This window comes from Maribacter spongiicola, from assembly GCF_052119685.1.
GTDB lineage: Bacteria > Bacteroidota > Bacteroidia > Flavobacteriales > Flavobacteriaceae > Maribacter > Maribacter spongiicola_A.
The window spans coordinates 1-57,671 of the sequence record NZ_JBGQOO010000010.1 but is presented as its reverse complement, the minus strand read 5'-3'; the positions used below and the strand labels follow the sequence as shown (position 1 = coordinate 57,671).

Below are 57,671 nucleotides of genomic sequence, written 5' to 3'. Positions count from 1 at the left end.
GACGTAACTTCTCAATATCTTCATTAATAGAGAGATCTTTTTCAATGTAAACACCACTTGTTGGTATAAATGCCTCTGGCTGGTAATAGTCGTAGTAAGATACGAAATACTCCACCGCATTATCAGGAAAAAATTGCTTGAACTCCGAATATAACTGGGCTGCCAAGGTTTTGTTGTGCGCTAATAATAGTGTCGGTTTTTGAACTTCTTCGATTACATTGGCTACCGTAAAGGTTTTACCAGAACCGGTTACACCTAATAATGTCTGATATTTTTCATTCTCATTTATACCTTTTACCAGTTCATTAATGGCATTTGGTTGATCCCCAGTGGGTTTGAAGTCTGATACTACTTTGAATTTCATGCTATAAAATTACGAAAGAAGTGCCATTTAAAAGAGTGCAATAAGAATAATCATTAAGTCTATCGAATTAGTGAAAAGTGACCCAATATAGGTTTCTGATTTAGAAAACTAGCTTTATACCAATAGTCAGATTGGGGCATTTGCTTGTTATTAAAAGTGCCGTCCCATCCCATACTATTTGGGTTGATTTGTTTCAACAAACTTCCAAATTGATTGAATATATATATCACTTCTATGACAGATTCAAAATTTTCTATTGGAGGTATATATTGCCAATGATCATTTATACCATCTCCATTAGGAGTGAAAAAGGAAGGGAAATCTTTCTGAGAAATATCTCTGTCAACGGTTCTTTGGGTGATGCCGCATCCATTTTTGTCTCTTACAAAAGCAATATGGTCACCACTTAATATTTCAGTAAATATGGGGGAATCTTGGTAAGGGCCGTCACGATTATCTAAAGAATATTCATATTGACCACCACCTGTAGCATTAATATTTATTATTTTACCCATTGCCGTATTGGTAATGTTTATTGCCGTAATAGTAGCTTCCTCCGATGCTACTACGTCTATAAGTTTAGAACTAATGCATTCAATATCTCCGGCATCAGTAGTGATTTTGTTATACGCTTCAAATCGATATTTACCTGGTGCAGAAATAGCTACACTTTGTGTTTCTGATAGCAACGTTTCTTCGCTACCGCTATTTGTTAAAAACCATCGAAAACCATCGGCAATATCGTTCGATGAAATGGTATAGGGTAGTTCGTCACTACATATACCTACAATGTTGGGTAAATTAATTATTGGAGCTCTATATATTAACTCGCCAGTAGCTTCAGAAATATAGGGTTCACAAACATATACTGCAAAACTAGTAGTGAATATTTCTTCTATACAAGATGTCGCAATGCCGATATTATTATAGGGTTCTATTTTTACATAAATATTTGAGTTTTGTGGTAAATCTTCAGGCGGATTGTAACTCAATTCATTTTTAATATCAAGATTGTTTACGATTTCATTACCATTTGGTGTAGTGCCTATAGATAAATAATAGCCCGTTGCTGTCGGTACATATGCCCATTCAATATCTGTGATAATAGTTACACTACCCGCATTATTATCTGGAGTAATTAATATGGAGCAAGTAGGGGGTGTGGTAACTTCTACCGTTGTAAAAACAAGTTCGTCACAATTGATTGGCGGACCATCATACGGAACTAAGCTTAATGTTGCGTACATGATGGTGTCGTCTGGTAAACCTAATGGCGGAGTATAGAAAGGGTTGGTGCCAATGGGTTTTCTATCTAAAATGTCAGTACCTCGCGGATTGGTACCAATAGAGAGTATATAGCCGTTATAGCCTAACACCTCGGTCCAAGTTAGTGTAGTGTTTACTTCAATATTATCTGCACCATTGTTCGGGAAAGTAAATTCTGTACAATTTTGCCCATAAAAAAATGAACTTGTCAAAAAGAGGCATAATAACCTCAAGAAGAAAGACATTTTTTTCATTTTCATGTTGTATAAGTTATTAATCCTAGCGTATTAAACTAAAATGACCTTTTATTTCTTTTCGAGAAAAGGATACTGCTTTGAACCAATATTCAGACTCAGGTACTTGTCTGCCATTAAAATTTCCGTTCCAGCCAATTGATTTTGGATTTAATTGCTTCAATAAATTCCCATATCTATCGAAAATAAAAATAAATTCAATATTTAACTCACTTGATTGTGAATCAGTTATTATTTGCCAATGGTCATTTATTCCATCACCATTTGGTGAGAAAAAAGCTGGAAAATTTTTAAATGATATTTCTCTTTCTACCAAACGTTCGGCTATGCCGCAACCAAATTTATCTCTTACGTATACAGTTCGCTCCCCAGGTTTTACGTTGTTGAATATATGGTAGTCTTGATAGCCATAATCTTGGTTATCTAATGAGTATTCATACTCTCCTGTACCTTTGGTCAAAATTTCAATACGAAGTCCGTCAGGTTCCCTAGAAACTATGACATTTTCTATTTCAGGAGCATTGGATGTAACTACTTCAAAATTTTTGGTCACAAGACATTCAATACTTGCTCCGAATTGTGAAATGGTGTTGTAAAGTTCTAAACGGTAATTTCCTATTTCATCAAATTCAAAGGTATTGTTCGTAGAAACTATCTCATCGTTGTCATCATTATTAATTTTAATCCAGCGAAAACCGCGTGCAATTCCGTTATTATTTAAAATTCCAAAATTCAAGTTAGTACAAAGGGGTACTTTGTCTGGAATAGAAATCAACGGGAAATCGTTTAGATTGCATTTTACAGTAGGCTCACCGGTTGTGAAGGAATATTCTTGACAGCCGGTAGCTTCTCCCTTTTGGTTGACAGGTATTATAATTACAAATATTTGTTGGTCTATCTCTAAATTCTGATCGGTTTTGTAAGCCAACACATTACCTGTTTCAAAATTCTCAACAATGTCATAATTCCCAGATGAGGTGCCAATTGAAATTAAATAATTGGTTGCGCTAGGTGAGTAATTCCATTTAATATTGGTATCTACTCTAACTTCTGTCTCTCCATTTATAGGACTTACCAAGCTAGTACATTCAGGTGGCTCAGTTATACTTGTTGTCGTGAACACCTTTAATGGGCAAACTTTTATAGGGGCATCAGGTAAAAATAGGCTGATGGTTACATAAATTGTAGTATTTTCCGGTAAGCCTACTTCAGGTTGGTAAAAGTTGTTTTGACCAGAAGAACGCCTGTTAATAATTTCACCACCTCCTGGCGTAGTGCCTAGAGATACTAGATAACCGATTATTCCATCAACTTCGGTCCAGCTAATTAAATTGTCGACAGGTACGTTTATATCTCCGTCTAAGGGTGAGGTCATATTCGGACATTGCTGTGCTTGGCTGGTGGTTAGAAAAAAAAACATCCATGCACTTATAAATAGCAAGACCTTTTTATTTTTCATATGTTTATCGTTTTAAACTAAAATGACCTTTGATAATCTTATTATTTGTTGCAATAGCTTTGAACCAGTAATTTGATTCGGGAAGCGCTTTCCCATTAAAATTTCCGCTCCAACCATTTGTATTTGGAGCTACTTGAGCTAGTAATGTACCGAATTTATCAAATATATAAATTACCAAAACATTATTTTCTCCTGTGTTAACAAGTGGTACATACTGCCAAAAATCATTGATACCATCACCGTTTGGGGTAAAGAAATTTGGGAAGCCGTTTACAGCTAAATCTAATTCAACCAAACGTTCTGCAGTACCGCAGCCTGCTTTATCACGAACATACACGATGTGATTTTGTAACGAAATATTAGTAAAACGATTAGAGTCTTGGTATGGTCCGTCTTCGTTATCTAGCGCATATTCAAATTTGCCATTTGCAGTAGTGGATATCTCATAATTGAGGGAGTTTGCACTTAATTGTACTATTACCTCATCTATTTCTGGCGTTTGTGAAATAAATACTTGAAATTTTTTTGAAGAGGCGCATTCAAACGTTCTATCTGACTCCTCAATAATATCATAAGCCTCATAAATATATTGCCCTTCTTCATCTATCCTAACTTCAGAACTACTTGATAATAATGTTTCATTACCTCTATCATCTAATTTGTACCACCTAAAGCCATCAGCTTCATCAGTTGCCGTAATTACATCGAGTTCCTGTTCTAAGCAAATAGTAACGGTATCAGGGAAGGTCAAATCAGGATTCAATACTATTAGTTGGCCACTTACCGGGTCAAAATATGGTCCGCAGCCAACCAGTGTAGAAAAGGTTTCTTGAGTGCAACCTATTGCTTCACCTGCTTCGTTAAAAGGATAAATCGATATAAAGAATGTTCGGTTAGGTTCAAAATCGATGATCAGCGTTGAGGTCCTATAAAAAATAGCATCTTCCAAAATATTCTTTTCGAAAGGTGATGTGCCTATAGACACTCTGTAACCTGTTGCGTTAGGTACTGCGTTCCATTCTAGCATCGGACTCAAAGACACATTCGTTTCTCCATTAAAAGGGGAAATCATACTTGTGCATAAAGGTAATACTGCAGCCGCAGCCGTGGTAAATACCGAAGAGCTGCAACTGGCTGCTGAACCAATTCTATTATAAGGTGTAATTGTAACGTAAATATCAGTTTCGGTAGGTAAATCTGTAATTGGGTTATAGCTTAACGTATTTGCTACGTCGGTACGTGCAAGAATTTCATCTCCATTTTGTGTGGTACCAATCGATATAAAATATCCTGTTGCACTAGGTGCGGCATTCCATGAAATGTTAGTCGCTGTATTTATATCAAAGGCGTTGTTTGCCGGACTAATAGATGTACTACAATTAGGTACTTCGCTTAAGGCTGCCGTTGTAAACCGTTGGCTATCACAAATAATATTCGGTTGATTAAAAAAGAACAAGGTAATGGTGATAAATATTTCGGTACTCTCTGGTAACCCTGTCGCAGGTGTAAAACTTGTGGCAGATCCAACATTTCTCTCATTTATAATATCATTATCACCTTCTGTCGTACCTAATGAGATAATATAACCTGGGACACCTGTAACTGGCTCCCAACTAATAGTCGCATCTACTGGAACCAACGTAGTACCATTTACAGGATTTAAAAGAATGGGACATTCTTGTGCCGACGATGTGAAAATACCGAATAGCAATGCCATGAAAAATATTGGCACAGCCAATATTTTAGGTACTCTAATGTCCCATTTCTTTTTCATAGCATTTTCGTAAACATTACAATATACTACAAAATGAAAATCTAAACTTTTAGTGCCTTGTTAAATAGGATTAATTACCTGTTAGTACAGATGAATTAAAGGTCTCGCTTTTTTAGAATAGCGTATGATCCATAAATGAAAATGGCTATCCAAGCCATAACAATCAGAATTTCATACCAATGTATGTAATAGTCTAATTCGAGTTTTTCACCCATTTGGTTGGCAACAGATTGTACCGCACCTAACCTAGAGAATGGTTCTTTGATAAGATTGAACATTGCCTGTAATGGAAAAAAGCCCATGATAATATCTGTGGTTTCGCCATCAAAAAACTTCCATCGTATAATGCCTCTAAAAATTCCTTCGAATACTTGCCATAAAATTAAAAAGCCAAGCGCAAAGGCTGACCTTTTTACCAAAACACCTAAGAAAAGACAGAAGGAAAAGAAACCCGTCAGTTTGATGAAAAACGCTAAAAGAAACTCTAAATCGCTCAGAATGATAGAAATTTCGGTGAAATCGGAGTAAATCAGTCCTAAAATTAGTGAAACTAAAAACACAAAGATTGTAGAGACTAATGAGAATGTAATCACGGTCAAGAATTTTGAAAGTATAAATTCCTTTTTCGAAAGTCCGTCAATCAAATTCTGTTTTATCGTCTTATAACTATATTCATTAGACATCATTGATACAATAACAATTGCTAAAAATAGCTTGAAGAACGCTGTAATAAATGTGTTGAAATGCCAGATATAGGGAAAATTAAAAATACCCTGATCTGCTAAATGAAACTTTATAGGACCGATATCGAATTTTATAGCAGCTACCAATGCGATAGAAGTTAAAAGTGCGAAGTATGAAATAATCAGCACTTTGCTAGCCCTGTTATTCCAAAGTTTTATGAATTCTATTTGAAGTAATCGTATCATGTTGGTGGTGTTTTAGGTGTTAGCATTTTTAGTTAAGGCAAGAAATTGTTCTTCTAAACTTTCTTTTCGTTTTACTAAATGAGATACGATAATGCCTTTTTCAAAAAGTAGTTTGTTCAATGATCGTGCATCTAATTCAGAAGTTAAGATTGCCGTGACCAAACCATTTTCTTTTTTTATACTACCAAAATGTTCATTGGTACTTAAGTACGATGTTAGTTTTTCTAAGTCATCACATTTTAATTCGAAAAAGCCGAAACTTGCCTGTAAACTATCTACCCTGCCAGAATATAATTTTTCGCCTTTTCTTAAAATAACCACATGCGAGCATACTTTTTCAACCTCATCTAATAAATGCGATGCTAGAAGAATTGTAGTTCCTTTTGCAGCTATAGTCTTTATAATTTCTCGGATCTGATGAATTCCTTGAGGATCGAGCCCATTGGTAGGTTCATCTAAAATTAATATTTCTGGGTCGTTCAATAGGGCTGAGGCAATAGCCAAACGTTGCTTCATCCCAAGGGAAAAAGTCCTGAATTTGCTATTTTTTCTATCTAGGAGTCCGACTAAATCTAGCTTTTCTTCAATTTTGTCTTCCGATACATCTTTTATTTTGCATACTAATTTTAAGTTTTGCAAAGCCGTCATGTACGGGTAGAAGTTTGGGCGTTCGATTATTGCGCCTACTTTTTTTAGTGCTTCATGCGTTGAAGATTCACCGCCAAACCAAGCAAATTCGCCACTGGTTTTATTGACTACATTTAATACAATGCCAAGGGTAGTTGATTTGCCGCTGCCGTTGGGACCTAAAATTCCGTATACATTGCCTTTTTCTATAGTAAACGATAAATCTTTTACTGCAGTAAGGTGTCCGAATTTTTTGGTAAGATGATTGACTGTTAGAATAGTACTCACGTCAAGTGTTTTTTGATTGGTTACGTATACTTGACGAAAAACTTGACCGAATGTTACACTATGAACTTAATTTGTTGTTGCCCTGAAGGTAATTCTTCTGTTGGTGATTACTGTTGTTGGGGTATTAAAATTAACGGTTACCGTTTCGGAGGGGTCATCTGTAGTTATATTACTATCTGTTTGATCTTGAGCATTACTAATATTATTTGTGTAGGTGGCAGTTGAGGTATTGACATCGGGCAAAGTAACGCGTGTCACCAGTGTTAACGTTTCCAAGTCGCCACTGTTCATGCTTCCAATAGACCATTGAGGTTCTGTAAAGCTACCTTTAGAAACAGATGATGATAGAAAAGAAATACCATCAGGTAGTATATCTGTAATCACTAGGTTTGAAATCGGATTAACACCAAGACTTTCTACAGTTATGGTAAAAGTTACCGAATCTCCATCAGTAACGGTATTCGTATCTGCAACTTTTTTAATGATCACGTCTGGTAGACAATAGTAAGCTGCAATAGGTTGAGAATCATAGGTACAACCACCTTTAGTAACCCTTACAAAATAGTCGCCAGCTTCACTAGGATTGTAACTTGAAAATATAGCCCCCGTTACAATAGTTCCGTTTTGGTACCATTGGTACGCATCAAAATTTGCATCAACTACGCTGATCAACGCACCAGGTAAGCATCCACCTCCATTGACTTCCAGGTCAACTTCGGGTACGGTATCAAATCCAGAGAAATAGCCTGCAATACCACGATTGGCATTTACACCGAAAAAACCTACAGCAATTGGTCCTGTAGATTGCACACTTACATTTCCTGTTAGGTTAGAAATATAAAATGTTTTCCAATCTGTAGATCCTGCTACTGGTAAGGAAGCTGGCAATGTTACGGCTCCTGAACCATCTGATACCGAAATATTTCCGTCAGGTGTAGATGTAGATGCGATGATGGTTATACCACCGGTAAGGGTAGTGCCGGCAGAATTGGTAATTTCTGATATATTATCTAAAGTATCAGGTAATAAACAGTTGACAGGGGCAACAAAATTTAACCCAATGGTCTGCACCCCAGAACTACCTGCTAAATTTTGATATGCATATGCATCTTTTGATGTAGTGACCAACATGTTGGCGCCAGGTGAATCACTAGAATAGTTAGTGCCGGGAACTAAAAAATAATCACCTGTATTAATTGTCGCTATTGAAGTAGTAGAACCATTTACAAAAATTTCAGTGTTGTTTTGGGTTCCAATAATTATAGGGAATTCTGTACTATCTCTACCGTTACCTCTAATGAAAACATATTCTTTACCTAATTTGTTCTCAGGTACGGGTTGATCTATACCTGCATCTCTACTGCCTGATGAGCTGGATACTACTCCATAATTTAAACCACCATTACTAATGGCAATGTTTTTAGTTGAAACTATGGAGGCGCCTAACCACCCGTCTATGTTTGCCGAAGTTTCATTAGTATAGGCTTCTAGCACAAAACTTTCATTTTTGTTTAACGTAATTTGAATATTATCACTTGTAATTCCATCTCTATCGTTCTGCAAGCGAAATTCGCAACCAAAATCATAACCGGTAATATCTACTACCGTATTATCTTCTGTTGCCATTATACCCAAAGATGTTGATATATCTGAGGTTGTTGCATAATTTGGCGCGCCGCCCCATTTAAATTTTGTACCCAAAGCTTGCCTTCCCTTAGAAGTTAAAGATGTTGCTTGTGCTGAAGAGGTACCTCTATAATTCACGTAGAATTTTTCACCTCCTGGAGATTCAAACCGGAGTCCGCTACTGTTAATAACAACCCCTGTATTAGCATTTTGAACCATAGTAATATTGTTGTCACCATTGGCCAATGTATATACCCCAGGAGCTAAATTAGAAATAGAGAATGTTGCGTCTGGTGTTGTAGCTGTTCCAATATAAGCGTTAACCGTAAAGGCGGTTGTTTCGGGTGTTGATAAATAAATAGCCTGTTCTTTAACTGAAGAGTTATTACTACCCTGTTTTAACGGCGGCAAGTAATGAAGATCACTTAGCTGGGAAAATCCAACTGAAGAAACCATCATCAATAAAATAAATAAAATAAACTTTTGCTTCATTATAAGTTTGCCTGAATCAAGTATTAAAAATTAAAGAAACTTAAATCGTCATTAAATCACGATTAATAGTTATAAAATGCTTGTTTTAAGTGGTTATCACAAAAAAAAACAAGAGGTAGCCGAGTCAGCTACCTCTGTTAAGTTGTTTATCTGTAAAGGGTAAAATTACCTACAAATTCTCTCGTGTCTGCCGCACCATTTAATTTAATGACATACCAGTAATCTCCAGTTGGTAGCTCATTATCCTGATAGAATCCGTCCCAACCGTCTTCATTATCCTTAAAGGTGAAGACTGAACGACCATACCTGTCATAGATGCTAATGAAAATCTCTGGATAAACCTCTATGTTTTCTGGCATCCAAAAATCGTTTTGACCATCGCCATTCGGAGTAAAGAAATTAGGAATCTCAATATCAATAAATTCAATGAATAGACTTGCCGTTGCTTCACATCCATTTTCATCTACTACCGTAATTGCATAGGTGCCAGTCTCTGTAATATAGAACACATTTTCAGAGCCTCTATTATCATCTTCAAAATAGAAGGTATAATTTTCTCTACCACCAGTTACCGTAGCAGTAATCTGATTGATGTTACTTTCTACTAAAGTAATTTCAAGAGGCTCGAATGCCAATATTTCAACATCATAGGTAGTTAAACACCCGTTGGCATGAGAAATACTGATATAATGAGTACCCGGAGTCAACTCTCTAAAAATAGGAGTTAATTGCATTTCTAATGGATCTACTGTGTCTAAACCAAATAACACTTCATCTTCTATACTTGGGTCGTTAAGAACAATGTTTAAATAGTTACTAGGGAAAACTCCGTTACAACCATAAACTGGCTCAACTGTAGCACCAAGGTCAACACCTGTGTCAATAGTAACTATAATTGTTTCTTCACAACCTTGTGCATCTTCTATATAGATGATGTAATCACCAGCTGCTAAGTTGGTAAAGTTTAATCTATCTTGAACAAAATCTGTTTCGTTTTCTAAACGAGTGCTATATGGAGCAGTACCACCGATTATGGTTAAATCAATTGTACCATCTTCTTCACCTACACAAATTTCAGGAGTGCTTTCTGTTGTTATTTCTAATACGTCTGGCTCTAAAATGGTAGCTTCAATTAGCTCAAAACAACCGTTAGTGTCCTGTGCTATAATAATATAATCACCAGGTGCCAATTCGTCGAACGTATTATCATCGCTAAAACGATCTAAATTCGGAGAGATGGCATATTGATATGTACCTGAACCACCTAACATGTTCACCGTTATAATACCATCTTCCTGTCCATTACAGGTAACGTCGATAATTGAAGTATTAGCCGTGTCAATAAGAAGTTCGTCTGGTTCGGTAATCAAAATCAATTGAGAAGAAATTTCACAATCATCGCTCAGTACTCTTACATAATACGATCCTGCCAATAAATCGGTAAACAGACCAGTTGGTTGATTTACGCGAATTTCATTGGTTAAGCCTGCATCAGAAAATAAAGCATATTGATAGTTGCCTAATCCACCTTGGGCTTCGGCATATATAACTCCGCTATCATCACCATTACAGCTAATAGTTGGGTCATTATTTTCTAAGGTAATCGTTAAAGGAATAATCGGATTAATAGTAACGCTATTACTTAAAACCGAAACACAACCAAGACTATCTTGAATATAATACGTATAGGCATTTGGTAATACACCTGTAAATAAATGGGTGTTAGGACCATTAATCTCATTCATGGCATTGAATGTTGATGAACCATCTGTATTCCACATATATGGTCCTGTACCACCAGAAGCAGTCAGTAAAAGTTGTGCATCTTCTAAGCATGTCGCTCTTTGAGCAGTTACGAGTCGACCTCTAACTTCTACTGGTTCAGCAATTTCAACGATACTGGTTTCATCAGAACAGTTTAAGTCATCAAGAATAGTAACACTATAATATCCTGATCTCAAATTCATAAAAGTAGCCGTAGTCTGAGAACTAGACGTCTGTAAAAGATTAGCACCAGGTCCATCACCGTCATACGTTTTAAGAATGTACCTGTAATTTGTAATTACTGTTCTAGGTGTATAGCCTGCTGTAATTACTCCGTCTAAATCACCCTCACACTCTAAACCTTGAATAGATTGAATATTTGCAACTATAGGCTCTGGAGGGGTTAAGGTAAATGCATTCGAAAAAGTTACCGTACAACCTAATTTATCTGTTACTTCTACCGTATACTGACCATCACTGAGACCAGTGGATAAATTACCATTTACTTGGTTGGCTGTATATGTAGTACCTAAGGTGGTATGTGTTACTATTATATTGAACGGAGCTTTACCACCGTTAGGTATAATATTGGCACTTCCCATATCATTACTACAACCCACATCTTTAGTCGTAATTGCCGCTAAAGTTATTGGGGCAGTAGGAGATGTAATGGTAAATGATCTTTCTTGAATACATTCTGGAGTGCCAACTTGTGCCGCTCTTAAAATGTAACTACCTGCTGCTACCGGAATAGACGCTGTTGTTCCTGTTCCAGTAAATATGCCGTCATCATCGGTACGTACAGTAGCTGTTCCGTCGGCATTAAAAACTCCCCAGTTAAAATCACCTGCATATATAGCATCGGTAAATGTAATTTGGATTGCACCGTCAGTTCCGAAACATACTACATCAGAAAGTTTATTAACCTCAATATCGAATGTATTAGGGTCTTCAACAATATGGGTTCTTGTTATTTCACAACCTGTAGTTATATTTTTAATACCAATAGTATAGGTGCCTATTGCCAAGTTGGTAAATACATTGTCACCTGTTTGGTATGTTGCAGATGGCAATATTCTAAACTCATAATTAGCTAGATTTGCTGTAGTATTCGTAACTGTACTATTTACATCTATAGTAATATTTTCACCACTGTTTACGCAATCTAACTCTCTATCGACAGAAATAGTTGCGTCAACAAAAGTGTCATAAGGGTCAATGGTAACTATATGCTCAACCGAACAACCCTCATTATCATAAACACGAACTATGATGTCTCCACCAGCCCCATTTGTATGCGTATAGGTTAAACTGCTGCTATTTTGAAGTATATTAGTTGTTGCATCATCAATGAATTCAAAACGATTATATGTTCCGCTTCCGCCGTTAATTGAACTTGCGTCTATTGTTATTTTGGCATTGTTACCATCATTCCCACTAGCACATCCAAATTGAACAGGAACCGGGGCAGTAAATGTGATCAATGTATTTTCATCAATTACCACTGTTTTTACTGTAGTACAGTTATTCGGACCTCTAGCAGTTACATCATAAGATCCACCAGGTAGACCAATGTAAGATTGTGTAGCCGCATCCCATGATGCACTTATAGGCATTGGGTTTAAGGCATACGTTAAGGGATTATTTCCATTATTTACCTGAACCAATTCAATACTACCATCGTTAGCACCAGAACAACTTACCTCAATAGGGGTAGCCGTAAAATCTGGACGAATAGCTGCCGGAATTTTTAAGATAAAAGTTCTACTACAATTTGGTGACGCAGTACCTATATCATAAACGTTAACCGTGTAATTTGTATCAACAGTATTATCTGGCACACTAACAGGTACATTCATAGCTCCGCCCGTAAGAGTTTGTCGTGTTTCAACAAGGTTTGATGAGCTATCAAGAATCTCAAACTCAAAATTTCCTGAACCTGAAATACCTTCAATAGCTATTTCTGCCTCAAAACCGGCACCACAACCTAATTGTTGCGCTAAACTTACCGAAGCTTGTAGGCTAGGGTGTACCACTATATTTGTGTCATCGGTACAACCAGTAGCATCTTTTACAAATATAGTATAGCTGCCAGCTGGTACGGTGTTATAAACCCCACCATTATTTTGATAGGTACTACCGCCATCTATAGAATAAAGAATAGTACCTGTACCTGTAGCGGTAATGGTTACCGAGGCATTGGTGTTACAATTTGCAATTACTACATCATCAATAGTTGGTGCTGCCGTAAAGCTCATGATAACATTATTAAGAGCATACGAACAACCGAATTGATCTTCTACGGTTACTGTATACGCACCTGCAGGTGAGTTTGATGCTATTTCAATTGGGTTATCGCCAGTTGTAGTAATAGTAACAAAAGGAGCAGGTCCTGTAATAGTGTAGAAGTAAGTACCTCCGCCACCTTGAACATTTTCAATTAATATTAATCCTGGGTTTTCACAAGATATATCTAGAATAGATTTTGTGTCTCCTGTAATTTCATCTAACATTATCAATTCCTCATTTTCACTAGCACTGATACATTGAGGGATGCCACCGTTGTATTGTTGAACTTCAATATAGTATTCATCGGCAGGTAAACTAATAACATTTATAGTACTTGAGTAACTAACAATACCCCCACTATTTCTGATTTCATTTCCGTCTAAATCATATAAAAACCATTGCATATCAGGTTCTATTATACCATCTGTATCTACAATAGTGTAGGTTATTGATCCGTTACTTGAACCTTCACATGCAGGGGTAATAACAGAAGTGATATCCATTGGGTTAACAATTTCGTCATTTACGTTTACACTACTTTCTCTAACACAGCCTACTGCATCTCGTACATAGAAAACATAAGTTCTACCAGGTATTAAATTAGGAAAAGTGTGTGTTGTACCAGCGGCGTACGGAGTTGTCCAACCATTAACAGGAGATATGATATTGAAATTAGCAGGATCATCTGTATATGTATATTCATATGGTGCAGTACCGTTTTGTCCACGCACGCTTACCTGTAATTCATCACAATTAACAATAATAGGCAGTAAAGTGATATCTAAATCATCTAAAGGATATGGAATTAACAACTTTGGTAAATCGGTTTTACATATTGTATGGCCACTACCATCAACTGTTCTAATTGAAGGTTCTACTTCAAAACCTGATAAATAGCCCCTAAACTGGTCAGATGTTTGCCAAGTTGCACCACCATCATCACTAAATTCAAGTGTACCAATTGTTGTTGTATAACCTACAAAGTCAAATCCAAAATCATTCACATCACCTGTACAAAGTAGGGGAGTTCTACCTTCTGCCATAGCAGTAAGTTCTGCTGGTGCTGTAATCGTTACCGTTTCTGATTCTGAGCATCCTGCTTCATCAGTAATTACTACATCGTATTCACCTGGTGCCAGATTATAGTATGTTTTAGTCGTTCCCACTACATCAGTTTGTACTTGATCGGGAGTACCATTGGTTACATCTACCAATCGGTAATCGAAAGGAGATAGTCCGTCATTAATAGTCACGGCAATACTGCCAGTGCCATCATGACAATCTGGATCTGTCGCTACTGCGCTAATGTCAAGTACAGGACTTGCTGCAATGGTTTCAGTAACCATAGTTTGGCAGGTATCTGTAGCATTTGCTTTATCTCTTACATAAATATCATAAGTTCCAATATTAGCTAATAAAATAGTAGTGGTATTACTGGCAGAGAAATCGGCATCAGTTACAGTATTACCTGAAGGAATAAATGCATACATAAAATTATTATCTCCACCAGATGCCGTTGCTGTTAATGTACCATCGGCACATACACTTGCATTTACAGGCACTACACTAAGTGAAATTGTAGGCGCAATCGTTATTGATTCTATAGCAGAAACACAACCATATATATCGGTTACTTCTACATTATAGGTGCCTTCAGATAAATTATTGAAGGTGTATGCTAAGTTGGATGCAGGAGTAGGGGTTTGCCATGCTCCGTTATTAATTCTGAATGAATAATTACCGTTACCATCAGTTACCGTTGCGGTTACCGTACCATTATTTTGTCCATCATAACATTGAGTTGCTGTTAACCCAAATGCAATGGTTTCTGGTTGAACTACAGTTACGGTAGCAGTTGATACTACTTCGCAATTATTTTGATCTTTAACTCTTACATGATAATCTCCAGCAGGTACGTTCAAGAATTGTGCTGATGTACTAAATGCTCTAATAATAGTATTATCTGTTCTTTCTAATTGGTATTCATAACCAGGTGTGCCTTCTGTAGCTGTTGCTTGTAAAGTAGCACCTGTATTAAAACAAGTAAATTCTGCAGTCTGTTGTAAACTTGCCGTTAACGCATTAGGTGAAGTTAAAGTAACCGATGTTGCTGAAGTAGCAGTACATGAATTGTCATCTATCTTTTCTACCATTAAGTTGTACGTGCCATCTGCCAGGGTAGCTGGGGTGGTTATTGGAGAAGTTGTTTCGGTTACCCAATTTGTACCACCGTCTAGAGAATATTGAAATCCAAAAGTAGGATCGAAATTAGAAACCTCAAAACGAATGCTACCATTGTCACTACCGTTACAAGTAGGATCGGTACTACCTAAAATAGCTACTTCAAAGGTTTTTCCAGTTTCTACTATAACTGATATATCTTGTGTTTTTTCACATATCTCAGGAGTCTGTGAAGCCTGAATATCATCTAATACCAAGAAGTTACCATTATCACTATTTAGATTGGTACGTAATACAACCCCAACTGCAGTATTTACACCAGGATTAAACGTTACCGTTCTTAAATGCCAGTCGTCTGCATTGTTATTTTGTGGAACAGCTGCAGTTGCTTGGCTACTGATTACATTACCAGAGCCATCAACCAATTCTACCAATATTTCTGGGTCATTACCAGAAGCATTATCAACTAATATATTATATGCATAAAACGATATGGTGATATCTTGATTGGCAAGTGCTTCCAAGCCTGTTCTTGACCATAGAATATTATTATTACCTGCTGAGGTACTTACCCCAATTGCCATAAATCTACCATCGGTCAACCCTGTATGATCATTCGGACTTCTCCAAGATGTATTAGGATTGGTAATTCTATTGGTAACTGCATATTCTGCATTTACAAGAATACCGGCAGGACCTAAATTACAGTCCGTCTCAGTACCATCTTGTGGTTCGTAGCAATATCCTGCACCTATTTCTGCAATCTGTGTGGTTACACCGGCTCCAAAATCTTCAAGGAAAAGTGTACTTTGATCAGCAGCTATCGAACTTGTGTACCCAACGGTTATTGTTTGAGTACCTGAAGCAACATTATTGAATACATTACTATCTAATGGTATATTATCTGTACCATTTAATTTGTATGTATAGGTAAAGTCTGTTGTGTTAGAAGGGGTGATGGTAACTACTCCGTCCCCATCACATTCATACGTTATGTCATTAGTGAATGTAGGTTCAATAGCAGCAATAGGTACCGTAATTTCTAAATCTGTAGAACATCCTAAAGCATCTGTTATCGCTAATTGATAGTTGCCCGGTGTTAAACGTCTTTCATCAATTGCAGAAAAAGTGTTTCCACCATCAAAACTATATTGATACGGAGCTTGACCACCACTACCATTTAAAATCTTAACTAACGCTGTTGGTATTGCTGCCCCAGATGTATCGCAAGAAGCATCTTCTATAATAGAAGGTGATGCCGTTAACGTAAATGGTTGGGTAACTTCATATTCATAAGTCTCTATACAACCATTACCGGCAGTACCACTAGAATCCATAACTGTTATGGTATAATTACCTGCTGAAATATTGTTGAAGAAATTTTCTGTTTGATAAGTAATACCACCATCCAGACTATATTGATATGGAGCATTACCACCCGAAGCAGTAATTGTTAAAACAGATGTTGAAGAATCTGCACACGTAATATCTGTATTTGATGCACCTATTGTTATAGTGCCCAAATCTTCCATTGCTACTAAATTCGACAACCCGTAACATCCGTTATCATCTCTAATTACAAATACATATTCTCCATCTTCATTAGGTACATATGTTGAAGGAGTACCTTCATATCCGAATAAAAATGATGGATTAGATGTGAAATCTGAATCGGGAATAGTAGTTTCGTCAGCGTATGGAGCAATGCCATCTTTACTATAGATAGCATATTCGTACCCTGTTGTACCACCAGTGGCCGTTAAATTTATTACACCGTAAGTACACGTAATATTTTCTTGATTTGTTGCTGTTAACCTAAGTTCAGGAATTTCGTCTACCGTAATAGTGCTTTCAATACTACAACCATCTACGGTAGTAGTTACAATAACATAATCATCAGCCGCAAGACCTGTAAATGTATGGGTGTTGTCAGACGATACTAAGTTGTTGGCTACTAAAGCTCCTTTACCACCACTACCGTTATCAAAGTAAAGCTCATAGCTATATTCTGGTGAAACGTTCAATGCTTGTATAGAAATTGTACCAGCATCGTTACAATCGAACGGAGTAGTGCTAGGGGTTACTTCAAAAATTCTTTCAGCAATACCAATTTCTTCGGTTTCGAATACACAACTGTTCTCAATTGGTGCACCTGTTGATGGGTTAAGCTGTGTAATCTGTACTATATATGTACCGCTAGTTGCGATGTCGAAATTAGGACCTTGACCAGCACTAAATGGTACTGCGATTGAATTATTCTCAACATCATACAACTGATAACCGTAACCGCTACCTAAATCTATTACTCTAATAGAACCTTCTGTATCACAAATGATATCAGATGAATCTGGCTCAGGAATATCTAAAGTATTTTGGTATGCGTTGAAATAGAATCTACTGAAACATCCACCTTCATATCCTATAACTACTCTGTATTTACCACTTTCGGTTACAGTAAAGTTGTCTGCAGCTGTTTCTTCGTTCCATGTCCAGCCACTAGTTGTATTTGCACAGTTATCACTAACATCTCCACAAGTAGCAACGTTACAACTGGTCTCATCAAGTTTTTCCCATTTAATGCTCAATGCATCAGTTATACCTAATTGAATAAATGCACTATCGGTTTCACCACAAAGAAAAATATGTGGCATATCACTATTATCATTGGAACAAGTAACGGTTTCACCCTGAATATCATTATCAGGATTACTGTCGGTATTTACTTGATTTAAGTAACTAATAATTGGGTTGGTCTGTGTTTGCCCATATCGTTCAACAGTAATCAATTCTGTATGGTTTGCACAACCAGATGTTGATGTTTTTTCTACTATATAGTTACCTACGGTAGTTACTGTCAACGTGTTTGAAGTACCGTCATTTAAAATAGTATCTCCAGAATCTATAGACCCATTATTATTAGTATCTATAGCCCAAGTGTAGGTATCAAAACCTAAACCTGCAGAAAGTGTTCCGCTAGCACCACAAAGTTCTACTGAACGTGCAACATTACAATTTAATAATGCATCAGAAACATTGTTAGCCGCTACCTCTAGAGTAGTGGTACAGGCACCTGCTGGGTTACTACCGTCTTCATCAGAAAAAGTGTTAGTATTTAAAGTGCCAGAGTAATTTGCATAGGCATTATTTTCGAGTTGAGAAGCACAAGCCGCTACGAACTCAGAACAGTCACCCGAAAGAGAAACCGTTATTTTTATTTTATACTCGGGATCATCAATTTGAACTAATGCATCAGGTATCGTAAAAGTTATAGTTCTGGTGCTTTCTTCGTAACTACTAGTTACTCCTGGTGCATCATCAATATTTATATTATCTAAGCTTACATTGTCTGGTAATACATTTTTGATCGTAAAACCAGTTGCATGATCATCTCCCGTATTCTGAAATCTTAATACATAATTGTACGTATCGCCTAAATCTACATTCTCTCCGTTAATATCTGTACCACCCAATAATTCAGAAGTGTTGCCCAAAACAATAACCGGTGCAAATACTTGAGTGTAAGATGCTGCATTTACGGTACCATCTGTTGGGTCAACTGCAGGAACTCCCGTTCCATATTCACCACCATCACCACCATCAGTTGCATCATCTTTATAAAATTCATTGGCGTCACTACACCCATCATCATCACTGTCTAAGTCTAGATGATCAGGATAGCCATCCATATCAGTATCTAGATTGGCACAAAATCCAGAAAAAGACGCTGTATTGTAAGATAAAAAGGCAACATCTGCATTTGAACTAAGTTGTAATCGAAGGTATGCCACGTCAGCTAAATTAGCCGCAGGTATACCAAATTCTGATAATTCTACTGTTGCTAAACGGTAATCTCTAGTGGTATTATTAAAGAAGACGCTTCCGTTTGCGTGGTAGATATCTAATCTGTAAGAGCCAACAACATCGGCAAGTGCTCCACCACTATAAGCCTCTACTCGTACAGCATTTCCAAGAGGAGCACCTGTAGCATCATAAAGACTTACAACGTGACCGACACCACTTGGGTCTGCTACTTGAGTTAATAATATCTCTGGTATACCATCGCCAACGTTAGTAGCTACAATTGGATCTATTTCATAAGTCCATGTATCGCCGATGTTAACAATACCGGTACCAAGGTCCAATCCGTTTTGCCCGTGGGTCAACAAAGGATTTAATGGGTCTGTGGTAGGGTCATTTATAACGGTTAATCCTAAAGCATTATCATTATTCCCATCATTTAAATTAGCTTCAAAGGTTGCCTCGCTATAAATATTGTTTGAAGGGCTCAATGCCATCCAGCTAGATTCTGTAGCTGAAATATCTGAAATTCCATCATTATTGGAGTCTATACCGTCTGATAAACCATTCCCGTTGGAATCATAAAGATTATCGTCTGCAACCCCAGTGGTAAAAGTTGTACCTCCGGTGGTGAATGCCAGTAATTCATGTGATAAGTTTGGCAATACTGGATTTCTTGAAGTTGTAGAACTTCTCCAAAAACCAGAGAAATTAGAGAAAATTTCAGTTACGGCAGTACCTCCTTTTAAAGTGCTTGATGGTGAAGTGAAATTTACATCACTAGATATGATACACATTTGTTCAACGGAATCATAAATACCATCATTATCATCATCTAAATCAACGCTATCCACAACGCCGTCATTATCAAAGTCGTTATGTACTATAATTCTGGCGGAAGGCTCATCTCTTGTGATGTTGGCGTCCGTTTGGTTTTGAGTATTGGTAGCGATATTGACAAGGTTGAGTAAAGGCAGAATGTCTATTTCGTCTGCAGTTACTTCTAATGTTAAGAATGCAACTTCGCCCGGTGCCAATGTGCCTATATTCCAAACATTACCATTCCAAGATCCTGTTATGGTAGAAGCCCCTTTCAAGGTTAACCCTGCAGGAATATTATCGGTTACCTGCAGATTAGTAATTGGTAAAAACCATAAGTTCTCTGCTCTGATAGTAAATGTGGCAGTTTCCCCCTCTGTTATCTCAGGTTTGTCAACGGTTTTAATAATTTGAACATCTGGCTCACAGTAGAAAATTTTAATGGTTTGAGAATCGTACGTACATGGTCCTTTTGTTCCTCTTACATAGTAATCACCAGCAATAGTTGCGGCATAGTCATAAGCATTTGCTCCAGGGATTGCGACGCCATCAAAATACCATTGGTAAGCATCGAAATTATCATCAGAAGCTTCAAAAATACTTGAACCAGAAAAGCATTCACCTTCGGTACCACCATTGATTTTTAAGACTACTTCTGGTACGGTGTCGAAACCTGAGAAATAACCGGCAACGCCTTGAGCGCCATTAAAACCAAAAAAACCAATAGCCATTGGTCCTGTTGAGGTTACACTGATATCACCTTCTAAATTTGGTATGTAAAATGTTTTCCAATCATCTGATCCAGCTACGGGGTTAGATGCTGGTTTTGAGATTTCCACACCATCTTCATACACTTTTACATTAGCATCAATGGTATTTACCGAAGCAATAATTGTTAGTCCGCCCGTAACAATACTACCTGCAATATTTGTAATTTTTGGTATGTTGTCCATTACATCTGGTAATAAACAGTTGACTGGCGCTACAAAGTTTAACCCTTGGGTGTATAAATTACTTGATCCTGCCATTGATTGGTAGGCATATACATCTTTCGAAGTTTGAACGAACATATTGGCACCTACTGTATTTGACGAATAGTAAGTACTCGGTATTTTAAAGAACTCACCATTGTCTATAGTTGCAATTGCTGTTGTATTACCATTTACATATACATTTGTATTATCTGCCGTGGCAATGACCAAAGGGAATTCTGTTAATCCGTTCGTGTTACCATTACCTCTTATAAAAACATAATCTTTACCTAGTTTATTAATAGGTACCGGTTGGTCAATACCGGCATCTCTATGGCTTTGACCATCTTGGCTACCAAAATTTATAGAACCATTACTAATAACGATATCTTTTGTAGCAACAATCGAGGCCCCGATCCAACCATCTTCATGGGCTTTAGTGTAATTATTTCCTATATAGGTCTCATATACAAAAGATTCGTTTGCATTTAAGGTTATAGTATGTGAGTTGGCTGTAATACCAGCCCTGTTAGCACCTACTCTAAATTCGCAACCAGGGTCGTAACCAGATAATACGACTGTAGTATTGTCTTCGGTTGCCATGATACCTAATGTGTTGGATTTAGTTGGGTGAGTACCTTTATTAGGTACACCGCCCCATTTAAAGTTGGTACCCATAGCTTGTCTACCCTTTGCTGTCAATGATGCAGCTTGTGAGTCAGATTTACCTCTGTAATTCACATAGAATTTTTCTCCGCCTGCAGAAATAAATCGTAAACCGCTATTGGTAAGTACAGTACCCGTATTATTGTTGTCTACTAATGTAATATTGTTATCGCCGTTACCTAATGTCCAAACACCTGGGTTAAGATTGTCAATGGTAATAGTTCTTACAATAGTATTAGAAGTACCACGATAGGCGTAAACATTGAAAGGAGTCGTTTCTGGGGTTGATAAATATATCGCTTGATTCTGTATACCTTGGTTATTTTGACCCTGCTTCATTGGTGGTAGATAATGAAGGTCACTTAATTGCCCAAATCCCAAAAATGAGCTCACTGTAACTAGTATGAATAAAAGAAATTTAATGTTAGTTTTAAAATGCGTTATCATCGGTATGGTTTCAAGTAGTACTAAAAACAAATAAAGCGACCTTTTGGGTCTTGGGTAAATAAATGTTGTCTACGGGCGATATATGTTGTCGTACGCGTTAATTTTATATGCTTGCTGAAAATTATTGAGCTGAATTGATTATTTTGTAAGTAAATTTGAAGCATGTCAGAAGAAAGATTAATGTCTAAAAAGAAGCCAGCTTACCCAGTAAGTGTGGCTTTAGATGGTTATTTAGAACATTATAGCCGTAAGATTGAAATTCCTATATTTTACGACGATTTGCTACGTTTTTCAGGTTCGGTTGTAGTGTATGATAAAAATGATGAAGACACTCTTTGGGTACGAGCATATTATTCAGAATATGAAAGAAAAGAAATAGATGATAGTTTAAAGAAAGTCTATTCAATTTTACATTCTGACGGAAGTGATAATATTCATCAGTATTTAAATGTTGATGCCGTTGATTTCTGTACGTTCGGAAATTCTAAACCTTTTCGTATTAAGATTCGAAATATATTGAACGATAACTTCACTTATTTCTACATAAAAAAGACGGATGCATCTCGTATTTATGGCTTAGAATTAGAGCATATGCTTTCGCCGTATAATCTTAACTTTTTGGTGTATAAAGACACTTTAATAGAAGAACATATTGCAGGTATACCTGGCGATGAATTTATTAAACACAATTTGCCTCAATGCACACCTAGCGAAAAGGCTCAGTTGGCAAAAGAATTTGTAAAATTTAATGAGCGTTGTATGATTCGATTGTTGGGCGATATGCGCTCTTATAACTATGTAATTGTACCTACACATGATTTTGACCATGTTGTTTATAAAATTCGTGCTATAGATTTTGATCAACAGTGTTTTGAAGGAAAACTAAAAGTTTATAGACCTCAATTTTTTAAAGAAAACTATCAAATGGTCGAGTTAGTTCGTAAAAAATTAACTCACGATTCTGTTGATCAGTATAAATTAGAAGAACGTTCAATGGTTGCAAAGAGAATTTTAAGTTCTGGTAATAGAATTAAAAAATTACGTGCCATTTGTAAGACTGATGAAATTTCAACCCCCGAAAACATTGCCATGCTAAGAGAGCAAATTGAAGTTCTTACGATGGATATGGATTTTCAGAACTGCAAGACAATGGGAGAAGTGCTAGATTTAGCCCTAAATTTTGTTCGTAGAAATTATGAAGACGTAAGTGTAAAACAGATTATAGAACACAATATTAAAATTAATAACTAACACATATTGTAATAGCTAAAAATTGAAAAAGCCCATTATTTTCTATAGAAATAATAGGCTTTCTACTTGTTGTAAGCTTAGTGTATTCAAAAATACTAGCTCTTTTGTTCTTTGTTGAAGTATACTAAGTAATAATACATTTGTCTTTCTTCGTCCCAACCTTTTTCCACATATTTCTCTGCAGATTCAGGGTTTATGAAGTCCATTTTTATCTGAATATTCGTATCCAAATTAATGACATTTTTTATTTTTTTACGTGCATCTGATACTGCCTTGTTCGCAATGTCGAATGTAGAAACATCTTCAATACTGTACTTCGGACCTTTTTCTGTTTTGTAATGTTTGAATTCTGGAATCAATTCAGGGTTTTCCATTACCTCGTTCAAAAAAGTAGACTCTTCAAAAGAATCGTTTTTTGCAAAATGATTTACTGCACGGTTCATAAATAATACCTCTTGTTGCTTGTCTTCAGCTGGTAAAACCACATCTTTCGCGAAATTCTGGCAAAATTTTAAGTAGTTTTTAGTCTTAAAATTGTCATCAGATAGCGGGTTTACACCTAAGAAATTTTCAATCCAATATTTGGTATCGTACTTGTTACTATCTACAGATAGCACTTTGTAACCTTCTTCTTTATCAACATTGAAAATCAAACACCCTTTATCTAACTTATTGATATTGATACCTTGTTGAATAACGATATCTAGGTTGCTGTTTTTTTCTTCGAACTGTATAAAATCGTGTTTTAACTCACTTTTGAATATACCTATCGCATCTACTTTTTTATTATCTAAAAGTAAATTAGAAAGGTAGGCAACATATACCTCACCACTTTTGATATGTGGGTGGTTAGATTGTTCGAATAATAGGGAGGCTATTTTTTTAGAATTTAAATGTGCCTTCGAGTTATCTTCAAAAACTTCACTAACTATTTTGTATAATTCATTGAATTCAACATCAACTTCATTAGCCAACTTATAATAATTTTCTTCCTTTTCTCTAAAAGGCTTAAAAAAGTATTCTTTTAATAGACCGGTGGTTTCATCGTTAAGTCTAAATGGTTCTTCTGAAAGAAAAACACCTTCGTTCTTATTTTTGTTACCAACTCTATGTATAGAAATGCTTTCGATTTGGGTAGCATATAGGTTAATCATAAAGTGTTCTAAATTAAATGGTTAGAAAAGTAATGTGAAATATTTTACATGCAGATTAATTCCAATTTTCATCGAAATCTAAATCGTCATAATTGTCAAAGGTATCATCAAAGTCAAAGGCACTGCTCTCTGCTTCAAAGTTTTTTTCTGGCGGAGTTTCTGGTAGCTCACCAAATGAAAAAAGTACATTTGGGTAAGAACGGCCATCTTCATTTTCTTGAATATCTGCAAGTTCAACGAAAAATGTCCACATGTTCATGAAATCATACACGTAGATTAGTTTTGGGTTGTTCTCGGTAACGATATCCTCTAAAAAGGTTTCGTTCATTAAGCGAACATCAGACCCAGATTCGCTCATGTCAAAAAGCGCAATCTCTTCGTCTTGTTTCCACTCTTCATCACATGTATAAAAAGATGCCATTTCATTACCTAAAAAACCAAATGCCTGGGTAATGGCATTATGAAAGTCTTCTAATGAATTGTGGGCTTCAATCTCTAAATCTCTGAATATATCTTCATCAGCGTCGAGAATAACACGAATTTTATAAATCATACTTTAATTTTTGTGGGAGGGCAAAGTTACGAAGTTTTCGAGTTTATTCTAGGCATTAATGCATCTAAAAGAATGTAGAATTGTACACCGAATAGAATAGACGCTAATATAAGGTGCAATGGCTGACTCGCATATGGGAAATCTAAATAGTTCATGGCAATACCCGTAAAAACCTCCACTACCAGTAAAAACAAGACCCAGTAAATTTTGAAGTGCCCTAAATCTAACTTCGTAATTCTGTACGCCAAGAAAGCGTTTACTAAAATGACCAGTATAGAAAATGAACGATGTATATAAAATAATAACTCAGGGTTTCTTAACCAGTTATCTCTTGCATTGTAGCCGAAAATATCTATTTGCTCATCTATAAATTGGCGAACTTGGGTACCCATAGCAATTTGAACAAGTGTCATAATTATTGCTACAATACTGATATTCAATACCATTTTATCGTACTTAATGCGTTTGTTCTCTTCATTTGCTAAATAGATAACATAAAGCAACATTGCTACGATTACCAATGCCATAAGCATGTGAACAGTAATTTTTGCGGGCTCTAAAACAGAGTAAACAACTGTTGCGCCCAACCAAGCTTGAAAGACCATGCCTACAACCACTAACCATGATAGTATGGGTATACGCTTTTTCTTCTTCCAAAATTTAATCGAGATAATGGCAAGAACTAAAGTGGCTAGACCGGCCAAGGCTCCTAAAAGCCTGTTTATATATTCGATCCATGTGTGCCACGGATTAAATTCTGCGTAGTCATGTTTCGTATATGCTTCCCAATTGGTAGCGTCAAAAGTATTTTTTGTAGTGAACGTTTCTTTTGCAATTTGTAATGTCTCACGATAAATAATTACCTGACCTTTTTCGAACATTCTATCTGTTTGCCATTGTATTTCTGTAACCTCTGTTGGGGGAATGTAGTATCCAAAACATTTTGGCCAATCTGGGCAACCCATACCGCTACCGGTCATTCTAACCACGGCGCCGGCAACGATCACTAAATAAACTAATACCAAAGATATTTTGGCAATTTTTCTAAATGTAATATCCATAAATAATAGCCATTCTATTTCGTAACCTGTAAACCTAATTGGGCACCCTTAAGATACATAAAATCTTGTGCCGCTTTATATTCATTCGGAATTTCTCCTTCTAAAATCGCTTCTTTAATCGCTTCTTTTATAATTCCGATTTCTTTTGATGGTTTTAATGAAAAAGCTTCCATAATTTCTTCTCCACTAATAGGTGGTTGAAAGTTTCTAACGTGATCTCGAGCTTCTACTTCTTCAATCTTTTGGCGAACAACCTTAAAATTCTGACGATACTTGCGTTGCTTTTTAGGGTTCTTAGTAGTAATATCTGCTTCGCACAACGTCATTAGATCCTCTACATTATCACCTGCATCAAAAATTAATCTACGTACGGCAGAATCTGTTACAAAATCTTCAGAAAGTACAATTGGTCTAGAGCTCATTAAAACCAACTTTTGAACGAATTTCATTTTATCGTTCAAAGGCATGCGGAGACGTTTAAATAATTTCAACACCATTTTTGATCCAACAAATTCATGTCCGTGAAATGTCCATCCAATTTTTTTATGGAATCTTTTAGTAGGGGCTTTTCCAATATCATGTAAAAGAGCGGCCCAGCGTAGCCAAAGGTCTTCTGTAGCCTCAGAGATATTATCAACTACTTCTAAAGTGTGCCAAAAATTATCTTTATGCTTTTGACCCTCAATTTCTTCTATGCCTTGTAAAGCGGTTAATTCCGGTAGAATTAGTTCTAGTAGTTCTGTTTTATGAAGTAATGAAAAGCCTAAAGAAGGTTTTTTACACAACATAATTTTATGAAGTTCATCTAATATTCGCTCATTAGAAACAATTTTTAGACGGTCTTTATTTTCGGTAATAGCTTGTAAAGAGGGTAGTGCAATCTGAAAATCTAATTGGGTAGCAAAACGAATGGCCCGCATCATTCGTAAAGGGTCATCTGAATAGGTAATGCCTGGTTCTAAGGGAGTTTTTATAATCTTGTTCTCTAAATCTGCAATACCGACAAAAGGGTCAAGAAGGGCTCCGTAGTTCGATTTGTTCAACGAAAGGGCCAAAGCGTTTATGGTGAAATCGCGTCTTTTTTGATCATCTTCTAAAGTGCCATCTTCAACAATGGGTTTGCGACTATCGCGTTGATAACTTTCTTTACGCGCACCAACAAATTCAAGTTCGATACCATCACTTTTGATCATGGCGGTACCAAAATTTTTAAAGACAGAAACTTGTGGTTTTCCCTTTAATTTTGATGCTACTTTTTCGGCAAGTGCAATACCGCTGCCAATGGCAACAACATCTATGTCTTTTGGTATTGATCTTTTTAAAAAATAATCTCTTACAAAACCGCCAATAACATAGCAGTCTACAGAAAGTTCTTCTGCGGCTTCTGAAATTATTTTGAATATTGGGTTGTTTAAAGCGTCTGTATAGCTCTCTTGCATGTTCTTATTCTCGAATAATCTTCACCGTATTATCATTAGAAAGTCTAATAATTGATGAGGCGGAGCTATTCTGTTTCTCACGATGCAAATTTACCACATAGTCTACACCTTTTAAAATAGCTTCATCTATATTTTGAAAAGATTTGGGTGTGTTGGCCCCAGAAATATTGGCAGAAGTAGAAACTATAGGTTTTTTAAACTTGCCTATAAGGTAGGTGCAGAATTTATCTGATGCTACTCTTATGGCTAATGTGTTATCTGATGCAATTAGGTTTTTGGCTACACCACGTGGTTTATCGTATATAATGGTAGTAGGTTTAGTAGCTAGATCCATAAGATCGTATGCAAGTTCAGGTACTTTTTCTACATGTTTTTCAAGCATAGCATCATTGGCTACTAAACAAATTAGCGCCTTACTATCATCTCGTTGCTTAAGTTGAAATACTTTCTGTACAGCTTCTTCATTGGTAGCATCACAACCAATACCCCAAACCGTATCGGTAGGGTAGAGTATGAGTCCGCCATTTTCTAGAACTTCTATGCATTTGTTGATTTCCTCTGTCATTTGTTTTTTGCTTGTATTAAAGAAAATTATCTGGAGTAATGTTGAAGTAATTAGTTATAGCTAGCCATTGAGTCTTGTTTTTATCTCCTCCAATATTTGACTTTTTTAGAGATTGCTTTTGAGACCCAATTATAGGTATGGGTGTTTTTGCTTTATTCTTAGCTTGCAAAGATGCTGTTCCTTCTAAATGAGCCATGGCTTTAAACCACAGGTCATCTGCTTTCGGAGCCAATTCTAAAAATAATATTGAGTCTGTTACTTTTTCAGAAAGGGTTTTGGGTGGATATAAAACACCCTCAGCACCTATAGGTATGACCGCTGATGTATTAAATTTTGAACCTTCAATATAAACCCAGCTTCTATACGATTGTAATTCACCAACATTAGTATAGGTGATATATCTGGTCTGGTTAGCTATTATTTTATTCGGATGTGTTTGATGTTCTTCATATAAGGTTCGAAGCCAATTACATCGATACATCATATCATCATCACAAGTGACAATTATTTCATTCGGGAACAATTCTAAGCTATGAATTAACTTTCTATGAGAACAGGTTAAATTTGAATACATGATTTCAAATAAATCAGATTCTAATACCGCTAGTTTTTTTGGAATTTCATCTTTTAAAGAATGATGCAACCATAAAATAATTTTTTTAGGTCGAACATCTTGATTCAAAATACTTCTGATGGTTAGGTGAAGTGTACCTAATCTTGATGGAATAGAGGTTAAAGAAACAATTACAGGAATTTCTTCTTTCTGCGTAGTATGAATTCTTTTAACAGAAATAGCTAAAAGTTTAGCTGAATTGTAAATTGATACAGGTATTTCTTTTAACTTCATTTTACAATGCTGTAATTTGTCTTTTAATATTGAAGACTGTCTATTCTAATTCAAAGATAGATAAGAGTTTTATATTTTTGCAGTAATTTGAAACGTAGCATGGAGATTCCTAAAATAAGTATCATCGTTAGTACATATAATGCCGAAGAGTGGCTGAAGAAGGTACTATGGGGCTTTGAGCAACAAATATTCAAAGATTTTGAAGTTGTTATTGCCGATGACGGATCGAAGGCACCTACTAAAGAATTATTGGCTGAGATGTCTGCGAAGGTACATTACCCAATCGTTCATGTTTGGCAAGAAGACGATGGTTTTCAGAAATCTAGAATACTAAATAAGGCGGTTACCGCTTGTTCTGCAGATTATATAATTATGACAGATGGGGATTGTATTCCTAGAGAAGATTTTGTTCAAGTGCATTATATCAATAAAGAACCAGGTTATTTTATCTCTGGCGGATATTACATGTTACCCATGAATATTTCTAAATTGATCACCTTAGAGGATATTGAAAATCAACGTTGTTTCAATATACAATGGTTGAAAGAAAAAGGAATTCCGCAAACTTTTAAAAACAATAAGCTTACTGCTCAAGGTTTTATTTCTAAGATATTAAATTGGGTTACGCCTACCAATGCTAGTTGGAACGGACATAATTCTTCTGGTTGGAAAAAAGATATAGAAAATGTTAACGGATTTGATGAACGCATGCAATATGGCGGTCAAGATAGAGAGCTCGGCGAGCGTTTATTCAATTTCGGGTTAAAGTCTAAGCAATTGCGATATAGTGCTGTATGTGTACACTTAGACCATAAAAGAGGGTATAAGACACCAGAATCTATTGCTAAAAATGTTGGTATAAGAAATGCGACTAAAAAAGAAAAAAGCGTGTGGACGTTCTATGGCATTACTAAGTAATACGCAAGCTCATTTTTTTGTTCTAATTTTTTAAGCTCCTTGTAACGTTCTAAAACGCCCAATGAGTTTAAATAACAGATGGTAAAACCTTTTTTGCCGTCAAGTATACCAAGACGTAATATGTAATGGTTGAAAAATTTCCAACTGGTTTTTAGCACCATCATTACATAAGTGAATTTCTTTTCTCTGTAAAAAGATTCAACAGCCTTTAACTGACCATATTTCAACATTTTACCTTTGTAATCTTCGTAATTCTTGTAACAGTAATGGGTCAGTTTTTCATTTAAGATACCAGAAGTACCATCAACGTCTAATGTTTCATGAACAATTTTACAGTCAGAAAATACAGCTTTACTTTTTCTAAAAAGTCTGTAGTTTTTGTCGGTTTGCCATCCGCTGAAATTCAATTTTTCATTCTTGAACATAAACTGGCGATAGAACCAAAATGCTGCGATATCAGTATCGCTAGATACTGTCTCTAAAATTTCATTTTGTAGAGCGTTAGAAACAATTTCGTCGGCATCTAAAAATAAAACCCAGTCATTTGTAGCTTGTTTTAAGGCAAATGATTTTTGAGCAGTAAAATTCTCAAACGGATTTTGAATGACTTTTACCTTCGGGTGGTCCTTTAAATATTCAAAAGTTCCGTCAGTACTAAAAGAATCAACTACAACAATTTCATCGGCAAAAGAAACGGAATCAATACACTTTTCAATGTACCCAATTTCGTTATACGTAATTACTAATGCGGTAAGTTGCTCTTTTTTGGTAATCATACTTTCCAATTTGATTGGTTTGCTCTAATCGGAGCGAACAAAGTTATAACAAAAAAAGAATTAAAAAATTGTGTTAAGAAGTAAATTTCTTACACAATTGAAATCCAATGTTATAGCATGGTTCAGTTTATAAGAGGTCGTATTTTAGAATGGTTGCGTACAATTATCAAAAAGTTTTTTAGTTTTTACTAACTCATTGTTTTCGATTTTGTGCAGATTATAATACAACTATCCTATAAGGATGCAGCCTAGAATGATTAAAATCCTTAAATACAATTTGTTATATAAATAATCCGCACAAAATTTAATCATTTTGTACGGATTAACTGTTGTTATCTAGAAAAGACTATTATTTGATGGTATTATTCAAAATGGTTAAAAAAATTTAAAATTATTTTTTTTAATAAAATGAATTCAAAAATTAAACCGCAACATCATACTCTCTAAGTGCATCGTTCAATGATGTCTTTTTGTTTGTACTTTCTTTTCTTTTTCCGATAATTAAGGCGCACGGTACTTGAAATTCACCTGCTGGGAATTTCTTCGTATAACTACCAGGTATTACAACTGAACGAGCAGGAACAACACCTTTTGTCTCTACGGGAGTTTCACCTGTAACGTCAATTATTTTAGTGCTCATTGTTAAAACAACATTCGCTCCAAGTACAGCTTCTTTTTCAACTCTTACACCTTCTACAACAATGCAACGAGAACCAATAAAGGCACCATCTTCTATAATAACTGGTGAAGCTTGTAATGGTTCAAGAACGCCGCCAATACCAACACCACCACTTAAGTGTACGTTCTTACCTATCTGTGCACAACTACCAACAGTAGCCCAAGTATCTACCATGGTACCTTCATCAACATAGGCGCCAATATTTACATAACTAGGCATTAAAATAGTGCCTGGTGCAATATATGCGCCATGTCTTGCAACGGCATTTGGTACCACACGAATTCCTTTTTCTTTATAGCCTCTCTTTAAAGGCATTTTATCGTGGTATTCAAAAATACCTGCTTCTATGGTTTCCATTTTTTGAATAGGGAAATACATAACAACCGCTTTCTTTACCCATTCGTTAATTTGCCATCCGTCTGCTGTTGGCTCGGCACATCTTAATTTTCCGATATCTAAAAGGTTAATGACCTCTCTTATGCTGTCTTGGGTAGCAGATTCCTTTAAAAGGTCTCTATTATCCCATGCTTTTTCTATTTGTGCTCTTAATTCTGTCATTTTCATAAAATTTTCTCAAATATAAGTTGAAGTACAGTAATTAGCCATGCGCATGGGCACATATAACAAATTATCCTTTATTTTTGCCAAAAATTAAGTTTGGGAAAGATTCTTGCAATTGATTACGGAGAAAAGCGTATTGGCTTAGCGGTTACCGATGATATGAAAATGATAGCATTCGGATTAACCACTGTAGCTACCTCTGAAATCTTTGAATATCTATCTGACTATATTCCAAAAGAAAAAGTAGAGATTATTGTTGTTGGGTTACCTAAACAAATGGATAATAGCGCTTCTGAGTCTGAAGTTTTAATCGCTCCATTTTTAGTGAAGTTGGCAGAGAAATTTCCGACTATTCCTATTAAAAGGCATGACGAACGCTTTACATCTAAAATGGCTTTTCAGACTATGATAGATAGCGGCTTAAAAAAGAAACAAAGAAAAAACAAAGCATTGATCGATGAGATTAGTGCTACTATCATATTACAAGATTTTTTAAAGACATTATAAATGATTTTACCCATTATTGCATACGGTGATCCCGTATTAAGAAAAGTTGCGGATGATATTGATAAAGACCATCCAAAACTGAATGATTTGTTAACTAACATGTGGGAGACCATGTATAACGCTAGTGGTGTAGGTCTTGCGGCACCACAAATAGGATTGCCTGTTCGTATATTTTTGGTTGATACGACTCCCTTTTCAGGGGATGAAGATTTAACTGAAGAGGAACAAAAACAGTTAGACGGTTTCAAACAAGTGTTTATCAATGCTACTATCGAGGAAGAAACTGGTGATGAATGGGCTTTCAATGAGGGTTGCCTAAGTATACCAGATGTTCGTGAAGATGTAAGCAGAAAAGGTGTTATTAAAATTACATATTTAGATGAGAATTTTAAACAACATTCTAAAACTTTCGATGGTTTACTGGCAAGGGTTATTCAGCATGAGTACGATCATATAGAAGGGGTGTTGTTTACAGACAAATTATCTGCCTTAAAGAAACGAATGTTAAAAGGTCGATTAACCAATATTTCAAAAGGTAAGATTAGTGTAGACTATCGCATGAAATTTCCTGCAATGAAAAAAGGACGTTAAAATGCCTCCATTATTAATAGAAAAGTATAATATTTGTTTTCTGAAATTTTAAAAGAGTTTATGGGTTTAGAGAAAATTTTATCTGTTGCAGGAAAACCAGGTTTGTATAAATTGATTACCCAAACCAGAACAGGTTTTGTAGCAGAATCTTTATTAGATGCAAAAAGAATAACAGTTAGCTTGCGTAGCAGTGTAAGTGTACTGTCTGAAATCGCAATTTATACACTTGAAGAAGAGGTTCCGTTAAGAGAGGTTTTTCAAAAAATTCAAACAAAAGAAGATGGCGGTAAAACTTCAATTAGCCATAAAGACGAAAAAATTAAATTAGAAGAATACTTTTTTGAAGTGTTACCTAATTATGATGAAGATCGTGTTTATGTTAGCGATATTAAAAAGGTTATACAATGGTATAATATTTTGACCGATAATAAAATAACTGACTTTTCTAGCGAAGAAGTAACTAGTGAAGAAGCTTCTGAAGAAGAATAGTCTTTCTCTTATACTATTATGTAAAAAGCCCTTTTAGGGCTTTTTTTTGTTTCAAACCTAATAGTAAAGCAATTTTAATTTATTGTTTAAGCTGTTCATCTACAGTTTCTTGCCATTCAACTATATCTTTCTCTTATCCAACATACATCAATTCAAATAAGTTTTTTAATGCTGCAAATTTGTGGTGTAGCTAAATAGCCTTTACAAAATTTGAGTGATATGAATACAAGTGAATTTGATATTGATTGTGAATTAAAAAGTGCTTTTTTCGAAAATGCATATTCACCTTTTGTGATTTTAGATAGAGACATGAATTTTGTTGATATAAATCAAGCTGGTGTTGATACCATTGGTATTTCAAAAGAAAATTTCATAGGTAAAAACTTGTTGGACATATTCCCTTATTTAGAAGGAACGGAGCGATTCCAAGCCTATAAAAATGTTATCGAAACTGGTGTGCCAATAGGTTTCGATGAGTTGTTGTTTAAAGGTGAATTTACTGAGAAGACTTTTATGTCAAGGGCATTTAAAATTGGCGATTACTTAGGTATAACCACACTTGATGTAACGAATGTTATCGATGTGATACAACAATTAAAAAGCTCACAAACCTCATTAACAGAAGTTAATGAAAATTTGAAAAAGAAAAATCAAGATTTAGAAGATTTTTCATTTGTAGCAGCACATGATCTAAGAGCTCCGCTAACCAATTTAAAGAGCCTAATGCGAATGGCTTTAGAATCTGATATTACCTTTAATGAAGTAATGCCTATAGTTGAAAAAATGAATGTGGTCACTAAAGTAATGTGCGATAAGATTACAGGCTTAAATATGGTGATTGCTACAAAGTCTAATTTTGGCGCATCTAAAACAAGATTAGAATTTTCAGAGGTGGTAGGTAAATTAAAAACTAGTTATTCTAAAGAAATTATAGAAGGCAGAACAATTATAAAAGAAGATTACTCAGCATGTCCTTCAATCAATTATAATAAAATACAATTAGAGGGTGTTCTTCAAACCCTTATGTCAAATGCGCTTAAGTATAGACATCCTAAAAGAAAACTAAGCATCAAAATTGAAACCAAAGATGTCAATGGTAGAGTTCAATTGTCTTTCAAAGATAACGGACTAGGCTTTGAACAAGAATTTTCTGATAAAATTTTCGCCTTATTTAAACGTCTACACACCCATGTTGATGGTTTAGGTGTCTCATTATATATCATGAAAACTATAATTGACGAAAACGGTGGTACAATCGATGTATTAAGTCAAGTAAATAAAGGAACAGAGTTTATAATAATTTTTTAAAACAAATAATCAAAACCATTTAAAACCCCACAGAATGATACGAATATTAATGATTGAAGACGACGAAGTAACGAACTTTATAGCTAAAACAAACCTCGAGAGATTTGGCTATAAAAACATTTCTATTGCCCTAAATGGTCAGCTAGGCCTTGATTATTTAAAGACCAATATCTCTCCTGATATAATTTTACTGGACATCAATATGCCTGTTTTAGACGGATGGGATTTTCTTGATAAGTTGAATGAACTAAATCTAGCACCAGAGACACCTGTTGTAATTACAACTTCTTCATTTAGGGGAGATGATAAACTGAAGGCAGATAGCTATTCTAATATCATAGATTATTTAGAAAAACCTATAAATTTTCAATATTTAAATACTATTTTATCTAAGGTAAAATTGAAATCTTATGATCTATAAATAAAAAAGCTTTGATGTATTTAAATCAAGGCTTTTTAATTGTCTACATAGGTAGTTAGTCCTTCTTTATGGTTTCATACGTAAAGTCGCTCTTCTTCCAGTCGATAAGCGCAGAAGGGTAATATTTTACATCCATTCTATCTAGAAAGGGTGCTTGGTCTGCTAAACGTACTTTATAATCTTCCCAATTTCTATTTTCTTTAATACTCCAACTTAATTCAGAGTAGCCTATAATTCTTGGAAAAGCTAAGTATTCAAGCTCATCTATATTACTTATGGTTTCTGACCAAAGTGGTGCTTCAACACCTAAAATATTTTCCATTGGTAAGCCATATTCTTCTGGTGTCCAAATATAAGCAGTATCTACCGGTATGTAAGCCGCCCAGTGGAGTCCGAATTTAGATAAGGTGTCATATTCCATATCTAAATATGCCTTTTTAGCTGGTGAGACGATAATTTGCATTCCCTTATCCACTGCTTTTTTAGCATTCTCTTCACTTGCCCACCATTGAGAAATTGAAGTGGAATCTACATCGGCAATGGCAACTTCATCCCAACCGATCATGCGCTTACCGTGTTTCTGTACTATTTTCTCAACCTTATTAATGAAGTAGATGTAATCTTTCTTTTTGGTCACGTGACTTTCATCGCCACCAACATGAAAATAAGGACCAGGAGTGATCGCTGAGATTTCTCTAACCACATCGTCTATGAAAGCATACACTGTATCCTTATGCGTATCAAAAGTACTGAAGCCAACATGCATACCTTCATATAGTTTCGGAGTTTTTCCATTACCGTTCAAGAACGGATAAGATACAGATGCCGCATTGGTATGGCCGGGCATATCAATTTCTGGTATAATGGTCATATATCTTTCAGCAGCGTAACGTACAATTTCTTTGTAATCTTCTTGTGTATAGAATCCGCCAGATTCGCCACCAACTTCGGTACTGCCGCCAATTGCTGTAAGTTTAGGCCACGATTTTATTTCAATTCTCCAACCTTGATCATCACTGAGGTGTAAATGCAGTACATTTATTTTGTAGTAAGATAGTAGGTCAATATATTTTTTAACATCATCAACGCTAAAAAAGTGTCGTGCAACATCTAACATAGAACCTCTATAAGAAAAATTAGGGTTGTCGATAATTTTCCCAGACGGTACGGGCCAAATTTTTTGCAAAGCCAATGTGTCGTTACTTTCTATAGGTACCAATTGCCGAAGTGTTTGTATGCCTCTAAAAGCACCTTCTGCGGTGTTAGAGTTGAGAATAATAGAATCTTGATTAATGTATAATTGATATGACTCTGGTGATGCCAGATCGGTACTATCGCTTTGGTTAATGTAGATAACTCTCTCTACAGTATTTGCCCCTTCAGTATTTACAGGTATACTTAGATTTATTTTTTCTTTTAGTTTATCTGCTAAGAAAGTACCGACTTCTTCAAAACCAGTTGCGTTTTTAGAGGTGTAGATTGCCGTAAACTGGTCTAATGCAAAAGCAGAGTTTGTTGGTATGGTCTTTAACGGCTTAGGTATTAAGCTAGCTTTAGATAAATCTGTCGTTGGCATTGCAATGCGCTCTTTCTTCTCTTCGCTACAAGCAATTACTAATAGTGTTAGACTTGCAAAAAATAAACTTCGAATACAAAAGGTCTTCATTGTGTAGTGTAATTAGGGTTGGTTTACTAAATCTTTCATGGCTTCATACCAAATATCGTAACCTTTTTGGTTCATATGTAAGCCGTCTTCAATAAAGATATCGGTTTTTAACTTTCGTTTGTTTAACATTGGTTTCCAAACATCTACGTAATACAATTGTGGGTCTTTTTTGGTGAAACGTTGCATTTTTCTGTTCAACCTTTTATATTTCCCTCGAATCTTCCATCTGCTGATACTTGGCTTTGCCGCAATTAATATAACCTCGCTGGCAGGATTTTTAGATTTTATTCGACGGATGATCTCTGCGGTCGTATCAAGAACATCTGCAGGTCTTTTATCTGCCCATAAATCATTATCACCCTCGTAAATAAATACTTTTTTAGGATTGTAGGATAAGATTAATTCATCGGTAAATAATAGTAAGTCTGATGCTTGTGATCCTCCAAATCCGCTATTTACGATTTGATGGTTCGGAAATACTTGTTCTAACTTTCTCCACAATCGTACACTAGAACTGCCAGTGAAGACTATGGTTTCCTTTTTTGAATCCCATATAGTATCATATTTCTGAGTAATATTTTTTACCTCTTCACTGAAGTTATTCTCTGTTTGAGAAATGCAATAATTGCTTGTTGAAATTAGAAAAACCGTTATTAAATATGAAATCTTGAAATTACTCATAAATGCAAATATGACAGATTATCTTAAATTACTAATTAAGTGTTGGTTTTGTTAAACCTTCTGTAAGTGCCCAAGCATAAAATTGTTCGATCCAGTTATCAGAAGCTAATTGTTGTTTTTTCATTCCAAAACCATGACCTCCTTTTGAATACATGTGCATACCTGCATTTTTTCCACTAGTTACCCAATCGGTATACAGTATAGTACTTGGTCTGGCAAGTCCAAGTGGATCATCTGAAGCACATATTACTAACATTGGCGGTGCATCTTCAGGAATTTTATATTCACCAATAACGGTCATCCAAGGGTAAACAGGTACTATAAAATCTGGTCTAGTAGCCTTGGTGTAGTTAAATGTAACACCCATGGTTACTGCACCACCAGCTGAAAAGCCCATGAACCCAATTTTGTTTGGATCTAATTTCATAGCCTTTGCATTAGTTCTTACATAAGTAATAGCAGCAAGACCATCTGAAATTGAAAGTGGTAAAACAGGAGCAACTCTTTCTTCGATCTTCGCCGGGTTGTTAGTACCCTCTTCTGTAATTTCTTTAATACCATCTACACCAGTTGGTACTAACCTATATTTAAGAACAAAGGCTGTAATACCATGATTATTCAACCATTTCGCAACATCTCGACCTTCGCTATTAATACTCAAACCGTAAAGTCCGCCACCAGGGGCAACAATAACACTGGTACCATTTGGCTGATCTGCCTCAAAAACTTCTAACCGAGGTATAGCCACGTTGGTTACTACATTTGTTTCCCAAATATCTGAGTAAAATTGTTTTTCTGCTGTCGACCAATTTACATTTGGGTCATATTCAAATGGTAAGTCTACCATTTTTTGAGCAAGTATATTCATGGTTGTAAAAATGCAGGTAAGTAGAATTAGACTTTTCATAGTTGTAAATTTTATTGAATTGTTTCAATGAGCATATATACTAAGGCAGCTAAAGCTCCGCCAATTATTGGACCTACTATTGGTACCCATGCGTAACCCCAATTACTATTTCCTTTATTTTTTATAGGAAGAATTGAATGTAATAAACGCGGACCAAAATCACGTGCTGGGTTAATGGCGTAACCAGTAGGGCCGCCCAAGCCAAAACCGATACCCATTACCAATAGTGCAACTGGTAGCGCGTCTAACGACCCTAATGATACTGTACTGTTACCCATGGTGCCACCGGCAATATAGAATACACCGAATACAAGTGCAAAGGCTCCAATAATTTCGGTCATCAAATTCCAAAATGGACTTTTAATAGCCGGTGAAGTGGAGAAGGTGGCTAAAATTGCATCGGTGTCTTCTGTGGCTTCGTATTGTTTTTTATAATTAAGCCATACTAAAAAGTTACCCATCATGGCACCTAAAATTTGTGCGACTATATAACCTGGTACTGCTGCCCAAGAAAATTTTCCGGCAACGGCAAGAGCTACGGTTACTGCAGGGTTAAGGTGAGCACCACTGCCATCCGCTGAAATGTACACACCAATAAATACGGCAATACCCCATGCAAGAGAAATACCTGTCCACCCGGCATCGGCTCCTTTTGTTCCCTTTAATACAATATTGGCAACAATGCCATTCCCTATAAGAATTAACATTGCAGTACCGATAAATTCAAAAATGTATGTAATCATAGTTTGGTTGGATTTTAAGTCGTTTAAGATAATTAAAATCAAGGAATTAATAAGAAATAAAACCCTTTGTTAAGTAATTGATAATTATTGTGCTGTAATTATATGAATTTCAATATAGTGACTTTGAAAAATACATTTGAATACTTTGAAAAGGCTACTGCTTTTATGAATTTATCATAATCAAATGATTGGTTATAGCAATATATTTTAAATAGTTTTAACTACCTTCCATATAGAATTAACCTATTTTGTTGTTATCATGAGAAAATATATCCTTTATTTTACGACCTGTATAGTGCTACTTTTTACAAGTTGCTCATCTGATGATAGCGATGCCACAACTGATGATAGTGCCGTGGTAATTGGTACCTATACATTGACTGAAATAAATGTGAATGTAGCCCAAGATGTTAATGAAGATGGTACTGCTTCTAATAATATCTTAGATGAGCTCGACTGCTTAAACGGCACATTAAATATTAATACAGACGGCACTTGGGAGCTTGATTGGGTAGAACTTGATATTACCAGTGTAACTGGAGATTTTTATGCTATTCGTTGTGGTAGAACTAATAACTTCAGTGGTAAATGGACTTTTAAAAGCAGTGTACTAAATTTAAATGCCACAAATTTTAGCGCCATGGTTTTAAATTCAGCTATTCTAACTGAAGGTGTAAATGAAGAATTGCCAGGTGTGTTAAATAGAAAATTTACCAAGCTGTAAATCTAATATCTAACACCATGTACATTCATTTGCAAAGTGTACACCGACCCCATTGCTGTTATAAATAAAACATCTTGATTTTCGCCACCAAAGGTAACATTGGCTGTCCAGTTTTCATTGATGGGTATATTCTTTAACTGTTCGCCCTGCGAATTAAAAATGGTAACACCTGCACCTGTTAAATAAACATTTCCTTTATTATCAATGGTCATGCCATCTGAGCCCATGTCTGTAAAAAGTGTTTGGTCACCTAAAGTACCATCTTCTTGAATGGAGTAGGAGTATGTTTTTTTGTCACCTATATCTGCAACGTAAAGTGTTTTGCCATCTGGGGTGCCAATAATTCCGTTAGGTTGTATTAAGCCCATCGCTACTATTGAGATGTTTTTTAAATCTGGGGAAATATAATAGACATTTTTTTCTTTTATATCAGCTTCTGTCCTTGTCCAGTATTCTCTTTGGTAGTAAGGATCTGTAAAATAGATTCCTCCTTTTAAATCGACCCAAAGGTCATTAGGTCCATTTAATTTCTTGCCTTCGAAATCTGTAATTAAGGTATCAATTTCACCTGTTTTATGAATTCGCCATAATTCATTTTTATCATCGGCAGCTGCCAGTAAATTTTCATTATTGTCAAAATACAAGCCATTTGCCCTACCTGATGATTCTATAAAAGTACTGATAGAATTATCGGCTTGGTTCCACTTCATGATTTTATTATTCGGCTGATCGGTAAAATAAACGTTACCGTTTTTGTCTGAAGCGGGACCTTCGGTGAAGCTAAAATTATTAGCGACCTGTACAAGCTGTGCCCCATCAGAAACCAAAGATCTCTGTTGAGATTTGCAAGAGATTACAGTTGTAAAGAGTAAAGATGCGAGAATAAAACTTGTATAAAATTTCATAGGTGCGACTAAAGATTTTTTAAAAAGTTCATGTTGTGTTGCATACTCTCGGCAGGTGTACTTGCGTATTCTTCTTGTTCAATATAAATATGCTTTACACCAGATAATTCTTTGTTTTTTAGCATTAAGTCGATATCAAGAACACCTTTGCCAAATTCTGTACTTACCTTTTCATGCATATTCATATCTTTTAAATGCCAAAGCGGGAACCTGCCTTGGTATTTTTCAAAATAATGCAAAGGGTCTTTACCGGCAACGACTACCCAGCCCAAATCTAGTTCCATATGAACTAATTCTTTTTGGGTATTATCCATAAGCACATCATAAAGTACTTCTCCGTTTTCAGATTCAAATTCGTACTCATGGTTATGGTATCCAAATTTTAATCCGAGTTTATTACATGCTTCGCCGGCAATATTAAACTGCTCTGCAACTTTTTTATAATTATCAATTGTTTGACCATCACTAGGTAGCGAAGAACAAATAAGATATTCTTGACCAGAAGCTACCGCATCTGCCATAGTTTGTTCAAACTTTTCATCTAAATGCACATGACCGCTTGTAAGTTTCATACCTAAATCTTTGCAAGCCGTTCTCATTTGTGCGGGCGTCAATCCATAATAATACCCTTTTGAAGATCCGGCACTTTCAATTTCCTTAAACCCAAGGTTAGCGATTTTCTCTAACGTTTTCATAGGGTTAGCAAGCATGTCGGTCCTGAATGAATATAACTGAACACCATAGCTAGATTTTTTAGTAGTCGCCATTGTTATTTGGGGCAGTAATACAGTAGCTGCACTTAATAACCCGGTATTTATAATAAACTTTCTTCTTGTATTCATTGGTATAGATTACAATGTTGCTGTTTGATTTTTTTTTACTATCTAAAATCCGCTTGAGTGAATGCTGATGGTCTCAAATAAGATTGTGATTTTAAATGTACGAAAACTAAACAGCATTTTTAGTGCGTAAAGTTGGTGTTGCGTACTTTTGTAAAAATTGTAGCAATGAATAGCAGAAAGGAACAATTAGAGGCATTAGATAGGTTGTTGACCATTATGGACGAGTTGCGAGAGCAGTGCCCGTGGGATAAAAAGCAAACGATGCAATCGTTAAGACACCTTACCATAGAAGAGACTTATGAACTTGGTGATGCTATTTTAGATAATGATCTCAATGAAGTGAAGATGGAGTTGGGCGATGTGCTTCTACATATTATTTTCTACTCAAAAATAGGGTCAGAGACCAATGATTTTGATATTGCCGATGTTGCTAATGCTATTTGCGATAAGTTAGTGAATAGGCACCCACATATTTATGGCGATGTAAAAGTTATCGATGCAGAAGATGTAAAAAGAAATTGGGAGCAGATCAAGTTAAAAGAAGGAAAGAAAAGTGTGCTTGAGGGAGTGCCAAAGAGCTTACCTGCTTTAGTAAAGGCAAATAGAATTCAAGATAAAGTTTCTGGTGTTGGGTTCGATTGGGAAGAACCTAAACAGGTGTTTGAAAAAGTACAAGAAGAGCTGGCTGAGTTACAGGTAGAAGTAGAAGCAGGAAACATGGAGAAAATTGAAGCGGAATTTGGCGACGTACTTTTCTCTATGATTAATTATGCACGGTTTCTTGGAGTAAATCCAGAAAACGCTCTCGAGCGAACTAATAAAAAGTTTATAAAACGATTTCAATACCTTGAGATTAAGGCAAAGGAAATCGGTAAAGAACTTAAAGATATGTCCTTAGAAGAGATGGATGTATTTTGGAATGAGGCAAAAACTAAAGAATAATTTTTAGTGTTTTAATTCTACATTTAAAATTCTAGAGAGGTCTCTATGTTTTATCGGTTTTATGAAATAGTCAGAAATTTCAGGAAACGTTTTTGCATGGTCAACATCTTCTGCATTTATTGAAGAGGTCAACATAATGATTTTAATCTTTTTATCGATTTTCATCGCTACATCTTGAAATTCTTTGATGAATTGAAAACCGTTTAATACCGGCATGTGCAAATCAAGGAAAATGATATCAGGTAATTCTTCATTAGAATTATAATTATCCTGAATAAGTTTCAGCGGTTGAAGTGAATCTGGAAAACCGACAATATTTTTTACCGATAATTGATTGAGATATCGCTTCATTACATATTTAGATATATCGTCATCGTCGATAATCCAAACTAATGGATCTTGGTTCATAAAACTAATAATTAATGGTAATTGGTGTGTTTGTAGTTAATAACGACACGGTACTACATATTAGTATTCTTAAAGTGTATAGTTTAACAAAAATCAAGTGCCAATGGTTCGATTTGTTGTGTGTATTTAAGAGTTATTTATTATTTATAATATTGAAAATTAAATAGTTATAATTACGATTCTTGTTTTAATTCTTCTTTTTTATACTTATTTATTTGAGCTTATATTTTGAGATAATCGTAAAGTATAACATACCTTTTTATAATTTTATCTTCAGCACAATAATCGTAATAAATTGAAGACCAGCCTTCTTTAAACCTCTTTATGAAGTGAATAAATCGTTCAATTAACGGTACCTTTGCAAAAAATTTAGTTTAAGTTTTGTTACAGAATTACACCAAAGAATTTCGCTATAATATTAAACTTTCGGTTCCTGTTATTTTAGGAATGTTAGGGCACACTTTCGTGCAATTGGCAGATAATATTATGGTAGGTCAATTGGGTACTGCAGAACTGGCTGCGGTATCTTTAGGTAACAGCTTTGTGTTCGTTGCCATGTCTTTGGGTATAGGTTTTTCGACCGCAATTACTCCTCTAGTGGCAGAAGCTGATGGTGCTGGTAATAAAGAAAATGCCAAAAGTGCTTTAAAGCATGGTTTGGTATTATGTACAGTCTTAGGGTTGACACTATTCGGAGTTATTTTATTGGCAAAACCGGTAATGTATATAATGAAGCAACCTATTGAGGTTGTAGAATTGGCATTGCCATATTTAGATTTGGTTGCTTTTTCATTAGTGCCGCTTATAATTTTTCAAGCATTCAAACAATTTTCTGAGGGGTTGTCGCAGACTAAATACCCAATGTATGCCACTATAGTAGCCAATATTATCAATATAGTTTTAAACTACCTTTTAATCTTCGGTAATTTCGGATTTCCAGAAATGGGTATCGTGGGTGCAGCTATTGGTACATTGGTCTCCAGAATTTTCATGGTACTCTATCTATGGTTCATTTTAAAAACTAAGGAGAAGTTTAAGTACTATGTAACCGGATTCAATTTTAAAAAAATTGAAAAAACGGTCATGAAAAAGATTATTGAACTAGGTTTTCCATCTTCGTTGCAAATGTTTTTTGAAGTCGGTATTTTTACCTCTGCAGTGTGGTTAAGTGGTGTTCTAGGTAAAAATGCACAGGCTGCGAACCAAATCGCACTTAACCTAAGTAGTATGACCTTTATGTTCGGTATGGGTCTAGGTATTGCCGCAATGATCAGGGTTGGTAACCAAAAAGGATTAGCCAATTTTAAAGAGCTTAGACGTATTGCACAGTCTATATTTTTATTGACATTCATATTGGAAATTGTATTTGCTGCGCTTTTCTTATTAGGTAGACATTGGTTTCCGTCGCTATATTTAGATATTGACGATATAACCAATTTTGCAGATAACACCGAAGTGTTGATTATAGCTGCCGAACTATTATTGGTGGCAGCCTTCTTTCAAATATCCGATGGTATACAGGTAGTTGTTTTAGGTGCATTACGCGGATTGCAAGATGTAAAAATACCGACCGTAATTACATTTATTTCGTATTGGATGATTGGCTTTCCAGTAAGTTATTACTTGTGTCTGCATACAGATTTGAAAAGCACCGGAATATGGATAGGCTTGCTCACCGGTTTATCGGCGTCGGCTATTATGTTGTATCTTCGATTTAATTATTTAACCAAAAAACTAATCGCACAATAACGGTCCGCTCATCGCTATCAGCATTATAGTTTAACCCTATATAGTACATTTTTTATGGAATTTCCGAAATTTTTATTAGGTGATAATACAGATTATCCGACAGCAATATTTGTAGTACATACCGAGTTTCCCAGGTTTATAATCAATCTTGAAGATGATGAGGTAGAATGGCTTGAAGAATTTTCTAAAGAAGATGAAAAGGAATTAGAAGAAGAGGCAGAAACCTTAATTGCTGCCGCTACCGCTTTTTATGATCGCGAAGTATCTAGATACGAAGATTAAATTATGCTTCAAGAGCTATTACAATTAGATAAAGATGTCTTTTTATACCTCAATGGACTAGGTACGCCTCAATGGGATAATTTTTTTCTATTCCTGTCCCATAAGCTCAGCGCTATACCGCTTTATATTTTTTTGCTGGTTCTTTCTTTTCAAAAATATGGAGGTAAAAAAACTTTAGTGCTATTAGTTTCTGTTGCTCTTTTAATAACGGTTACCGATCAGTTAGGTAATTTTTTTAAGTATGGCGTTGCCCGATTACGACCTTGCCATGATCCAGAAATTGAACCCTACATGCGATTGGTAAAAAGCTATTGTGGCGGTAAATTCGGTTATTTCTCTGCTCATGCGTCTAATTCATTCGCATTAGCCATCTTTTTTGGTAGTATTTTAAAATCTAGACTCAAATATTTGGGTATTTTTTTAGTCTTATGGGCAGCTATGGTTGCTTATAGTCGAATATATCTTGGTGTGCATTTTCCGCTTGATGTTATTACCGGTGCTCTTATTGGTTCGTTATTCGGCTGGTTGTTTGTAAAGTTATTTATATTTGCACTTCGCAAATTTTCCCTATGATATCTAATCTAAGGTATTGGTTTTTAATTCTTTTAATTTTATTGGTATACGTTGCAGGCATGTTTGTAACGTTATTCGAAAATGATTCTGCGCAATTTTCTGTAATGGCAATGCGTATGGTTCAAGAGAATGATTTCTTTAGCCTGTTTAAAGGTCCTGAAGAATATTTAGATAAGCCGCACATGCATTATTGGTTAGCAGCATTATCGTATAAGATTTTCGGTATTCACGAATGGTCTTATAGAATACCCGGCATATTAGCAACCTTATTGGCGGCGTATAGCTGTTACGGCTTGGGTAGTCTACTTTATAATCAGAAAGTTGGTAAGTTGTCTGCATTGATTTTCATGACTGCACAGACTATTGTATTAGGGGCTATCGATGTGCGTACAGATGCAGTTTTAACGGGCTTTAGCATTTTAGCAATTTGGCAGCTAGCAAAGTATATAGAAAAAGGTAGTATTTCTGCCATAGCTATTGGCGCATTTGCAGCGGGTATTGCTTTTTCTACTAAAGGACAGATTGCACTTTTGGTTATCGGGCTACCTATTCTATGTCATCTATTTTATACCAATAAATGGAAGGCTTTCATTAGTTGGAAAGTGTTACTGGCTCTTTTGGTGTTTGCCATCACCATAACTCCAATGTTATATGCTTATTATCTACAATTCGATTTGCACCCCGAAAAGGTGATTCGTGGAAAAGACCATCGTAGCGGAATATTTTTTATTTTTTGGGAACAGAGTTTTGAGCGCTTAAGTGGTGAAGGTATCGGTAAGAATAGTAGTGATTACTTTTTCTTTTTTCATACCTTCTTATGGGTTTTTCTCCCTTGGACAATTTTAGGTATTACTGCATTCTATAATAAGGTAAAGAGCTTTGTAAAAATCAAATTTAAATATGAACCTGGTTTAGAATTTTTGACCATTGGTGGTATTACGCTCATCTTCGTTATAATCAGTTTTGCGCAATTTAAACTGCCACATTACTTGAATATTACCATTCCTCTATTTGCTGTAATTACGGCTTCATATATTTATAACCTATATAGAACAGATAAAGCAAAAACGATAAAATTGTTAATGATAGGGCAATACTTTGTACTGAGCATTGTCTTTATAGCATCGGCTTTGATATGTTTCTATGTCTTTAAATTAAGAAGTATTGTTGCCTATGTAGTCTTGATTTTAGCTGGCATTATTATTATTTATTATGCTTTAAAAAGAGAAGGACCGTATGTAAAATTAGTGACAATGTCTGTTTGTGCTTCGTTACTTTTGAATGCCGTTTTAAACTTACATTTTTATCCGAATTTATTAGATTACCAAGGTGGGTCTTCAATGGCTAAAATTATTTCTGAAAAAGATATTCCTGTGGACCGTATTTATAAGGTGGGTAAAGATTATAGTTGGTCGTTAGATTTCTATAATCAACATCCTGTGCAGCCTACTACGCCCGCTCTATTAAGAAATCAAAAAGATATTTGGGTGTATGTAAATGATGATGAAATGCGTATGCTAGAAAACAAAGGTTTCGATTGGGATTCTCAAATCTCTGTAGATCAGTTTAGAATAACACGGCTTCAGGGTAAATTCTTGAATCCGAATACACGAAAAAAGGTGGTTAATAAGATGCATTTGCTGCATATTTATTAACAGGTACTAGTTTATTCACTAGTCTTTTGTGCCAGTTCTAATTTCACCTTTTTAAAGTGATACCAAGCGCCAATAAGCGAAACTAAGGCGGTAATTAAAAAGAACAACACACTAATACCTACCGATATACTTTGATCCAGACCTAAGAGCTTAGCGCCATAGTAAAAAGTTACTTCTCGGCTACCAATACCGCCTAAAGTTAAAGGTACTACCGCGACAATAGATGAAATTAAGAAAATGATGAGATATGAAATCTGATTCATTTCAATGTTCAGGGCAAGTAGAATAAACCAAATACAAATTAATTGTGCCAATTGCACCAACGCAGATAATGCGGTCGATTTCCAAAAAATAGGTAGTACAAAATTGAAGAACTTCTTATTCAATAGCCAAAATACGATGACCGATAATGGTATGGCCACAATGAACATCCACCTATATCCATCTAATAATTCTATTTTAAGAAATGCAAGAAGGGTACAGGCATAAATGAAGAGTAATAATAGCCCGCCTAATCTGTCCAATACTAATACACTAACTATTTTTTTAGTTTTTATGTCAAAGGTTTTCTTTAGAATGTAACCTTTGTATGCATCGCCACCAATACCACCGGGTAAAAATAGGTTATAGAACATACCCAATAAGTACAGCTCAAAATTACTCTTATTGGTAAGCATAATTTTAAGTTGATGAAAGTATATATTTAGGCGTATTGCCCCAATGAACTTAGAAATTATAAAGAAAAAAGTAGCTAATAATAAGTAAAGCGGATTGCTCTTTATCAAAATGTGTTTTATCTCAGTTACGTCGATTTTTGTAAAAATGAAATAAATTAAAACAGCACTGATAAGGACTTTTAAAGTGGTAGTTACTTTCTTATTTAACTTCGCCACCTACACTTACTTTTTTAATGCGGTACGGTCTTTTATTTTGAGATTCATAATAAGTACGTATTAATAACTCCATTACGATACCGATTGTAAATAATTGAATACCTGCAAAAATAAACATCATACCTACTGTCAACAAAGGTCTTGTGCCGATATCTTCCCCAAAACCGAACTTTACGATTATAAGATAAATGTTAATGAAAACACCTGCCATAATCATTAAAGAACCAGAGATACCGAAAAGATGAATTGGGCGTTGAAAGTATTTACGAATAAAAAGTAATAGCATCATATCGGCAACTACTTTGAAAACGCGCTCTAATCCGTATTTAGAAACCCCTGCATGGCGTGCATGGTGTTTTACCGGTACTTGCTTAATTTGACCGCCTTCTAGAAATGCCAATAGGGTAATAAACCGATGCATTTCGCCATATAAGTTTAAATCTTTGGCAATATCTCGGGTAAAAACTTTTAAGGCACAACCATTGTCCTTAATATCTAATTTGGTAACACGCCTAACCAAGAAGTTGGCGATTTTAGAGGGAATTTTTTTAACTAAAGAATCTTTTCTTTTTTGACGAATACCGGTTACAACATCAAATTCACCACTAACCGCATAGCTCAGCATTTGAGGAATATCTGATGGGTCGTTTTGCAAATCACCATCCATTGTTATAATATACTCCCCTTCAGCATAATCAAAACCTGCAGCCAAAGCTAGACTCTGACCATAATTCTTTTTCAATTCAATTAAATGAACCTTATCATCTTTAAGTCCCTTTACAACTTTTTTGGTATTGTCTGTCGAGAAATCATCGATGTAAATAATTTGATAATTGTAGCCAACCAAGCTTTCGTGGATTTTCTGTGTAAGAAGAGCCGCGTTGTCTTGCTCGTTATATAAAGGAACAACGACCGAAAGTAGAGAAGTGGTAACAGGTTGCATTGGGTTGTTTTTGAAATCGATGCAAAGTTATGTTTTTTATACTAAAGAATATGTACTCGAATCGTAGTAACATCGATAACAGTTTAGCTCGTTTTTAAAGCTTTCAATAGTTTTTCAGCAGCTAAAAATGGTGATGTATGACCCGCAATAACTTCTTTTTTCAATTGAGGTAGCATTTCTTTGGTCTTCGGATGGTGATAAAATTCGGACAATAATTCTTGCTCTAGATATTGAATAAGCCAATTCTCATTTTGCTGTTGTCGATTAGTTGAGAAAAATCCGGATGCCTTCATGTCTTTGCAATAGGTATCTATCAACTGCCAAATTTTGTCTAGACCTCTATTTTCAATTGCAGAGCAAGTCAGCACTTCAGGAGTCCAGCCATTTTCCTTCGGCGGAAACATATGTAATGCGCGGGTGAATTCCATTCTCGCGAAATCTGTTCGTTTTATATTATCTCCGTCTGCTTTGGTAATAACAATTGCATCGGCCATTTCAATTATGCCTCTTTTTATGCCTTGTAGTTCATCGCCTGCACCAGCTAATTTTAATAATAGAAAGAAATCTACCATGTCATGAACCGCGGTCTCGCTTTGCCCAACACCGATGGTTTCAATTAAAATGCAATTAAAACCTGCGGCTTCAAGTATTAGAATGCTCTCTCTAGTTTTACGGGTGACACCGCCTAATGATGAGCCTGACGCCGAAGGTCGAATATAGGCATTGGGGTTTTTGACCAATTCTTCCATACGTGTCTTGTCACCTAAAATACTGCCTTTTGTTCTGCTACTAGAAGGATCTACGGTAAGTACTGCCACTTTTTTACCTAAGTCGGTAAGCATACCACCAAATTGTTCTATAAAAGTGCTTTTGCCTGCCCCAGGTACACCGGTAATTCCGATTCTTATAGTATCATGTTTTTTGGCAATACACCCGGCAATAATTTCATTGGCGATTATACGGTGCTCAGGGTTCGTGCTTTCTACAATAGTAATGGCTTTACTTACAATAGCGACGTTATTGGCATAGATGCCTTCAAGAAAATCTGATGTAGTAAGTTTAGCTAAATTCATTGTAATAACTCAAAATATGCAAGTTTTGCATAAAGGTACTATTTATAAATAGGAACCATAATCTTGGTAGAATCCCAAGCTAAACTTAAAAAGTCTAGTGTTTGCTGATTTTCTTTAACAATCTCAAATTGTATTGCTAAGTCTTCAACAGGTTCTTTTAATTTTTTTACCGGTACCTCAACTATTAAGTAATCATGCTTACTCTCATGCGTGGTTTGGTTACCATCTACACGGGTTACGCCCCAATCGGGTATTTTAGTATTAAAGATTACCTGCCAGCTATCTTTATTAGGTATTGTCCAAAGCGAATATTTGCCCGGTGGTAGTGTCTTGTCTATAATATGTATTGCTTGGGTTGTGGTAAATGTGGTGGGTTCATTTGCACCTGTGCGCCATATTTTACCGAAGGGTACCAATTCTCCGAAAATAACACGTCCCTTTTTCGACGGACTAGAATAATCTACCTCTAGCTCGCTGCCTTTTAAAACTAAAAGAGCTGTTTTTGAAGGACTGAATTTTTTGGCTTCACTATGTATGTAAGGTATAGCTACCAGATAAATGAGTGCTACGATTACTACAATACCTATAATAAACTTTTTTAATAGTTTCATGTAAAGAATCGAAATGCTAAACTATGGGTTAACTCGGTGTGCCTAAATCAAATTTAAAGATAGAAATGTTGTTGTAAATATCACCAGGTCTTAAGAGGCTTTTAGGAAAATCTGGCTGATTTGGTGCATCGGGGTAATTTTGAGCCTCAAAACATATACCCGGAAAATCTGTTGGAGTATATACTACTAAAGCAGGTTGGTTGGTATAAACTTTCATGTTTATGCCAGATGTTTTCGAATGTAATTCGGCAACTTTTTCATTACCAACATCCTTTATAAATATGGTATCTAAACGTTGTACTCCTATTTTTCTTGGTAAAAGAAAATCGTTTTCGCTTTTACGTACGGGTATTATATTACCGGTAGGTAGTAAGTTATCTTTCGTCTCTAATCGATATGGGCAATTCAATTGTAATTCATAATCATCAATGTACGGATTGGCATCTAGTTTAAAATATGAATGATTGGTAAGGTTGATCACCGTACTTCTATCCGTCATTCCTTCATAAATAATCTGCAACGCGTTATTCATTAATTTATAGGTAACGCTTACGTTTAAGTTGCCAGGGTATCCTTCCTCTAAATGCTTACTTGCATAGGTAAGTTTAATGAAGGGTTTATCGCTTTGGTCTACCTCGTCGATGATCCAATATTTTTGATGAAAACCTTCTTTGCCACCATGCAGGTGAACTCCATCCTCTTGAAACAAATCATATCTAGTTCTGTCAATCACAAATCCGCCATTAGAAATTCTTCCGGCATAGCGACCTACGCTAGCGCCTAAAACATTATCATCTAAACGATATCGGCTTGGGTGGTTATAACCTACAACAACATTAGTGTACTCACCATCTGCACCTTTAACAAGTAATTTTTGAATGGTGGCACCATAATCAAGGACCATTAAGGTCAAATAGGCATTGGAAATTGTAACTTGTTTCAATGGAAAGATTTAATAGTATTCTGTAAAAGTAAAAATTTTTGCCACATTCTATTTTTTATATCGTCCTTATTATAACAACGACCCAAAACCAATCTAATTAATTCATGTTTCAAAGCGCTATTGTAGAGAAATGTAAGGCAAATGACCGTACGGCACAAATGCAATTATATCGCAAATATTGCGATGGTATGTACATTGTTGCTATGCGATTTGTGAAAAATGGAGATGATGCAGAAGATATTTTACAGGAGTCGTTTATTAAAGCTTTTCAAAAAATACACCAGTTTAAAGGTGATGTAACTTTTGGAGCTTGGTTAAAGCGGATTGTTGTGAATAAAAGTATTGATTTTTTAAAAGCAAAAAAAGATCAAGAGGTTTCGCTAGACGAAGGTTATATGCAAGTGGTTGCAGAAGATGATAATTGGAATGTATCTGCTACTATTAGCATCGAACAAGTTAGATGTGCTATTAATGGGTTACAGGATAAATACAAATACGTAGTGCTTATGTTTTTGGTCGAAGGATATGACCATCAAGAAATTGCTCAAGTATTAGATATTTCAGAGTCTGCTTGCAGAACAAGATTATCACGAGGTAAAAGTCATTTAAAAGAACTATTAAAAGGAAATAAATATGGAACAGGATCTTAGGGAAATGTTCAAAAAAGAACGCGAACAAAAGCATACTATTAAAACAGATCATGAAGAGCGATTTTTTAAGAAGTTACAAGAATCATTACCAGAAGAAAAAAAGCCAACTAGAATGTGGTTGAAAATTGCAGCTTCGGTAGTAGTGCTTTTTAGTATTGGTTTTGGGTATTTGTATTTAAACGACAACAATGACAATTTGCCAGTTGTAGTAGAATCTACCCCAGACGATGATAATAAATCAGAATTTACTTTCGGTGATCTTTCACCAGATTTAAAGAAAGTAGAAAGCTATTATGTAGCCAATATTAATTTAGAATTGGCAAAACTAGAGGTGTCGCCAGATACTAAAGAGTTGATCGACAGTTTTATGGAACAACTCAATAATTTAAATCTTGAATACAAGTCTTTAAATAATGAGCTAAAAGAATTAGGACCAAATGATCAAACGATAACCGCATTAATAGAGAATTTACAGTTACGATTACAATTATTACAGAAATTAAAAAGAAAGTTAAACGAATTAAAATTATCAAAAAATGAACAGATTATTGACAACAGTATCTAAGCAACTCATCATTGCATGTACACTTTTAACTTCTACCGCATTTTTGGCGCAAGAAGAGCGTAAAACATTTCAAGAACGATTTATTGTAGCAGAAGATGCCGTAATAAACATCAATACCAGTTACGCTGATATTGAATTTGAAACTTGGGATAAGGATGAGGTAACCATTACTGCCACTATTACCCTAGAAGGAGCTACAAAAGAAGAAGCAGAGAATTATTTTAAGAATAGCCCAATTGAAATAATAGGTAATAGTAAAGAAATTAAAATATCTTCAAAATCTAAGAACAATGACTTTTTCACAAGTTTTGATTCTGAAAATAGCTTTAATCATGGCGGTATGCGAATAGAAGTACCTGAAATTGCATCGTTTGTAGTAAGTGTACCTCAGATAGCTCCTTTTCCAGAAATGCCGCCACTGCCATTAACTGATGCCTATACATTTGATTATGAAGAGTATCAAGAGGATGGAGATAAGTACATGAAAAAATGGCAAAAGAATTTTGAGAAGAGTTTTGATAAAAAACATCAAAAACGATTAGAAGAATGGGCTGAGCGCATGGAGGAGTATGCAAATAAGGGTGAAAAAATAATTGAGAAGCATAATGAAGAGCGAGCTGAATTTATAGAGAAAAAAGCCGAATTACGTGAAAAACGTAATCAAGATTTACAACAGAGACTAGAAGAATTAGAAGAGAAACGTGCTCATGCAGAGAAAGAAAGAGAAGAGCTTCGAACATTTATAAGTTCTTCTAGAGAAGATAGAGCAGATGTACCCAATGTATTTTACTTTTCAAATGAAGGAGAACAAAAGAATTTTAAAATTAAAAAGACTATAAAGATTAGCTTGCCCAAGTCAACCAGAATAAAAATGGATGTACGCCACGGTGAGGTTAAACTAGCTGAGAATACCAAAAACTTGAATGCGAACCTTTCGCATTCAAGCCTTTGGGCAGCTATTATAGACGGGAAAGAAACTACAGTTTCTGCATCATATACTCCGGTAACAGTTAAAAAATGGAATTACGGTCAACTAAGCACTTCCTATTCAGAAGAAATTTCATTGTCCGAGGTGGTTGAATTACAATTACAAGCCACTTCGTCAGAGGTTACTATAAATAAACTTCTGAAAAATGCTTTTGTAAAAAACAACTTTGGTACAGTGCATATTTTAGAGATTGGCAACGATTTTGAAGCCTTAGATGTAAGCGTAAAGAATGGCGAACTTAATTTAAGATTACCAAAAGTGGCTACCGGTATTTATGTAAAGGGCAACTCTTCAACGTTAAAATTACCAACAGGTTTACAGATAGTAGAAACTAAGAATGGGAATACAACAATTCATAAAGGGTATCACTTGAAAAATAATAGCAACCGTTCTGTGGTAATCACATCAGATTATAGTGAGGTAGTGCTGCAATAATTATTTTACCAATTGTAAGGTTCCAAATACATTGGCATCTATCCATCCCTTGTTTTTATTTTCGCCTGCGACAAATACAGAACCGATTAAGTTCTCGCGCTCTTCACTACTATCATTATCTGCATAGGCGAGTGCAAAACCAACTCTTTTATTCTCGGTAAGTACAACCGGCTTTATTGATGGCTCATCATTATATAAACTAGGATACACTTTTACAAGCATTTCCCAATACGTGGTGTTACCTTCTGTTTGGTGCTTAGAGGTAATATGATCGTTATATAGCGTTGGCTTTTCGTCTACACCTAAGTCAACCACATTACCATCTAAAGCTACATGGTAAGTAAACGCATTATGGTTAAACCGGTGTTGCCCGCCAGAATTGTCTTCATCTACATAAACAATAACACAGTCATCGTTCCACCAAAGTTTTAATGGATCTTCGGTTTTATCTAAAATAGTATTGTCAACTATTTCTAGAAGAAGGTAGAGTCCGTCTTCGTTCCAAGCGATTTTATATCTGCCATTATAATCATCATGATCAAAAGGGCCGCCGATCCAATTTTGGTCGATCGGTTTCCAATCGAGTAAATTCCAATAATTTTCTATAGCTCTACCATCTAAGGTAGGGGCATCTTTAATATAAGAAACAGGGGTTGCTTGAGAATTTTTCTTGTTCTTAACTTCTGCACATGAAATAACGGCTAAAAGAAGTAAAAGGCAAATAGTCCATTTCATAATACTGGTTTGGAATCTATGGTTCAAAAATACCATTTTCTTAAGTTATGTAAGATTAATAGTACTTAATTAAGTGGCTACAAGATATAATAAAATAAAAAGAGCTTACTTATTCTTAGGTTAACTGATGTGCTTTGTAATTATTGTACAGTCTGTTGCACAAAAAAAAGCATCCTAGATAGGATGCTTTTATATAAAATATTTTGGGAGATCTTTTAATGGGCACTCTTCTTTAGATAATCTCCAAAGTTTTCTTTAAATCTATTTAATCTCGGTATAGAAACGTTTCTAATATACGAGTTGTTAGGATTGTTCTTTTCATAATCTTGATGATACGACTCTGCTTTATAAAAGATAGTATAAGGTACAACTTCTGTCGTAATTGGATCATTATCATACACTTTTTTATCAGTAAGTGCTTGAATATAATTTTCAATGATCTTCTTTTGCTCTTCATTCTTGAAAAAAGCGATCGAGCGATATTGTCTACCACGATCGGGACCTTGTCTATTTAATTGAGTTGGGTCATGAGAACCGAAGAATACTTGAACCAATTGGGTGAAAGAAATTTCATTTGGATCATAATAAACTTCAACAGCCTCTGCATGGTCAGTTTTACCATAACCAACTTCTTCATAAGTCGGGTTCTTTTGTTCACCGCCAGCATAACCAGATACAACTTCTTTAACACCCTTTACACTCTCAAAAATAGCTTCTACACACCAAAAACATCCGCTGGCAAAATAAGCGGTTTCGTATGTACTTAATTGCTGCGGACTCAATTTTACTTCTTCCTCAATCTCTTCATGTTGCGTTTCAGCCATTTCTGTATTTTCAGAAATGGTATTTTTCTTGACTTTGGATTGGCAACTGGTGGCAATCATGGTCGCACAGGCCAATAAAGTGATTTGTAATAATTTCATAACAATTTTCTTTTAGCAATTTGTAGGGAATTTACAAAGACCTTACGAGGAAAATGGTTAAAAAATGTTAACGATAGTAAAGGATACTATATTTTTGAGATATGAATACACTAGCTCAAGCCCTAGAATCTTACGCTGCAAAAACCATCTGTATTTTAGATGCCACTATTTCATCTGAATTATATGTACCATTAAATCTATCTATATACAATGAAGATTTGAATGATTTAGATATTACCGATTATGCCGTTTGTCAATCTTATATTGATGGCGTGCTTGAAAGTATACAAGGTGTTATTGCCTACGGCGGATATTTAGAACAAAGAAATCTATATAGTGATAAGGAAGGTTTTACCTCTAACATTACACCTGTTCGTAATATTCACTTGGGAATTGACTTTTGGTGTGATGCAGGTACAAAGGTCATTGTGCCGTTAGACGGAAAGATTCATAGCTTTAAAAACAATACCACTATTGGTGATTACGGACCAACCATTATTCTGGAACATGTTTTAAATGAGATCACCTTCTATACCTTATATGGTCACTTAGCTGTAGAATCTTTATCAGGTCTGTATATAGGAAGGACCTTTGAAGCCGGAGATGTACTCGCAACTTTAGGTACACCCGATATTAATGTAAATTACGCACCACATCTTCATTTTCAAATTATACAAGACTTAGAAGGTAACGAAGGTGATTACCCAGGTGTATGCGCTGAAGAGAAGCTATCCTTTTATAAAGAGAACTGCCCTGATCCGAATGTGCTATTAAAGTTAGGAGTTGTTTGATGAGATGAGGTAATGTACTGAGTAAAGAGTATTAAGTAAAAAGTCTGAAGTTGCAAATATTGAAAATGGAAAGGAGAGGAAATAATAGAGAATATACTTTTTCACTACTTTATTATTAAAGAGAATTTAGCGAAGCTAAATTTATGTTTTACCAACAGCCAACAGCCAACAGCCAACAGCCAACAGCCAACAGCCAACAGCCAACAGCCAACAGCCAACAGCCAACAGCCAACAACTAAAATCTATATTTCTACCTTTTTACTCTCTTTTCTGTTTTTTGAACTAGTACTTTTTTTCATTTGTCGTTTAACGACACCAATTAACGGTAAGGTGTTTTTAGCGGTGTTGTCGTTTATCGATACCATTTTACACTTAATCTGAAGTTGTGTCAAGTAACGAGAATTAGGGGTTTTTCAGCGATTCATCACCTAGTAAAACAAGGCCTGCGGCGTTCTATTATTGTAACAAACGCAAGTCATGAAAACAATAATAGCAACAATCTTCATCATCTTTTTAAGCTTCACCGCTCAAGCACAGAAATCTACTGAAGAAGTAAAAGTTGAAACTATTGAGATGAGCATCGTTACTGAAACAACATATGAAGTAGAAGCTAATACTACTTTAGAAGTAGCTAGATTATACAAATTCAAAAACTCTAGAATCAAAAGAGACTTAAACTTCTTAACTAAAGCGAACAAACCTAAGATGGCTTAGTTTTTTAGTATTAAGTGAAGAGTATTAAGTACAAAGTAAGAAGTAAAAATAAGAAGTAAGAAAATAGAAGTTCCAAATAGAAAATTTAGCATTGCTAAATTTTCTATTTGGAACAACGGACAACGGACAACGGACAACGGACAACGGACAACGGACAACGGACAACGGACAACGGACAACGGACAACGGACAACGG

The 57,671-nt window shown here is 35.5% G+C and carries 48 protein-coding genes (1 of these 48 running past the window's edge); 18 read left to right on the top strand and 30 right to left on the bottom strand.

All coding sequences use genetic code 11. The features are described from left to right. The 8 genes from uvrB to ACEN2N_RS14170 form a co-directional block, all read right to left on the bottom strand. Positions 1–364: the beginning of an excinuclease ABC subunit UvrB gene (gene uvrB / locus ACEN2N_RS14205; RefSeq protein ID WP_441824946.1), read on the bottom strand. It extends 1,625 nt beyond the left edge of the window; only the first 364 of its 1,989 coding nucleotides appear in the window; its start codon is at positions 362–364; the stop codon falls past the left edge of the window. Positions 365–423: 59 nt separating this feature from the next. After that, complete coding sequence (locus ACEN2N_RS14200; RefSeq protein ID WP_441824945.1) at positions 424–1,890, bottom strand: T9SS type B sorting domain-containing protein; 1,467 nt, start codon at positions 1,888–1,890, stop codon at positions 424–426. A 19-nt stretch (positions 1,891–1,909) separates the two neighbouring features. After that, complete coding sequence (locus ACEN2N_RS14195) at positions 1,910–3,343, bottom strand: T9SS type B sorting domain-containing protein (RefSeq protein ID WP_441824944.1); 1,434 nt, start codon at positions 3,341–3,343, stop codon at positions 1,910–1,912. Between the two features lie 4 nt (positions 3,344–3,347). After that, positions 3,348–5,117 (bottom strand): T9SS type B sorting domain-containing protein, encoded by a 1,770-nt coding sequence (locus tag ACEN2N_RS14190; protein ID WP_441824943.1) that lies wholly within the window; start codon positions 5,115–5,117, stop codon positions 3,348–3,350. Between the two features lie 95 nt (positions 5,118–5,212). Further along, a complete protein-coding gene (locus tag ACEN2N_RS14185; protein ID WP_441824942.1) occupies positions 5,213–6,046 on the bottom strand; it encodes an ABC transporter permease in 834 nt (277 codons plus the stop codon). A 12-nt stretch (positions 6,047–6,058) separates the two neighbouring features. Continuing rightward, on the bottom strand, positions 6,059–6,961 hold the full coding sequence (locus ACEN2N_RS14180) for an ABC transporter ATP-binding protein (RefSeq protein WP_441824941.1): 903 nt from the start codon (positions 6,959–6,961) through the stop codon (positions 6,059–6,061). A gap of 66 nt (positions 6,962–7,027) precedes the next feature. Next, positions 7,028–9,079 (bottom strand): DUF11 domain-containing protein, encoded by a 2,052-nt coding sequence (locus ACEN2N_RS14175; protein WP_441824940.1) that lies wholly within the window; start codon positions 9,077–9,079, stop codon positions 7,028–7,030. A 146-nt stretch (positions 9,080–9,225) separates the two neighbouring features. Next, positions 9,226–21,960 carry a T9SS type B sorting domain-containing protein gene (locus tag ACEN2N_RS14170; RefSeq protein WP_441824939.1) on the bottom strand — a complete coding sequence of 4,245 codons (12,735 nt, stop codon included), beginning with the start codon at positions 21,958–21,960 and terminating at the stop codon, positions 9,226–9,228. A gap of 216 nt (positions 21,961–22,176) precedes the next feature. Here ACEN2N_RS14170 and ACEN2N_RS14165 point away from each other — a divergent pair, with 216 nt between their 5' ends. Continuing rightward, a complete protein-coding gene (locus ACEN2N_RS14165; RefSeq protein WP_441824938.1) occupies positions 22,177–23,265 on the top strand; it encodes a hypothetical protein in 1,089 nt (362 codons plus the stop codon). A 95-nt stretch (positions 23,266–23,360) separates the two neighbouring features. Here ACEN2N_RS14165 and ACEN2N_RS14160 read toward each other — a convergent pair whose 3' ends face one another. The 6 genes from ACEN2N_RS14160 to ACEN2N_RS14135 are packed head-to-tail and all read right to left on the bottom strand — an operon-like array spanning position 23,361 to position 28,884. After that, positions 23,361–24,419, bottom strand: coding sequence for a nucleoid-associated protein (locus tag ACEN2N_RS14160; RefSeq protein WP_441824937.1), 1,059 nt, complete (start codon positions 24,417–24,419; stop codon positions 23,361–23,363). A gap of 55 nt (positions 24,420–24,474) precedes the next feature. Continuing rightward, the gene (locus tag ACEN2N_RS14155) at positions 24,475–24,972 is read right to left on the bottom strand and encodes an IS1096 element passenger TnpR family protein (protein WP_441824936.1); all 498 of its coding nucleotides are present in this window, start codon (positions 24,970–24,972) and stop codon (positions 24,475–24,477) included. 26 nt (positions 24,973–24,998) lie between these two features. Beyond that, complete coding sequence (locus ACEN2N_RS14150) at positions 24,999–26,033, bottom strand: COX15/CtaA family protein (protein ID WP_441824935.1); 1,035 nt, start codon at positions 26,031–26,033, stop codon at positions 24,999–25,001. Positions 26,034–26,047: 14 nt separating this feature from the next. Next, positions 26,048–27,472, bottom strand: coding sequence for a CCA tRNA nucleotidyltransferase (locus ACEN2N_RS14145; RefSeq protein WP_441824934.1), 1,425 nt, complete (start codon positions 27,470–27,472; stop codon positions 26,048–26,050). Positions 27,473–27,476: 4 nt separating this feature from the next. Further along, entirely contained in the window at positions 27,477–28,037 is a 561-nt protein-coding gene (locus ACEN2N_RS14140; RefSeq protein WP_441824933.1) for an L-threonylcarbamoyladenylate synthase, read from the bottom strand. Between the two features lie 16 nt (positions 28,038–28,053). Next, a complete protein-coding gene (locus ACEN2N_RS14135) occupies positions 28,054–28,884 on the bottom strand; it encodes a zinc-binding alcohol dehydrogenase (protein WP_441824932.1) in 831 nt (276 codons plus the stop codon). Between the two features lie 99 nt (positions 28,885–28,983). Here ACEN2N_RS14135 and ACEN2N_RS14130 point away from each other — a divergent pair, with 99 nt between their 5' ends. Then, the gene (locus ACEN2N_RS14130; protein WP_441824931.1) at positions 28,984–29,802 is read left to right on the top strand and encodes a glycosyltransferase family 2 protein; all 819 of its coding nucleotides are present in this window, start codon (positions 28,984–28,986) and stop codon (positions 29,800–29,802) included. Here the strand turns inward: ACEN2N_RS14130 and ACEN2N_RS14125 are convergent. Then, positions 29,784–30,578, bottom strand: coding sequence for a glycosyltransferase family 2 protein (locus tag ACEN2N_RS14125; RefSeq protein ID WP_441824930.1), 795 nt, complete (start codon positions 30,576–30,578; stop codon positions 29,784–29,786). The genes ACEN2N_RS14130 and ACEN2N_RS14125 overlap by 19 nt on opposite strands. A 421-nt stretch (positions 30,579–30,999) precedes the next feature. Then, on the bottom strand, positions 31,000–31,815 hold the full coding sequence (locus ACEN2N_RS14120; RefSeq protein ID WP_441824929.1) for a 2,3,4,5-tetrahydropyridine-2,6-dicarboxylate N-succinyltransferase: 816 nt from the start codon (positions 31,813–31,815) through the stop codon (positions 31,000–31,002). A 99-nt stretch (positions 31,816–31,914) separates the two neighbouring features. Between ACEN2N_RS14120 and ruvX the strand changes: the two genes are divergently transcribed. From ruvX to ACEN2N_RS14095, 5 genes are all read left to right on the top strand, one after another. Beyond that, positions 31,915–32,325: a Holliday junction resolvase RuvX gene (ruvX, locus tag ACEN2N_RS14115; RefSeq protein WP_441824928.1), complete on the top strand. Its 411-nt coding sequence runs from the start codon at positions 31,915–31,917 to the stop codon at positions 32,323–32,325. Then, positions 32,326–32,916, top strand: coding sequence for a peptide deformylase (gene def, locus ACEN2N_RS14110; protein WP_441824927.1), 591 nt, complete (start codon positions 32,326–32,328; stop codon positions 32,914–32,916). It abuts the gene before it with no gap. A gap of 60 nt (positions 32,917–32,976) precedes the next feature. After that, a complete protein-coding gene (locus tag ACEN2N_RS14105; RefSeq protein ID WP_441825022.1) occupies positions 32,977–33,405 on the top strand; it encodes a DUF5606 family protein in 429 nt (142 codons plus the stop codon). Between the two features lie 219 nt (positions 33,406–33,624). After that, positions 33,625–34,713, top strand: coding sequence for an ATP-binding protein (locus tag ACEN2N_RS14100; protein WP_441824926.1), 1,089 nt, complete (start codon positions 33,625–33,627; stop codon positions 34,711–34,713). Between the two features lie 34 nt (positions 34,714–34,747). Continuing rightward, positions 34,748–35,134 (top strand): response regulator, encoded by a 387-nt coding sequence (locus tag ACEN2N_RS14095; protein ID WP_441824925.1) that lies wholly within the window; start codon positions 34,748–34,750, stop codon positions 35,132–35,134. Between the two features lie 55 nt (positions 35,135–35,189). On the opposite strand, the gene ACEN2N_RS14090 is transcribed toward ACEN2N_RS14095, so the two are convergent. Genes ACEN2N_RS14090 through ACEN2N_RS14075 form a run of 4 tightly spaced genes read right to left on the bottom strand, consistent with a single transcriptional unit; the run spans position 35,190 to position 39,161 of the window. After that, entirely contained in the window at positions 35,190–36,800 is a 1,611-nt protein-coding gene (locus tag ACEN2N_RS14090) for a family 20 glycosylhydrolase (RefSeq protein ID WP_441824924.1), read from the bottom strand. Positions 36,801–36,812: 12 nt separating this feature from the next. Then, positions 36,813–37,481 carry a GDSL-type esterase/lipase family protein gene (locus ACEN2N_RS14085; protein ID WP_441824923.1) on the bottom strand — a complete coding sequence of 223 codons (669 nt, stop codon included), beginning with the start codon at positions 37,479–37,481 and terminating at the stop codon, positions 36,813–36,815. 31 nt (positions 37,482–37,512) lie between these two features. Then, positions 37,513–38,388, bottom strand: a complete 876-nt coding sequence (locus tag ACEN2N_RS14080; protein ID WP_441824922.1) for an alpha/beta hydrolase — start codon at positions 38,386–38,388, stop codon at positions 37,513–37,515. Positions 38,389–38,399: 11 nt separating this feature from the next. Then, on the bottom strand, positions 38,400–39,161 hold the full coding sequence (locus ACEN2N_RS14075) for an MIP/aquaporin family protein (protein WP_441825021.1): 762 nt from the start codon (positions 39,159–39,161) through the stop codon (positions 38,400–38,402). Positions 39,162–39,390: 229 nt separating this feature from the next. Between ACEN2N_RS14075 and ACEN2N_RS14070 the strand changes: the two genes are divergently transcribed. Further along, positions 39,391–39,855, top strand: coding sequence for a hypothetical protein (locus ACEN2N_RS14070; RefSeq protein ID WP_441824921.1), 465 nt, complete (start codon positions 39,391–39,393; stop codon positions 39,853–39,855). Between the two features lie 2 nt (positions 39,856–39,857). Here the strand turns inward: ACEN2N_RS14070 and ACEN2N_RS14065 are convergent, their stop codons facing one another. Together ACEN2N_RS14065 and ACEN2N_RS14060 are read right to left on the bottom strand one after the other, a co-directional pair. Further along, positions 39,858–40,760: an SMP-30/gluconolactonase/LRE family protein gene (locus ACEN2N_RS14065; protein WP_441824920.1), complete on the bottom strand. Its 903-nt coding sequence runs from the start codon at positions 40,758–40,760 to the stop codon at positions 39,858–39,860. Positions 40,761–40,768: 8 nt separating this feature from the next. Further along, positions 40,769–41,602 carry a sugar phosphate isomerase/epimerase family protein gene (locus ACEN2N_RS14060; protein WP_441824919.1) on the bottom strand — a complete coding sequence of 278 codons (834 nt, stop codon included), beginning with the start codon at positions 41,600–41,602 and terminating at the stop codon, positions 40,769–40,771. Positions 41,603–41,767: 165 nt separating this feature from the next. Here ACEN2N_RS14060 and mazG point away from each other — a divergent pair, with 165 nt between their 5' ends. After that, positions 41,768–42,544 carry a nucleoside triphosphate pyrophosphohydrolase gene (gene mazG / locus ACEN2N_RS14055; RefSeq protein WP_441824918.1) on the top strand — a complete coding sequence of 259 codons (777 nt, stop codon included), beginning with the start codon at positions 41,768–41,770 and terminating at the stop codon, positions 42,542–42,544. 3 nt (positions 42,545–42,547) lie between these two features. Here the strand turns inward: mazG and ACEN2N_RS14050 are convergent, their stop codons facing one another. After that, positions 42,548–42,952: a response regulator gene (locus tag ACEN2N_RS14050; RefSeq protein ID WP_441824917.1), complete on the bottom strand. Its 405-nt coding sequence runs from the start codon at positions 42,950–42,952 to the stop codon at positions 42,548–42,550. Between the two features lie 381 nt (positions 42,953–43,333). Here ACEN2N_RS14050 and ACEN2N_RS14045 point away from each other — a divergent pair, with 381 nt between their 5' ends. Genes ACEN2N_RS14045 through ACEN2N_RS14030 form a run of 4 tightly spaced genes read left to right on the top strand, consistent with a single transcriptional unit; the run spans position 43,334 to position 47,211 of the window. Beyond that, the gene (locus ACEN2N_RS14045) at positions 43,334–44,701 is read left to right on the top strand and encodes an MATE family efflux transporter (protein WP_441824916.1); all 1,368 of its coding nucleotides are present in this window, start codon (positions 43,334–43,336) and stop codon (positions 44,699–44,701) included. A 54-nt stretch (positions 44,702–44,755) separates the two neighbouring features. Then, positions 44,756–44,983, top strand: a complete 228-nt coding sequence (locus tag ACEN2N_RS14040) for a hypothetical protein (protein WP_133686896.1) — start codon at positions 44,756–44,758, stop codon at positions 44,981–44,983. A gap of 3 nt (positions 44,984–44,986) precedes the next feature. Continuing rightward, positions 44,987–45,556, top strand: a complete 570-nt coding sequence (locus tag ACEN2N_RS14035) for a phosphatase PAP2 family protein (RefSeq protein ID WP_441824915.1) — start codon at positions 44,987–44,989, stop codon at positions 45,554–45,556. Continuing rightward, complete coding sequence (locus tag ACEN2N_RS14030) at positions 45,553–47,211, top strand: ArnT family glycosyltransferase (RefSeq protein WP_441824914.1); 1,659 nt, start codon at positions 45,553–45,555, stop codon at positions 47,209–47,211. The genes ACEN2N_RS14035 and ACEN2N_RS14030 overlap by 4 nt, the downstream gene beginning before the upstream one ends. Positions 47,212–47,222: 11 nt before the next feature. Here the strand turns inward: ACEN2N_RS14030 and ACEN2N_RS14025 are convergent, their stop codons facing one another. The 5 genes from ACEN2N_RS14025 to ACEN2N_RS14005 form a co-directional block, all read right to left on the bottom strand. Further along, complete coding sequence (locus tag ACEN2N_RS14025; RefSeq protein WP_441824913.1) at positions 47,223–48,104, bottom strand: lysylphosphatidylglycerol synthase transmembrane domain-containing protein; 882 nt, start codon at positions 48,102–48,104, stop codon at positions 47,223–47,225. Further along, positions 48,088–49,047: a glycosyltransferase family 2 protein gene (locus tag ACEN2N_RS14020; RefSeq protein WP_441824912.1), complete on the bottom strand. Its 960-nt coding sequence runs from the start codon at positions 49,045–49,047 to the stop codon at positions 48,088–48,090. The genes ACEN2N_RS14025 and ACEN2N_RS14020 overlap by 17 nt, the downstream gene beginning before the upstream one ends. An 83-nt stretch (positions 49,048–49,130) precedes the next feature. Further along, positions 49,131–50,120 (bottom strand): methylmalonyl Co-A mutase-associated GTPase MeaB, encoded by a 990-nt coding sequence (gene meaB / locus ACEN2N_RS14015; protein WP_441824911.1) that lies wholly within the window; start codon positions 50,118–50,120, stop codon positions 49,131–49,133. A 38-nt stretch (positions 50,121–50,158) separates the two neighbouring features. Next, positions 50,159–50,731 (bottom strand): DUF2911 domain-containing protein, encoded by a 573-nt coding sequence (locus ACEN2N_RS14010; RefSeq protein WP_441824910.1) that lies wholly within the window; start codon positions 50,729–50,731, stop codon positions 50,159–50,161. 28 nt (positions 50,732–50,759) lie between these two features. Beyond that, complete coding sequence (locus ACEN2N_RS14005) at positions 50,760–51,674, bottom strand: aldose epimerase family protein (RefSeq protein ID WP_441824909.1); 915 nt, start codon at positions 51,672–51,674, stop codon at positions 50,760–50,762. 104 nt (positions 51,675–51,778) lie between these two features. Here ACEN2N_RS14005 and ACEN2N_RS14000 point away from each other — a divergent pair, with 104 nt between their 5' ends. The 3 genes from ACEN2N_RS14000 to ACEN2N_RS13990 are packed head-to-tail and all read left to right on the top strand — an operon-like array spanning position 51,779 to position 54,312. Then, positions 51,779–52,324, top strand: a complete 546-nt coding sequence (locus ACEN2N_RS14000) for an RNA polymerase sigma factor (protein WP_441824908.1) — start codon at positions 51,779–51,781, stop codon at positions 52,322–52,324. Next, positions 52,308–52,889, top strand: a complete 582-nt coding sequence (locus ACEN2N_RS13995) for a hypothetical protein (RefSeq protein WP_441824907.1) — start codon at positions 52,308–52,310, stop codon at positions 52,887–52,889. Before ACEN2N_RS14000 ends, ACEN2N_RS13995 begins: the two co-directional genes overlap by 17 nt. Beyond that, on the top strand, positions 52,861–54,312 hold the full coding sequence (locus ACEN2N_RS13990) for a hypothetical protein (protein WP_441824906.1): 1,452 nt from the start codon (positions 52,861–52,863) through the stop codon (positions 54,310–54,312). Before ACEN2N_RS13995 ends, ACEN2N_RS13990 begins: the two co-directional genes overlap by 29 nt. Here ACEN2N_RS13990 and ACEN2N_RS13985 read toward each other — a convergent pair whose 3' ends face one another. Then, positions 54,313–55,047, bottom strand: coding sequence for a sugar-binding protein (locus ACEN2N_RS13985; RefSeq protein ID WP_441824905.1), 735 nt, complete (start codon positions 55,045–55,047; stop codon positions 54,313–54,315). Positions 55,048–55,262: 215 nt separating this feature from the next. After that, positions 55,263–55,970: a peptide-methionine (S)-S-oxide reductase MsrA gene (gene msrA, locus ACEN2N_RS13980; protein ID WP_441824904.1), complete on the bottom strand. Its 708-nt coding sequence runs from the start codon at positions 55,968–55,970 to the stop codon at positions 55,263–55,265. Between the two features lie 101 nt (positions 55,971–56,071). On the opposite strand from msrA, the gene ACEN2N_RS13975 reads away from it, so the two are divergent. Together ACEN2N_RS13975 and ACEN2N_RS13970 are read left to right on the top strand one after the other, a co-directional pair. Then, entirely contained in the window at positions 56,072–56,761 is a 690-nt protein-coding gene (locus tag ACEN2N_RS13975; RefSeq protein WP_441824903.1) for a peptidoglycan DD-metalloendopeptidase family protein, read from the top strand. Between the two features lie 477 nt (positions 56,762–57,238). Next, positions 57,239–57,475, top strand: coding sequence for a hypothetical protein (locus tag ACEN2N_RS13970; RefSeq protein ID WP_282074238.1), 237 nt, complete (start codon positions 57,239–57,241; stop codon positions 57,473–57,475). The last annotated feature ends 196 nt before the right edge of the window (positions 57,476–57,671 follow it).

Coding starts and splice junctions, on each gene's coding strand:
- ACEN2N_RS14200 (WP_441824945.1), bottom strand. CDS start 1,890: ATGAAAATGAAAAAAATGTCTTTCTTCTTGAGGTTATTATGCCTCTTT.
- ACEN2N_RS14195 (WP_441824944.1), bottom strand. CDS start 3,343: ATGAAAAATAAAAAGGTCTTGCTATTTATAAGTGCATGGATGTTTTTT.
- ACEN2N_RS14190 (WP_441824943.1), bottom strand. CDS start 5,117: ATGAAAAAGAAATGGGACATTAGAGTACCTAAAATATTGGCTGTGCCA.
- ACEN2N_RS14185 (WP_441824942.1), bottom strand. CDS start 6,046: ATGATACGATTACTTCAAATAGAATTCATAAAACTTTGGAATAACAGG.
- ACEN2N_RS14175 (WP_441824940.1), bottom strand. CDS start 9,079: ATGAAGCAAAAGTTTATTTTATTTATTTTATTGATGATGGTTTCTTCA.
- ACEN2N_RS14165 (WP_441824938.1), top strand. CDS start 22,177: ATGTCAGAAGAAAGATTAATGTCTAAAAAGAAGCCAGCTTACCCAGTA.
- ACEN2N_RS14160 (WP_441824937.1), bottom strand. CDS start 24,419: ATGATTAACCTATATGCTACCCAAATCGAAAGCATTTCTATACATAGA.
- ACEN2N_RS14155 (WP_441824936.1), bottom strand. CDS start 24,972: ATGATTTATAAAATTCGTGTTATTCTCGACGCTGATGAAGATATATTC.
- ACEN2N_RS14150 (WP_441824935.1), bottom strand. CDS start 26,033: ATGGATATTACATTTAGAAAAATTGCCAAAATATCTTTGGTATTAGTT.
- ACEN2N_RS14145 (WP_441824934.1), bottom strand. CDS start 27,472: ATGCAAGAGAGCTATACAGACGCTTTAAACAACCCAATATTCAAAATA.
- ACEN2N_RS14140 (WP_441824933.1), bottom strand. CDS start 28,037: ATGACAGAGGAAATCAACAAATGCATAGAAGTTCTAGAAAATGGCGGA.
- ACEN2N_RS14135 (WP_441824932.1), bottom strand. CDS start 28,884: ATGAAGTTAAAAGAAATACCTGTATCAATTTACAATTCAGCTAAACTT.
- ACEN2N_RS14130 (WP_441824931.1), top strand. CDS start 28,984: ATGGAGATTCCTAAAATAAGTATCATCGTTAGTACATATAATGCCGAA.
- ACEN2N_RS14125 (WP_441824930.1), bottom strand. CDS start 30,578: ATGATTACCAAAAAAGAGCAACTTACCGCATTAGTAATTACGTATAAC.
- ACEN2N_RS14120 (WP_441824929.1), bottom strand. CDS start 31,815: ATGACAGAATTAAGAGCACAAATAGAAAAAGCATGGGATAATAGAGAC.
- def (WP_441824927.1), top strand. CDS start 32,326: ATGATTTTACCCATTATTGCATACGGTGATCCCGTATTAAGAAAAGTT.
- ACEN2N_RS14105 (WP_441825022.1), top strand. CDS start 32,977: ATGGGTTTAGAGAAAATTTTATCTGTTGCAGGAAAACCAGGTTTGTAT.
- ACEN2N_RS14100 (WP_441824926.1), top strand. CDS start 33,625: ATGAATACAAGTGAATTTGATATTGATTGTGAATTAAAAAGTGCTTTT.
- ACEN2N_RS14095 (WP_441824925.1), top strand. CDS start 34,748: ATGATACGAATATTAATGATTGAAGACGACGAAGTAACGAACTTTATA.
- ACEN2N_RS14090 (WP_441824924.1), bottom strand. CDS start 36,800: ATGAAGACCTTTTGTATTCGAAGTTTATTTTTTGCAAGTCTAACACTA.
- ACEN2N_RS14085 (WP_441824923.1), bottom strand. CDS start 37,481: ATGAGTAATTTCAAGATTTCATATTTAATAACGGTTTTTCTAATTTCA.
- ACEN2N_RS14080 (WP_441824922.1), bottom strand. CDS start 38,388: ATGAAAAGTCTAATTCTACTTACCTGCATTTTTACAACCATGAATATA.
- ACEN2N_RS14070 (WP_441824921.1), top strand. CDS start 39,391: ATGAGAAAATATATCCTTTATTTTACGACCTGTATAGTGCTACTTTTT.
- ACEN2N_RS14065 (WP_441824920.1), bottom strand. CDS start 40,760: ATGAAATTTTATACAAGTTTTATTCTCGCATCTTTACTCTTTACAACT.
- ACEN2N_RS14060 (WP_441824919.1), bottom strand. CDS start 41,602: ATGAATACAAGAAGAAAGTTTATTATAAATACCGGGTTATTAAGTGCA.
- mazG (WP_441824918.1), top strand. CDS start 41,768: ATGAATAGCAGAAAGGAACAATTAGAGGCATTAGATAGGTTGTTGACC.
- ACEN2N_RS14050 (WP_441824917.1), bottom strand. CDS start 42,952: ATGAACCAAGATCCATTAGTTTGGATTATCGACGATGACGATATATCT.
- ACEN2N_RS14040 (WP_133686896.1), top strand. CDS start 44,756: ATGGAATTTCCGAAATTTTTATTAGGTGATAATACAGATTATCCGACA.
- ACEN2N_RS14035 (WP_441824915.1), top strand. CDS start 44,987: ATGCTTCAAGAGCTATTACAATTAGATAAAGATGTCTTTTTATACCTC.
- ACEN2N_RS14030 (WP_441824914.1), top strand. CDS start 45,553: ATGATATCTAATCTAAGGTATTGGTTTTTAATTCTTTTAATTTTATTG.
- ACEN2N_RS14020 (WP_441824912.1), bottom strand. CDS start 49,047: ATGCAACCTGTTACCACTTCTCTACTTTCGGTCGTTGTTCCTTTATAT.
- meaB (WP_441824911.1), bottom strand. CDS start 50,120: ATGAATTTAGCTAAACTTACTACATCAGATTTTCTTGAAGGCATCTAT.
- ACEN2N_RS14010 (WP_441824910.1), bottom strand. CDS start 50,731: ATGAAACTATTAAAAAAGTTTATTATAGGTATTGTAGTAATCGTAGCA.
- ACEN2N_RS14000 (WP_441824908.1), top strand. CDS start 51,779: ATGTTTCAAAGCGCTATTGTAGAGAAATGTAAGGCAAATGACCGTACG.
- ACEN2N_RS13995 (WP_441824907.1), top strand. CDS start 52,308: ATGGAACAGGATCTTAGGGAAATGTTCAAAAAAGAACGCGAACAAAAG.
- ACEN2N_RS13990 (WP_441824906.1), top strand. CDS start 52,861: ATGAACAGATTATTGACAACAGTATCTAAGCAACTCATCATTGCATGT.
- ACEN2N_RS13985 (WP_441824905.1), bottom strand. CDS start 55,047: ATGAAATGGACTATTTGCCTTTTACTTCTTTTAGCCGTTATTTCATGT.
- msrA (WP_441824904.1), bottom strand. CDS start 55,970: ATGAAATTATTACAAATCACTTTATTGGCCTGTGCGACCATGATTGCC.
- ACEN2N_RS13975 (WP_441824903.1), top strand. CDS start 56,072: ATGAATACACTAGCTCAAGCCCTAGAATCTTACGCTGCAAAAACCATC.
- ACEN2N_RS13970 (WP_282074238.1), top strand. CDS start 57,239: ATGAAAACAATAATAGCAACAATCTTCATCATCTTTTTAAGCTTCACC.